The organism is Streptomyces sp. A01 (assembly GCF_059026195.1).
Window position 1 is genome coordinate 1 of record NZ_JBWLKN010000019.1, and the last position, 57,274, is coordinate 57,274.

Annotated in this window: 47 protein-coding genes and 4 pseudogenes (1 of these 51 cut by a window edge); 28 read left to right on the top strand and 23 right to left on the bottom strand. The window is 68.8% G+C overall.

Annotation, left to right across the window (positions count from 1 at the left end; all coding sequences use genetic code 11):
* Positions 1-154: 154 nt before the first annotated feature.
* A complete protein-coding gene (locus tag AC5P1B_RS24085; RefSeq protein WP_493889591.1) occupies positions 155-925 on the bottom strand; it encodes a transposase family protein in 771 nt (256 codons plus the stop codon).
* A gap of 139 nt (positions 926-1,064) precedes the next feature.
* Positions 1,065-1,532: a MarR family transcriptional regulator gene (locus tag AC5P1B_RS24090; protein WP_493889592.1), complete on the bottom strand. Its 468-nt coding sequence runs from the start codon at positions 1,530-1,532 to the stop codon at positions 1,065-1,067.
* A gap of 251 nt (positions 1,533-1,783) precedes the next feature.
* Between AC5P1B_RS24090 and AC5P1B_RS24095 the strand changes: the two genes are divergently transcribed.
* From AC5P1B_RS24095 to AC5P1B_RS24110, 4 genes are all read left to right on the top strand, one after another.
* On the top strand, positions 1,784-2,551 hold the full coding sequence (locus AC5P1B_RS24095; RefSeq protein WP_493889594.1) for a transposase: 768 nt from the start codon (positions 1,784-1,786) through the stop codon (positions 2,549-2,551).
* Between the two features lie 167 nt (positions 2,552-2,718).
* A complete protein-coding gene (locus tag AC5P1B_RS24100; protein WP_493889596.1) occupies positions 2,719-3,270 on the top strand; it encodes a DUF5753 domain-containing protein in 552 nt (183 codons plus the stop codon).
* Complete coding sequence (locus AC5P1B_RS24105; protein WP_493889597.1) at positions 3,264-3,476, top strand: DUF397 domain-containing protein; 213 nt, start codon at positions 3,264-3,266, stop codon at positions 3,474-3,476. Before AC5P1B_RS24100 ends, AC5P1B_RS24105 begins: the two co-directional genes overlap by 7 nt.
* A 103-nt stretch (positions 3,477-3,579) precedes the next feature.
* The gene (locus AC5P1B_RS24110) at positions 3,580-4,641 is read left to right on the top strand and encodes an inositol-3-phosphate synthase (protein WP_493889598.1); all 1,062 of its coding nucleotides are present in this window, start codon (positions 3,580-3,582) and stop codon (positions 4,639-4,641) included.
* 44 nt (positions 4,642-4,685) lie between these two features.
* Here AC5P1B_RS24110 and AC5P1B_RS24115 read toward each other — a convergent pair whose 3' ends face one another.
* Entirely contained in the window at positions 4,686-5,168 is a 483-nt protein-coding gene (locus tag AC5P1B_RS24115; protein ID WP_493889599.1) for a MarR family winged helix-turn-helix transcriptional regulator, read from the bottom strand.
* A gap of 109 nt (positions 5,169-5,277) precedes the next feature.
* Here AC5P1B_RS24115 and AC5P1B_RS24120 point away from each other — a divergent pair, with 109 nt between their 5' ends.
* The 5 genes and pseudogenes from AC5P1B_RS24120 to AC5P1B_RS24140 form a co-directional block, all read left to right on the top strand.
* A complete protein-coding gene (locus AC5P1B_RS24120; protein ID WP_493889600.1) occupies positions 5,278-6,012 on the top strand; it encodes a dienelactone hydrolase family protein in 735 nt (244 codons plus the stop codon).
* A 1,433-nt stretch (positions 6,013-7,445) separates the two neighbouring features.
* Positions 7,446-7,883: pseudogene (locus AC5P1B_RS24125) on the top strand (N-6 DNA methylase); the annotation flags it as partial.
* Positions 7,837-8,259 (top strand): N-6 DNA methylase, encoded by a 423-nt coding sequence (locus AC5P1B_RS24130; protein ID WP_493889602.1) that lies wholly within the window; start codon positions 7,837-7,839, stop codon positions 8,257-8,259. The pseudogene AC5P1B_RS24125 and the gene AC5P1B_RS24130, both read left to right, overlap by 47 nt.
* Positions 8,260-8,272: 13 nt before the next feature.
* Positions 8,273-8,632, top strand: coding sequence for an N-6 DNA methylase (locus AC5P1B_RS24135; protein WP_493889603.1), 360 nt, complete (start codon positions 8,273-8,275; stop codon positions 8,630-8,632).
* Positions 8,633-9,583: 951 nt separating this feature from the next.
* Positions 9,584-10,269, top strand: a pseudogene (locus AC5P1B_RS24140) (aminotransferase class I/II-fold pyridoxal phosphate-dependent enzyme); the annotation flags it as partial.
* Between the two features lie 641 nt (positions 10,270-10,910).
* Here the strand turns inward: AC5P1B_RS24140 and AC5P1B_RS24145 are convergent.
* Entirely contained in the window at positions 10,911-11,669 is a 759-nt protein-coding gene (locus tag AC5P1B_RS24145; RefSeq protein WP_493889604.1) for a class I SAM-dependent methyltransferase, read from the bottom strand.
* A gap of 759 nt (positions 11,670-12,428) precedes the next feature.
* Here AC5P1B_RS24145 and erm point away from each other — a divergent pair.
* The 3 genes from erm to AC5P1B_RS24160 all read left to right on the top strand — a co-directional run bounded on the left by erm (position 12,429) and on the right by AC5P1B_RS24160 (position 15,614).
* Entirely contained in the window at positions 12,429-13,295 is an 867-nt protein-coding gene (gene erm, locus AC5P1B_RS24150; RefSeq protein WP_493889605.1) for an ErmE/ErmH/ErmO/ErmR family 23S rRNA (adenine(2058)-N(6))-methyltransferase, read from the top strand.
* 780 nt (positions 13,296-14,075) lie between these two features.
* A complete protein-coding gene (locus tag AC5P1B_RS24155; RefSeq protein WP_493889606.1) occupies positions 14,076-15,113 on the top strand; it encodes a Gfo/Idh/MocA family protein in 1,038 nt (345 codons plus the stop codon).
* A gap of 12 nt (positions 15,114-15,125) precedes the next feature.
* Complete coding sequence (locus AC5P1B_RS24160; RefSeq protein WP_493889607.1) at positions 15,126-15,614, top strand: adenylyltransferase/cytidyltransferase family protein; 489 nt, start codon at positions 15,126-15,128, stop codon at positions 15,612-15,614.
* A gap of 46 nt (positions 15,615-15,660) precedes the next feature.
* Here the strand turns inward: AC5P1B_RS24160 and AC5P1B_RS24165 are convergent, their stop codons facing one another.
* The 3 genes from AC5P1B_RS24165 to AC5P1B_RS24175 all read right to left on the bottom strand — a co-directional run bounded on the left by AC5P1B_RS24165 (position 15,661) and on the right by AC5P1B_RS24175 (position 19,368).
* Positions 15,661-17,124: a nucleotidyltransferase family protein gene (locus tag AC5P1B_RS24165; RefSeq protein ID WP_493889608.1), complete on the bottom strand. Its 1,464-nt coding sequence runs from the start codon at positions 17,122-17,124 to the stop codon at positions 15,661-15,663.
* A 153-nt stretch (positions 17,125-17,277) separates the two neighbouring features.
* On the bottom strand, positions 17,278-18,102 hold the full coding sequence (locus tag AC5P1B_RS24170) for an inositol monophosphatase family protein (protein WP_493889610.1): 825 nt from the start codon (positions 18,100-18,102) through the stop codon (positions 17,278-17,280).
* A gap of 21 nt (positions 18,103-18,123) precedes the next feature.
* Positions 18,124-19,368, bottom strand: a complete 1,245-nt coding sequence (locus tag AC5P1B_RS24175; RefSeq protein ID WP_493889612.1) for an aspartate aminotransferase family protein — start codon at positions 19,366-19,368, stop codon at positions 18,124-18,126.
* A gap of 159 nt (positions 19,369-19,527) precedes the next feature.
* On the opposite strand from AC5P1B_RS24175, the gene AC5P1B_RS24180 reads away from it, so the two are divergent.
* The 3 genes from AC5P1B_RS24180 (at position 19,528) to AC5P1B_RS24190 (ending at position 23,671) form a co-directional block, all read left to right on the top strand.
* Positions 19,528-20,067: an NUDIX hydrolase gene (locus tag AC5P1B_RS24180; protein ID WP_493889613.1), complete on the top strand. Its 540-nt coding sequence runs from the start codon at positions 19,528-19,530 to the stop codon at positions 20,065-20,067.
* 888 nt (positions 20,068-20,955) lie between these two features.
* Positions 20,956-22,674, top strand: coding sequence for a hypothetical protein (locus AC5P1B_RS24185; RefSeq protein ID WP_493889615.1), 1,719 nt, complete (start codon positions 20,956-20,958; stop codon positions 22,672-22,674).
* A 16-nt stretch (positions 22,675-22,690) separates the two neighbouring features.
* Positions 22,691-23,671 (top strand): hypothetical protein, encoded by a 981-nt coding sequence (locus AC5P1B_RS24190; RefSeq protein WP_493889617.1) that lies wholly within the window; start codon positions 22,691-22,693, stop codon positions 23,669-23,671.
* A 59-nt stretch (positions 23,672-23,730) separates the two neighbouring features.
* Here AC5P1B_RS24190 and AC5P1B_RS24195 read toward each other — a convergent pair whose 3' ends face one another.
* From AC5P1B_RS24195 to AC5P1B_RS24220, 6 genes and pseudogenes are all read right to left on the bottom strand, one after another.
* On the bottom strand, positions 23,731-25,383 hold the full coding sequence (locus AC5P1B_RS24195) for an IS1182 family transposase (RefSeq protein WP_493889618.1): 1,653 nt from the start codon (positions 25,381-25,383) through the stop codon (positions 23,731-23,733).
* Positions 25,384-25,506: 123 nt separating this feature from the next.
* Positions 25,507-26,589 carry a glycosyltransferase gene (locus tag AC5P1B_RS24200; protein WP_493889620.1) on the bottom strand — a complete coding sequence of 361 codons (1,083 nt, stop codon included), beginning with the start codon at positions 26,587-26,589 and terminating at the stop codon, positions 25,507-25,509.
* Entirely contained in the window at positions 26,586-28,544 is a 1,959-nt protein-coding gene (locus AC5P1B_RS24205; RefSeq protein WP_493889622.1) for a carbamoyltransferase family protein, read from the bottom strand. The genes AC5P1B_RS24200 and AC5P1B_RS24205 overlap by 4 nt, the downstream gene beginning before the upstream one ends.
* 94 nt (positions 28,545-28,638) lie before the next feature.
* Positions 28,639-29,664 (bottom strand): NAD-dependent epimerase/dehydratase family protein, encoded by a 1,026-nt coding sequence (locus AC5P1B_RS24210; RefSeq protein ID WP_493889624.1) that lies wholly within the window; start codon positions 29,662-29,664, stop codon positions 28,639-28,641.
* A gap of 65 nt (positions 29,665-29,729) precedes the next feature.
* Entirely contained in the window at positions 29,730-30,926 is a 1,197-nt protein-coding gene (locus AC5P1B_RS24215; protein WP_493889625.1) for a nucleotide sugar dehydrogenase, read from the bottom strand.
* Positions 30,927-31,217: 291 nt separating this feature from the next.
* Positions 31,218-31,555, bottom strand: a pseudogene (locus AC5P1B_RS24220) (hypothetical protein); the annotation flags it as partial.
* A 257-nt stretch (positions 31,556-31,812) separates the two neighbouring features.
* On the opposite strand from AC5P1B_RS24220, the pseudogene AC5P1B_RS24225 reads away from it, so the two are divergent.
* Together AC5P1B_RS24225 and AC5P1B_RS24230 are read left to right on the top strand one after the other, a co-directional pair.
* Positions 31,813-33,211, top strand: a pseudogene (locus AC5P1B_RS24225) (LacI family DNA-binding transcriptional regulator); the annotation flags it as partial.
* Positions 33,212-33,244: 33 nt separating this feature from the next.
* Positions 33,245-34,314 (top strand): IS630 family transposase gene (locus AC5P1B_RS24230; RefSeq protein ID WP_493889627.1). Its coding sequence is split into 2 segments (ribosomal slippage): positions 33,245-33,716 and positions 33,716-34,314, totalling 1,071 coding nucleotides; the frame shifts between segments, so codons are not numbered across the junction.
* A gap of 28 nt (positions 34,315-34,342) precedes the next feature.
* Here the strand turns inward: AC5P1B_RS24230 and AC5P1B_RS24235 are convergent.
* The gene (locus tag AC5P1B_RS24235; protein ID WP_493889629.1) at positions 34,343-34,882 is read right to left on the bottom strand and encodes a mycothiol transferase; all 540 of its coding nucleotides are present in this window, start codon (positions 34,880-34,882) and stop codon (positions 34,343-34,345) included.
* A gap of 407 nt (positions 34,883-35,289) precedes the next feature.
* Here AC5P1B_RS24235 and AC5P1B_RS24240 point away from each other — a divergent pair, with 407 nt between their 5' ends.
* From AC5P1B_RS24240 to dapD, 3 genes are all read left to right on the top strand, one after another.
* Positions 35,290-35,610 (top strand): DMT family transporter, encoded by a 321-nt coding sequence (locus AC5P1B_RS24240; RefSeq protein WP_493889631.1) that lies wholly within the window; start codon positions 35,290-35,292, stop codon positions 35,608-35,610.
* Positions 35,610-36,149 carry a TetR/AcrR family transcriptional regulator gene (locus tag AC5P1B_RS24245; protein WP_493889633.1) on the top strand — a complete coding sequence of 180 codons (540 nt, stop codon included), beginning with the start codon at positions 35,610-35,612 and terminating at the stop codon, positions 36,147-36,149. The genes AC5P1B_RS24240 and AC5P1B_RS24245 overlap by 1 nt, the downstream gene beginning before the upstream one ends.
* Positions 36,150-36,231: 82 nt before the next feature.
* The gene (gene dapD, locus AC5P1B_RS24250) at positions 36,232-37,224 is read left to right on the top strand and encodes a 2,3,4,5-tetrahydropyridine-2,6-dicarboxylate N-succinyltransferase (protein WP_493889635.1); all 993 of its coding nucleotides are present in this window, start codon (positions 36,232-36,234) and stop codon (positions 37,222-37,224) included.
* 127 nt (positions 37,225-37,351) lie between these two features.
* On the opposite strand, the gene AC5P1B_RS24255 is transcribed toward dapD, so the two are convergent.
* Positions 37,352-39,211 carry a DUF8508 domain-containing protein gene (locus AC5P1B_RS24255; protein ID WP_493889636.1) on the bottom strand — a complete coding sequence of 620 codons (1,860 nt, stop codon included), beginning with the start codon at positions 39,209-39,211 and terminating at the stop codon, positions 37,352-37,354.
* 381 nt (positions 39,212-39,592) lie between these two features.
* Between AC5P1B_RS24255 and AC5P1B_RS24260 the strand changes: the two genes are divergently transcribed.
* A complete protein-coding gene (locus tag AC5P1B_RS24260) occupies positions 39,593-41,170 on the top strand; it encodes a hypothetical protein (RefSeq protein WP_493889768.1) in 1,578 nt (525 codons plus the stop codon).
* Between the two features lie 122 nt (positions 41,171-41,292).
* Here the strand turns inward: AC5P1B_RS24260 and AC5P1B_RS24265 are convergent, their stop codons facing one another.
* Both AC5P1B_RS24265 and AC5P1B_RS24270 read right to left on the bottom strand, forming a co-directional pair.
* Positions 41,293-41,736 (bottom strand): hypothetical protein, encoded by a 444-nt coding sequence (locus AC5P1B_RS24265; RefSeq protein ID WP_493889638.1) that lies wholly within the window; start codon positions 41,734-41,736, stop codon positions 41,293-41,295.
* A gap of 15 nt (positions 41,737-41,751) precedes the next feature.
* Positions 41,752-42,906: a chymotrypsin family serine protease gene (locus tag AC5P1B_RS24270; protein ID WP_493889639.1), complete on the bottom strand. Its 1,155-nt coding sequence runs from the start codon at positions 42,904-42,906 to the stop codon at positions 41,752-41,754.
* Positions 42,907-43,415: 509 nt separating this feature from the next.
* Between AC5P1B_RS24270 and AC5P1B_RS24275 the strand changes: the two genes are divergently transcribed.
* Entirely contained in the window at positions 43,416-44,879 is a 1,464-nt protein-coding gene (locus AC5P1B_RS24275) for an alkaline phosphatase PhoX (protein WP_493889641.1), read from the top strand.
* Positions 44,880-45,011: 132 nt separating this feature from the next.
* On the top strand, positions 45,012-46,088 hold the full coding sequence (locus tag AC5P1B_RS24280; protein WP_493889642.1) for an MsnO8 family LLM class oxidoreductase: 1,077 nt from the start codon (positions 45,012-45,014) through the stop codon (positions 46,086-46,088).
* 87 nt (positions 46,089-46,175) lie between these two features.
* Here the strand turns inward: AC5P1B_RS24280 and AC5P1B_RS24285 are convergent, their stop codons facing one another.
* The 3 genes from AC5P1B_RS24285 to AC5P1B_RS24295 all read right to left on the bottom strand — a co-directional run bounded on the left by AC5P1B_RS24285 (position 46,176) and on the right by AC5P1B_RS24295 (position 49,140).
* On the bottom strand, positions 46,176-46,355 hold the full coding sequence (locus tag AC5P1B_RS24285) for a hypothetical protein (RefSeq protein WP_493889644.1): 180 nt from the start codon (positions 46,353-46,355) through the stop codon (positions 46,176-46,178).
* A 572-nt stretch (positions 46,356-46,927) separates the two neighbouring features.
* Positions 46,928-47,809, bottom strand: a complete 882-nt coding sequence (locus AC5P1B_RS24290; protein WP_493889646.1) for a dienelactone hydrolase family protein — start codon at positions 47,807-47,809, stop codon at positions 46,928-46,930.
* A 71-nt stretch (positions 47,810-47,880) separates the two neighbouring features.
* Entirely contained in the window at positions 47,881-49,140 is a 1,260-nt protein-coding gene (locus tag AC5P1B_RS24295; RefSeq protein ID WP_493889647.1) for a PucR-like N-terminal domain-containing protein, read from the bottom strand.
* Between the two features lie 212 nt (positions 49,141-49,352).
* Between AC5P1B_RS24295 and AC5P1B_RS24300 the strand changes: the two genes are divergently transcribed.
* Positions 49,353-50,615 (top strand): PucR family transcriptional regulator, encoded by a 1,263-nt coding sequence (locus AC5P1B_RS24300; protein ID WP_493889649.1) that lies wholly within the window; start codon positions 49,353-49,355, stop codon positions 50,613-50,615.
* Positions 50,616-50,745: 130 nt separating this feature from the next.
* Here AC5P1B_RS24300 and AC5P1B_RS24305 read toward each other — a convergent pair whose 3' ends face one another.
* A complete protein-coding gene (locus AC5P1B_RS24305) occupies positions 50,746-51,969 on the bottom strand; it encodes a TerD family protein (protein ID WP_493889769.1) in 1,224 nt (407 codons plus the stop codon).
* Positions 51,970-52,191: 222 nt separating this feature from the next.
* Between AC5P1B_RS24305 and AC5P1B_RS24310 the strand changes: the two genes are divergently transcribed.
* Complete coding sequence (locus tag AC5P1B_RS24310) at positions 52,192-52,614, top strand: pyridoxamine 5'-phosphate oxidase family protein (RefSeq protein WP_493889651.1); 423 nt, start codon at positions 52,192-52,194, stop codon at positions 52,612-52,614.
* Here the strand turns inward: AC5P1B_RS24310 and AC5P1B_RS24315 are convergent.
* Positions 52,562-53,617 (bottom strand): DMT family transporter, encoded by a 1,056-nt coding sequence (locus AC5P1B_RS24315; RefSeq protein ID WP_493889653.1) that lies wholly within the window; start codon positions 53,615-53,617, stop codon positions 52,562-52,564. The genes AC5P1B_RS24310 and AC5P1B_RS24315 overlap by 53 nt on opposite strands.
* A 127-nt stretch (positions 53,618-53,744) precedes the next feature.
* On the opposite strand from AC5P1B_RS24315, the gene AC5P1B_RS24320 reads away from it, so the two are divergent.
* A complete protein-coding gene (locus AC5P1B_RS24320) occupies positions 53,745-54,401 on the top strand; it encodes a TetR/AcrR family transcriptional regulator (RefSeq protein ID WP_493889655.1) in 657 nt (218 codons plus the stop codon).
* Between the two features lie 84 nt (positions 54,402-54,485).
* Here the strand turns inward: AC5P1B_RS24320 and AC5P1B_RS24325 are convergent, their stop codons facing one another.
* A complete protein-coding gene (locus AC5P1B_RS24325) occupies positions 54,486-55,310 on the bottom strand; it encodes an NAD-dependent epimerase/dehydratase family protein (protein WP_493889657.1) in 825 nt (274 codons plus the stop codon).
* Positions 55,311-55,703: 393 nt separating this feature from the next.
* On the opposite strand from AC5P1B_RS24325, the gene AC5P1B_RS24330 reads away from it, so the two are divergent.
* On the top strand, positions 55,704-56,807 hold the full coding sequence (locus AC5P1B_RS24330; RefSeq protein WP_493889658.1) for a 5-dehydro-4-deoxyglucarate dehydratase: 1,104 nt from the start codon (positions 55,704-55,706) through the stop codon (positions 56,805-56,807).
* Between the two features lie 17 nt (positions 56,808-56,824).
* Positions 56,825-57,274, top strand: the 5' portion of a protein-coding gene (locus AC5P1B_RS24335) for a hypothetical protein (protein WP_493889659.1). Its footprint extends 816 nt past the window's final position; the window shows 450 of its 1,266 coding nt (coding positions 1-450); the start codon lies at positions 56,825-56,827; its stop codon lies beyond the right edge, outside the window.

Genomic DNA, 57,274 nt, shown 5'->3' on the forward strand with positions numbered 1-57,274 from the left:
CCGTCTCTGGCCGCATCCGACCCGCACGGGCACGCAAGCCATCCTCATCACAAGACCCCAAGCCGCAGGCCCGTAAAACAACGGCATTGGATCTAAAGCGTGTTGCATAAGGCGGTGTTTGGGCAGGTCAGGGCTTATGAGGGCAGCCTTCTGGTCATGATGTGAGGGCGAGGTTGTGCATGTGGGCGACGGCTTGGACGGCGTGGTGCAGGCCCTCGCCCCGTTGCCGGCAGTCGCGCAGGATCTTGTAGTTTTTCATCCGGCCGATCACGTGCTCCACCCGCGTGCGGACTGTGCGGTGGGCCGCGTTGTCGTCCTCCTCGCCCGGCAGCAGGACTCGCCGGGGGCGTTTGCGGTGCGGGAGGACCATTCCGCAGTGCAGGTAGGCGCCGTCGCCCAGGACGGTTATCCCCTGGCAGTGCTCGGCCAGGCCGGAGGCTCGCCAGGCGTGGGCGTCCGCGGTGGTGCCCGGCACCGGGCGGGCTGCCGCGATCACCAGGCGGGTGTCGGCGTCCACGATGACCTGCACGTTCGCCGAGAACCGGTAGTTGCGGCTGGAGGAGCCAACGTGCCGGTCACGGACCGGGATCAGGGTGCCGTCCACGATCCACAACCGGTCGGCGGCATCCGCCGGGCGGGCGACCGGCTCGAGTGCGAGGAGTGGCCCAAGCCGTTGGATCACCCGGCACACGGTCGCGGAGGAGACGCCGAACAGCGGGCCCAGCTGCCGCATGGTCAGGTTCGTGCGGTAGTACACCGCAACGATCAGTACCCGCTCGGCCAGCGGCAGACTCCACGGACGGCCCCGCAGGGTGCCGTTGCCGCCCCGCTCCCGCACCGCCTTCAGCAGTCGCGCAAACTGCGTCACCTGCAGCCCGGCGAACGTCTCCACCCACACTCGCTCGGCCCTCAACACCCCTGCCATACACCAGAGATGCCCAGTTCACGGCCTTATGCAACACGCTTTAAGGGCTGTCCCGCAAAGATCGGTTTGCGCATTCGGCCCCAAGACGTGTTTGAGATGTGGTCACGCCCGGGGCGCTTTGCCCCGGGCTCGCGGCCTGTCAGGCGGCCGTCCCGCCCGCGTTGCGGATCAGCCGCTGGAGCACCTTCACCGTGGTGACGTAGTCCGCGTCGTCGATGCCCTCGTGGAGGACGGCTCCGATCGCGGGCGCGATACTGGCCATGTCGACGCGGGCCTGTTCTCCCTCTGCGGTGAGCCACAGCCGGTTCTCGGCGTCCCGGGTCAGCCAGCTGCGCTCCAGGAGCACTTCGGCCTCCGCCGCCAGATCGTCCTCGGGCCGGATGTAGGAGGTCATGGCCTGGCGCAGCTCGGGCAGGGTCATCCCCTCTCCGTCGGGCGAGATGTCGTTCTTCGACAGGTTGCGCAGCAGCCAGAACTGGGGCTGGGTGTAGCCCTTTTCGGCCTGCCGGGCCCGGATGTACGCGATGAGCGCCTCGTAGGCGACACCGGTCCAGTACGCGGCGGGCTGGCTGGCGAGTTCGGCGTCGGAGAGCTGCTGGGTCGTCATGGAATGTCCCCTCCAGGTACTTCAGTGTGGAGCCCGCACACCGTGCAGGTCATGCGAAGAACGTAGGACCTCAAGTGCGGTTGAGGGTACGCGAGTGATCTACCGAGTGGCCGTCGGCGCGGGAACGAGGAGCTTCTGCCTGCGGCCCCTGGCCGAGGGGGCACTTGAGACGTTGACCCCTGCTGTCGAACGACCATCGGGTCGCTAGAAGGCTTCCTGTAGCACCTGGTCACAGGTGGGATGATCTTCCGGTGGCTAGCGTGATCACGGCATCGGAACCGTCCTGGATAGCCCCGTTTGCCGGGCTGAGCCCGCGCCGCTTCAACAAGTTGGTGACAGCCGTGCGCCGCGAGAGTGTTGCCGACGGACATCGCGGCCGGCCGTGGAGCCTGTCGCTGGAGGACCGGATTCTGCTGGTCGTTGTGTACTGGCGCACGAACTTGACGATGCGACAGCTCGCGCCGCTGTTCGGTGTCTCGAAATCGGCGGCCTGCCGGATCATCGACCACCTCGGCCCGCTCCTCGCGCTCCAGCCGCGTCAGCGGTTCCGTAAGGACACCGTGCTCATCGTGGACGGCACCCTCGTCCCCACCCGCGACCGCACGATCGCCGAGCAGTCCAAGAACTACCGATACTCCACAGCCCACCAGGTCGTCATCGACGCTGACTCACGCCTGGTCGTAGTGATCGGCCGGCCATTGCCCGGCAACCGACACGACTCCCGCGGCTGGGCGGAGTCCGGCGCCAAGGACGCAGTCGGAACCACGATAACGATCGCGGATGGCGGCTACCAGGGCACCGGCCTGGTCATCCCGCACCGGCGCCAGAAGGGAAGGAACCTCCCGGCCTGGAGAGAGGAACACAACCGCTCGCACAAGCGAGTTCGCGCCCGCGTCGAGCACACCTTCGCCCGCATGAAGGGCTGGAAGATCCTCCGCGACTGCCGCCTCAAAGGCGACGGCGTCCACCATGCCATGCTCGGCATCGCCCGCCTGCACAACCTCGTCCTCGCCGGGTAGGGGACGAGCTCGCACGGCAGCCGACTGTGTCCACACCAACGTGGAGATCACTTACGGGACATCCTTTAGCGCCGAAGCTGGACGCGTGTTTCGGCACTGATGGGCACTTCAGCCGCCTGTACGCCCTTGCGAAGCGCGAGCCCTTCCCCGGGAAGTACCGCCGAGCGGTGGAGATCGAGAGTCAAGCAACGGTCATTGAGGCGTACTCAAGTGTCACCGTTCCAGGCTTGCTGCAGACGGTCGAACTTGCGGGCCGGTCGTTACGTTGTGGCCACCCCCACGCATCAGACGCCGAGGTGGAAGAGAAGCGAACAGCTCGGGTCGGCAGGCAAGTGCGGTTGAGCGGCCTCAACCCTCCGCGTTGCTGGTTCATCCTCGACGAGGCCGCGTTGAAGCGCCCAGTGGGCGGGCCACGAGTCATGCACGACCAGATGCAGGCGCTACTTGAACGCGTTGGGCAGGCGAACATCACCATTCAGGTTCTCCCGTTCGACGCAGGCGAACATGCGGAGATGGGCGGCTCACTGACCCTCTTCACCGTCCCTGGTCGGCCGTTGAACGCCTATTTGGAGGGCAGCCGCAGCGGGACGATCATCGAATCCTCGGATGCTGTCGCAGGTCTGCGGGAGTCCTACGATCTACTCAGGGCGCACGCCCTGTCACCTGCCAAGTCTGAGGCGGTGATCACAGCGGCAATGGAGGACTGGAAGCCATGCTGACCACCCCGGATCTGAGCGCCGCGATATGGCGCAAGAGCAGCTACAGCAACAACGACGGAGGGCTCTGCGTCGAGGTCGCCGACGGGGTTCCCGACGCGGTGCCCGTGCGAGACAGCAAGGACCCGCATGGACCGGCCTTGATCTTCGACGCGTCGGCTTGGTCCGCGTTCGTCGCAGGCATAAAGGCCGGCTACTTCGCGGCTTGACGGCTCGTCAGGGCGGCGGTGTACTCCGCCTTACGTCTATCGACTTGCCCCGAAACCGGCTCTATGATCAACAAGGAATTTCGCGCGAGTCCTTGGAGATGCCGTGGAAACGGTCAATGTGGGCATTGTCGGAGTCGGTAACTGCGCTTCCTCGCTGGTGCAAGGGGTGGAGTATTACGGGTCGGCTGAGGGTGAGCGTCCCGGACTGCTGAATCCGGTGTGTGCGGGATATTCCGTCGCGGATATCCGCTTTACCTCCGCCTTCGACGTGGGCGCCCAGAAGACCGGCCAGGACCTCGCCGAGGCGATCTGGGTCGCGCCCAACAACGCGCGTAAGTTCACCGAGGTCCCGCGGCTGGGCGTGACCGTCTTCGAGGGCGCGCTCGGCGACGGGGTGGGGCACGGCCTGGCCGAGCGGATCGACCCCTACGGGCGGGCCACGCTGGACGCCGTCACCGACCACCTCGTCGCGACGAACACGCAGGTCCTGGTCAACTTTCTGCCTGTGGGCAGCCAGGGCGCCAGCGAGTTCTACGCGAGCGCCGCGCTCCGTGCCGGTTGCTCCTTCGTCAACTGCGTCCCGTCGGTCATCGCGCGCTCGGCGGAGTGGCGGCAGCGGTTTGAGGAGGCGGGGCTGCCGCTGCTGGGGGATGACCTGAAAAGCCAGTTCGGCTCGACTCTGGTGCACCGGGCGCTGGTGGACGTGCTGCGGAGCAACGGTGTGCGGCTGCGCCACACCTATCAGCTCAACAGTGGCGGGAACATGGACTTCCTCAATATGCAGGACAGCGACCGCATGGCGAGCAAAAAGTCGACGAAGGCACAAGGGCTGTTCGGCGCGGCGGCGGCGGCGGATCTACCCGCGGAGAATGTGCATGTCGGCGCCGAGTACATTCCCTTTCTGGAAGACCGGAAGACCGCTTACATTCAGGTCGCCGCCGACGGATTCGGCGGCACCCCGCTGGAGATCGAGCTGAAACTGACCGTTGATGACTCGCCCAGCGCCGCCGGAAACGTACTGGACGCGGTCCGTTATATGAAATACGCGATGGATCAGGGGAAATCGGGGGTGGTGGACCCTGTCTCGTCGCAGCTGATGAAGGCGACGCCCACCCCGTTGAGCGAGGCCGAAACGCTCGCTGGCCTTGAGGCCATGCGCGGATAGCGGCGAAGGCACCGCAGGGCGAGCCCGCCGGGGCGGCGCAGGGGTCAGGAGGTCCGGGTGTGGTGGTCCAGCAAGCGGGTGAGCAACTGCGCGAACTGGTCGCGTTCGGCCGGACTCAGCGGCGCGAGCAGTTCGTCGTGGAGGTCGTCCAGGACCTTGTCGAGGCGGTGTAGGTGACGGCGGCCCTGGGCGGAGATCGTGATGATGTTGCGGCGCCGGTCGTCGGGATCGGGCGCACGCTCGACGAGGTCACGCTCGGCCAGTTCGTTGAGCACGCCGACCATGTCGCTGCGGTAGATGCCGGTGCGCCGGCTCAGCGTCGCTTGGCTGCCGGGCCCGAAATCCTGCAGTGAGGCGAGCACGGCGTAGTGCCACTTGCGGGCGTCGACCTGGGCCAGCCCCTCGTTGATCAGCCGGTCCGACCGCGCGGTCAGCTGCGACAACTGCCGGCTCGCCCGTCGACGCAGCCTGTCGGGCGTCCTGGGCGCGCCGTCGTCGGGTGTGCCCGCGGCTTCGGCTCTGGTCATGGTGCCATTCCTACTCATTGCGTTAGTCCGACTAACGATACACGGTCGCTCGCGCCGAGAACGTTAGTGCAATAAACGTTTATCGAGTGAACTCCAAGGAAGGAAGCACTTGCCCACCAAGACCCTGCGGATTCCCACCACGGACGGCCAGGCCGACGCCTTCGCCGCCTTCCCCGACCACGGCGAGCGGCACCCAGGGGTGCTGATGTACGCGGACGGCTTCGGTATCCGGCCCGTGCTGCGGGAGATGGCCCGCGAACTGGCCGGGCACGGGTACTACGTACTCGTCCCCAACTTCTTCTACTGGCACGGCCCCGCACCGCTGATCGAACTTCCCGAGCACATCGGTGAAGAGGTCCGGCCCGCGGTCACCGCCCAGCTGATGCCCTTGATCGAGGCGCACACCGCCGAACGTGTTCGGAGCGACGCCGACGCCTACCTCAGGTTCCTCACTACCCAGCCCGAGGTCAGCCCCGGACCGGTCGCGGTGACCGGCTACTGCATAGGCGGCCTCCTGGTGATGCGCACCGCCGCGGCCCACCCCGGCCAGGTGGCCGCCGTCGCCGGATTCCACGGCCCCGTGGGCGCCGACGGGCCCGACCTCCTCGCCAAGCTCACCGCCCAGGTCCACCTCGGCCACGCCGAAACCGCCATCACGCCCGAGGCCCTCGGCGAGCTCAACCAGGCCCTGGACGCCGCAGGTGTCGACTACACCTCCGAGATCTACCCCGGCACCATCCACGGCTTCACCATGTCCGACACCGACGCCTTCAGCCCCGCCGCACTGCGGCTTCACTGGGACCGCCTGCTCCCCCTCCTCGACCGCGCCCTGGCCAGCAGCTGAGGCTCCGGCTCGGAAACCAAACCTGCAGTACACAGCTCCGGAGTCCGCAGCTCGCGCGCCAGGAGCAAAGTAGCGAGCTCCAGCCGACGATGTCCGCGCCCGGGCCCGGCGGGCGGCTGAGGAAGCCGACCAGGCGGCGTGCGCCGACGCGGTGCCGGGGTGCGCCGCCCTGGGGTGGGGCGAGCTGCGGGAAGCAGCCCGCGCGGTCATGGCGGCTACTTCGGGTCGCGGTTGAACGTCGCGATGGCGACCTTCTTCGCGGCCTCCACCAGGTCGAAGCGCGTCGAACTCCATCCACTCGTCGAGCGCGTCGGCAGTTACCGCCTCCTCGACCTGGAACTCCGCACCCACGGTCAGAGTCGCGTCGGCCCGGTGGGCGCCTGTCTCGTGGGACGTCTGTCTCGTGCGCGAAACGGCGGGCCCAGAACTCCGTGGTGCCGCCGGGGGGCCACAGCCGCGCGCCGGGCCCGGCGGCGCGCAGCGCGTCCGCCAGCGGCGAGGCGCTCTCGGCGAGCCAGGCGTCGAGGTCAGCGGAGTTCTCGTCGGTGTAAGGGCCGGTGTAAGGGGCGAGGTCGCGGAACACGTCGTCGGGCGGGGCGCCGTCGCCCGGGTCCTCACGACCGTGGCCGCCCAGCGCTGGCCGCCGCCGAGATGCCGCAGTAGCTGGGTCAAGGCTTCTTCGCCCACCTATTCAGATTGTGGGGCGGAAGCGCGAACACGCCCTTCGCCGACTCACTGTTGAACCCCAAACAACGTGCACTTGCCGAAAGTGCTTGATTCCCGGGCGCGCGCTCTAGGAAATCCCAAACAGCGTGCACCAATCGGCGCGAGGCCTACGTCTTCTACTGTCCTTCCTGAAGCCGGGGATCACCGGATTCACTCGTCCGCTGGGATTTCCCCCGACCTCAGGAAGGAACCACATGCATCTGAGGCTGATGTATGTGATCATCGCGGTCCTCGCGGGCGCTTGTCGCCGCTCTTGCCGGCAGCTTCTTGATCGTCGTGGAGGGAGGGCGTCCCACGACGGCCTTCAAGGCGGGAGCATTCACCTTCGCCGGCTCCCTGACGCTCCTTATCGTGGTCATGGGCGCCCTGGGGGTGGTGGGCTCATGAGCGATGCAGGTGCCCTTCGAGGGCGCGTGCAGGCCGAGGATCTCTCCTCGCTCGACGAGGTTCTCCTTAAGGCGCACCGGCACCGCAAGCACCTCTCGCGGCTGATGAACGCCCACGACGCGACTCGCCTGGTCCTCGGGCTGCTGTACCTGAGCCGGAAGGCGCACGCCGCTCCCGGCACCGGCGTACCGACATGGTCTTGGTTGCTGGGTCAGTCGGCAGCGGGCGGTTCGGGAATCCGCGCTGCCGTGAGCAAGTGTCTGGCCCACTGGCTCCCCACGACCGACGCACAGGGCATCGACGCGGGTACAAGGAGCCTGATGCCCGTCCCGCCCCCCGGTTCCGATGAACAACTGCACGCTCTCATCCAGGCCATCGGCTCCACCCAGCGGGTCGGGCCCCTACTCGACCAGTGCCTGCGGGACCTCTCGGCAGACCAGGCAGACGGCAGCCACTACTTCACGCCGGTTGACATGGCGCGTCTCATGGTCAGCGCGGCCGCTCCCCGCGACGGGCACAGAGTGTTGGACCCGGTCTGCGGTTCAGGGGGACTGCTCGTCGAGAGTCACCGCTATGTCCGCGAGCGCGTCGAGCTGGACCCGGCCATGTCCTTGCAGGGAAAGGAGCAGCACGCCTACACCTCACAGGTGGCCCGCATGAACTTCACCGTGCGGGGGATCACCGCCCACGTCTCCCCGCCCGGGGACAGCCTTGCGGAACCCGAACGCGAGCCCCACAACATCATCCTGGCCAATCTTCCCTTCAACCAGCGCGACTGGGCGCCGGAGGAAAGGGCGGAGCGGAGCGCCCACCGGCCTGCTCTCCCGGTCCCTGTCGACCCTCGGTGGCCGGAGGAACCGCCGTCCCGCGGATCGATCCGCCAACTCCGCATGGATTCAGCACATCGCGCACGCACTGGCTCCGGCCGGACGCGCCGCCTTCCTGATGGCCGACACCGTGGCCAACACCCGACAGCCCACCACCCGAAGGCTCCGCGAACGCCTCCTGCGAGACGACCTCGTCGAGTGCGTGATCGCCCTGCCGCCCCGCGTGTTCGGTCACACCCAGACCACCGCCTGCCTGTGGGTGCTCAACAAGGACAAGAGCGCGCGTCCAGGCTGGGGCATCCGGTGACCGCCGCCGGCAGGTGCTCTTCATCAACGCGCGGCGAGCCTTCGAGCAGGTCCCGAACTCAAGAGCGCGCAGACTGGGCGAGAAGAACGCGGCACTGATTCTGGAGACCCTCGCAGCGTGGCGTGGCCTCTCCGAGAACGGCGACGCGGACGCGCCGTACAAAGACGAGACCGGCTGGTCCCGAAGCTGCTCCACCGAGGAGATCGCCGACCACGGGTACAGCTTGATGCCAACCTCGTACGCTGTGGAATCTCCCAGCCCCGAACGAGACACACGAAGCCGGATCGACCAGCTCAAGCTCGAGCTGGCCGATGCGTTCGACCGGATGCGCGATCTGGAACTCCGGCTGCTGGATGCCTTGGGGGAGATCTGATGGAAGCCGACACCCATCAGACCGACTCGGAACCGGCGGCTTGGCCGACTACCTCCATCGCGATCGAGCAAGTCCGCAGGGATATCTACACGACCTGCGGCGTCGTCGACGACAAGGCATCCGATCAAGCGCCAGGAGTGGTCGGCTCGGAGTTCGTCCGGGACGGCAGGATCCTCTCACCCCGCATGAATGAGTGCGTTCCGGGCGGTCCTCCGGCCACCCGCGCCCTCAGGGAGGGTGACTTGGCCGTCGTACTCGTCAGGCGTGTCGGCGAGTCCGCGTTGGTCACCTCCGAGCACGCGCGATGGCCAGCGACCAGGTCGATCGGCATCGTCCGCGCAGAACTGCACATCGTGCGGTGGCTGCACATCTGGTTGCAGACGCCCACGGCGAAGGCCCGGATCGACGAGGACGTGACGGCACACGTCGAGCCCACCATCAGCCTCGATACCCTCCGCCGCATGCTGTTTCCGCTGCCGCCGCCCGACGTCATCACCGCCTACCACCGGGTTTTCGGCCTCATCGAGGAGATGACCTCCCTCTACGAGAAGAGCGCGCGACAGGCTGTGGCACTGGCCGACGCCCTCCATGACGACTGGGCGTCGGCGGAACCGTCCTGGGAAGCACGGGTACTCGCCGAGGTCACCAAACCGAAGACGGGCAACGGTTCCGAACGCTCGCTCCCTCCTCTGCCGACAGGACCCACCGTCGACGCGATCGCTCCGAGCGACCTCTTCGACCTCCCAGTTCCCCACGTGGAGAGCTTCCGCCTGCGAAGCCCAGCGGACGCCGGTCAGGCACATCCTTCCGGCACCTTCATGCTGAGCACCCGTCCCGACGGCGCGCACATCGCTGTGACGCGCCGCCCCGCGACGCCCCTCAGAGGTGACGTGGCGATACGGCCCATCGAGGACAGGGACAGTTGGTGGCTGCTTCACGAACTCAGAAGCGCAGACGCGCCTCCTGCTCCTCAACACCACGCACACCCCGGCCGGGATGGTCCTCTCCGCCGAAGAGCAGGATGCCATCGCCGCACTCGCCGTCGAGCACGACCTGCTCGTTGTTACCGACGAGGCGTACGAGCACCTTGTCTACGAGGGCACGCATCGCCCCATCGCGGCCCTTCCCGGCATGCGTGAGCGCACCGTCTCCATCTCATCCGCCGGCAAGACCTTCTCGTTCACCGGATGGAAGGTTGGCTGAGTCACGGCGAACGGCCCGATCCTCTCAGCGGTCCGGACCGCTAAGCTAAGCAGTACCTGACCTACGTCAGCTCGGGTCCGTTCCAGTACGCAATCGCCGGCGTTCTCCGCCTGCCGGACTCGTACTTCGACGGCTTCCACGCCGACCTGCGGCGCAAACGCGACCTGCTCGGCAACGGGCTGCGCGCGGCCGGGTTCGAGGTCTACCAGCCTCAGGGCACGTATTTCATCACCACCGACATCACGCCTTTGGGCGAGGAGGACGCCTACGCCTTCTGTCGCGCCCTTCCTGAACGTTGCGGCGTCGTCGCCGTCCCCAACTCGGTCTTCTACGACGATCCCGACGCCGGCCGCAGCCAGGTCCGCTTCACTTTCTGCAAGAGGGACGGCACCCTCCAAGAGGCCACCAGCCGACTCCAACGCTCGGCATCCTGAACTCGCGACCTCGTTGTCCCGAATGAGGTCGGATCGAGATCCTGCCTGCGGTGCGGGCTATCCATGCAGGGCAGAGCGCTGGTGGCGATTGGTCTCCGGTGGTGTCGCAGGGCCTCTGGGGAAAGATCATCTCCCAGACTTCTCCCAGGAGACAGGGGCCGGGCGATTCCTCGCGCGAAGACACGCGCACAGTCGCGGATTGCCCCCGTACATTTGCTCTGGACGGGAGTTGAGAGGGAGCGACGCGGGTTCGTCGCGCGACCACCACCAGGGTCAGCGACGTGCGTGAGGCGTGGCCGTCACACACTCGGAGGATTTGCGCGATCTGTTCGTACGCCGTGCCGGCGGCCTCCTTTTCCCCTCGGGGGTTCCTCCCAAGGGGAAAAGTGGCCGGGCTTCAATCGTCGGGGAAGCGCTTGTCCACCCCTGCGATCTACCCCCGAGGGGCGAGGCCGGCTTCTCGATGACGCTGCCGACCTCGCGTACCCCCGGCCGGGGGCACGCGCCCGGCATCCGGGTCCGGGGCCGCACCTCGCGCCTTCGCGAGATCCAGTACCGCCCGCTCTCCTCGACGGCTGCCTCACGGCGTATTCGAGCGGGAAGGGGCCCTATCCTGTCGATGGCCCGTGACGGATTGCAGATTACAAAGGGGTTTGTTTCGTGCAAATGAATGCCTGGCGCTCCCCGGGGCGATGATCAAACACCCAACTAGGGCTGGGAATCGGCGCCCCGAGTTCAGCGGCGTTGGTGAACAAGGTGGAGCCGAGTTCCAGCACCGCGCTGCGGGTCGGCCAGAAAATGAGGTCGTCCAACAAGGCACTGGTTGGTTCGGATACGTCCTCTCGGATAACCGAAAAGGCGGGTTCGTTCCCGGGAGCCAGGTTCGTGTCGATCACGAGGATGTCAGAAGTGAGCGCAGCCATGCTCTCGAACAGTTCGAATGGCTTGTTGACGTGATAAAGTAGGCCAAGGCACAGAACGATGTCGAACTGACCGTACTCTGCCGTGTTCATCGCGAGCACGTCATCGACGGCGAAATGGTATCGACCCGGGTCCACACCCTTGGTCTCGAAGACGAGGCTCGCCTGGTCGACGTGCAACTTCCGGCCGTCGATTCCGACCACCATGTCGCAGCCCGCCTCAAGGGCCGCAAGCGACCAATAACCGCCATTGCAGCCGAGGTCCAGGACGCGCTTGCCGGCCAGTGAACCGCCGCACATCTCCACGAGTGGATCAAAGAAGGTCGACCGGCGCCGGCTGTGCCAAGCCGCCATTTCTGAATGCTCCAACTCGATCCTGGTGTCGCCTAGCTCAAACGCGTAGTGCCAGGGGGTGAGTGCTTGGATCCTTCGTGCGAGTTCAGCCTGAGTCTCACTCATCATGTCGTGACCATATGGCACGTTGCATCGCGTCGGAAGTGTATTGCCTTGAACATTTACCAAGTTGACAAGCAGTCACTGGCCCTGAACTTTCGGAGGCCCTGAGGAGGGTGTGGATGAGGTGGTTTGTGTTGGTGAAGGCGGCGTTGACGGTGTAGCCGCGTCGCAGCGGCGATCACACGCGACCGGGTTGAGCTCGGGCGCGTAGGTTGGGTAACTCGCAGATAGTTGGCAGGGTGGCGATCAGCAGGTCGCGGTAGTCGCTCCAGGCGCAGCTCCTGTGCTCGACGCGTCGGCTGCGGTGCCCACATGGTCCGGTCGACCAGGCGGGGCGCTCACCTTGACTGCAGCAGGCAGGGCTGCCGGATGGGCAGCGCGCGGAACTGTCGGCGTTCATCTGTCAGCCCGCTGGCCCTGCGCGTATCGTATAATAACGGCGTACTGCGAGAATCAGGCTCTGCCAGCGGCTACGACAACTCGAGTGCAAGCTCAGTAAACGTTGGGCTATAGCCCAGACATCTGTGGCTGTTCTCCACCTGTGCATTCCGTGCTTGCATACAGGAACACGTGACCGCCTCGGAGGAATCGAGATTACGAAAAGGGTCGTGCAGGGGACCCGCGCTCGGCGCTGCTAAATAACTCCTGCTGGCATAGAGGTCCCCGATTTAGCGACCAGATTTGAGGCCTGTCGAGCAGTGGACCGGATCGGGTTATTCGATCCGGTAGACTCGACGGGGCGGAGCGGGCTTACCCGGCCGCGAAGCCACCGACGAGAGGTGAATGAAGGTGACCCGAGGCGCACGACGTGGCCCCGACCGCAACGTGCCCGGCAATCGCCGCACCGAGCGGGATGTGAGGCGGCGGACGCTGTCGCAGAACTTCCTGCGCAGCGGGCCGGTCGTGGAGCAGTTCCTGGATGTCGCCGATCTGCATCCGGATGGTCTCGTCCTGGAAGTGGGCGGTGGCGAGGGCGCCATCACCGCTGCCGCAGCGGTAAGGTGCCGGGAACTCGACGTTTATGAAGTCGATCCGCATTTCGCTAGGAAACTGGAAGGTCGGCTTTCCTCCCGGCATCCCAATGTTCGCGTTGTTGAGAGTGATTTTCTCGCCGCCGAGTCTCCGTACGAGGCTTTTCAGGTGATCGGCAACGTTCCCTTTTCGGTCACCGCTCAGGTCGTCGATTGGTGTCTTGCCGCGCCGTCATTCGAGGACGCCACCTTTATCACCCAACTGGAATACGCGAGGAAGCGCACTGGGGACTTCGGCCGTTGGAGCCTGCTGACGGTGCGGACCTGGCCACTGTTCTCGTGGGAGCTGTGCGGGCGCATCGCGCGGACGCAGTTTCGCCCGGTGCCCCGTGTGGACGCCGGGATCCTGCGCCTGACCCGCCGACCGCAGGCGCTGGTGGACCCGCGGCGGATGCGCGCTTACGATCGCATGGTCGAACTCGGTTTCAGCGGGCTCGGAGGTACCCTGTACGCTTCGCTCTCCCGCCGCCACTCTCCGCATCGGGTGGCGGAGGCGTTCGCAAGGGCCGGAGTGGAGCGCGACCGGGTGGTCGCCTTCGTCGATCCGGTGGAGTGGCTGGACATCTTCGAGACGCTCGACAGTCGTCCCACCACCCGCCCGCCGGGACGAAGGCGATGACGGCGGGAACCGTCCCATCGAGTCGCCGAAGCGTTCAGAGTGACGGGTGACAGCCGTCCGACCCCGCTCTTGCGGAACTTTCGGTGCGGAGTGTCACCATCGCTCCGCCAGCCTGCACGCCCAGGACCCGTAGCCGGCGTCGGAACGATCTCCACCGGTGGGCCATGGCGTTCTGCTTGCTTTCTGCCTGAGGTGGGGCGGTCTCGGTTGGCTCGTCCGGCTGCGGGGCTGTGAACCCTGATCTCAGTGACATCCGTGATCGCGGACTGCCCGCTGGCGCCGAGGAGCCCGGTCACCTCGGCAAGCGTGCGCAGTCGCACGCCAGGGGCGATGGTCCAGCCGCGCATCGCTAACGCCAGCTCGCGCTTGGTCCCGGCACCGACAGCCCGCTTTCGCGGGCGAGAGGGCAGCTTGGCCTGATGCCGTCCCGCCACAAGGGGCCTATATCTACAGCGAGTTCAGCATTGCATCATCAGATAGGCCAGTGATCCGCCGGTTGCTGACATCGTCGCAAGCGCCGCTTTCCCCGCCCCAAATCGCTCAACGATCAGTGTCCCGGGGGCGCCGGTCGCCGAGATCTCGCAACGGCGAACACGCCGCACGGCTTCGCCAAACTCGCCCATCCCATACCTGGTCGCCCCTATCGTATTTACGTCATTATGTGCGGCGTTACAGGTGTCCCTCGCGGCCGATGAAAGAAGCCGGACGCGCAAAGGAATTGCCGCCCGACCCGCTGATAGGATCATGGTGCTCGTTGTGTTACACGGGGAGAGGTGCTGTATGCGTGGAGTAATTATAGGGTTCGGAACCATTGCGATGGGTCACGCGAACGGGTACCGGCAACTCGACGAGATGTCGGTTGACGCGGTAGTGGATCCCTCGCCCGAGCGAAGGGCTTGCGCCGAGGGGCAGTTCGGACTGAGGGCATATCGGAGTTTCGAGGACATGCTGGTCGCGGAGTCCCCGGAATTCATCGATATATGCACCCCGCCGGAAACGCACGCCGCCTACATGAGGGCGGGCTTGGAAAACGGGCTGCATGTGCTGTGTGAAAAGCCTGTCTTCATCCCCGGGGAAGAGGGCTACGAAGTCCTGTTGAAGGAGATACGCGATGCGGATACGATCGTGTATCCATGCCACAACTACAAGTTCGCACCCATCCTCGGGCTGATGGAGAAGATTATCCGGTCTCCTGACTTCGGCACCGTTCTCGGCGCGCGGTTTCGCACATTGCGGAGCGGCCATGCCGTCGGGGTGCCGGAGTGGAACCCGCATTGGCGCCGGGACGCGCGCATATCGGCTGGCGGCATCCTGCGTGACCATGGACCGCACAGCATCTACCTGGCGACGCACCTGACCGGCCGCACCCCGCAAGCCGTTTCCTGCATCACCGGCAATCTGCGCAAGGACGCGTACCAGAGCACCGAGGACACCGCGATGCTCACTGTCCGCTGCGATGACGGCGGCGAAATCGTGCTGGATGTGTCCTGGGCGGCGAGCTACCGCAACAGTTACTACTCCGTCACCGGGTCGTCCGGCAGTGTCGTGGTCGAGAACGACGACGTGCAGTACACGGTCGACGGAGAGGTCATCCGTACCACCCTTGAGTCGGAGTTTGACGACCCGTCACACAAGAGTTGGTTCCGCCGGATGTTCCTCGACTTCCTGGACATGGTGGAGAACCCGCACCGCCAGGACTCGCTGATCCGTGAGGCGCTGATGACCTCTTACGTCATTGATGCCGCATATAGGTCCGCGGAACTGGACGGCCAGTGGGTTGACATCGACCTGGCGGACTCGCCAGACATGAACCGATAGGGAAACGCAGACATGGAACCCACTCTTCCCAGCCGCGTCGTCTCCTTCGACGCGGCGTGCGCGCTGCGCAGCGATTCGGCGGGGAGGCGCGTCGTACTCGCGACGGGTTGCTTCGATATCATGCATGTCGGGCACGCCTATTTCCTTGAGCAGGCTGCCACCCAGGGTGACGTACTCATGGTCGGGGTCAACAGCGACCGTTCGGTGCGGGCTATGAAGGGGCACACCCGGCCGATCATCGGCGAGCTGGAGCGGGCCGCGCTTGTCGGCGCCCTCCGCTGCGTGGACTACGTCTTCGTGTACGACGACACCGTGGCCGATGAGTTCATCAAGACCATGCGGCCGGATGTTTTCGTGATCGGCGAGGAGAGCGTGGGTGCCTATCCGTCCGAGACGGACGCCGCGCGAGACTCAGGGGGCGAGGTTTACGTCGTGGACCGTCTGCCCCAGCACTCCACCACCTCCGTGGTCGAGCGGGTGCAGGAGCAGGCGGCTTCCTGAGCCGCGGGGAGGGGGCGAGGCCGTGGTGGTCCCGCCCCCCCCAAATTCAGGCGGAGAACCTTAGTTCCAGGGGGAGTAGGATGCTCGCGGTGAGTGTGTCACCGCTCTGCTCCCCGACCCCGATCAGTACGGGGAGCCGGTCAGCCAGCTGTCCGTCGCGCGCCACCGCGCTCGAGGCGTACTCCATGGAGACCAGCAGGTGGTCCCCCTGACGCGTCACCACTACCCGCTCTGGTGCTGTGCCGGCCGTCGATTGCTTGCAGGTGCCCGGCTGGTGCGCCCACTCGGTGGCGGCGTCGCCGAAGTCCACGCGAACGCGCTGGGTGATCCCATCGCCAGCGACCGGCAGCGCGAGCCGGAGTTGGAGCCGGTCCCCGGAGCGCCGCCACTCCATGGTGTGCATCGGCTCGGTGGTACCTGTCCGGATTGAGCGTTTCAGGTGACCGTCGGCCCCGCCGCCGGACGTGGTGAGTGGCCCGCTCTGACCTGCCGGGCAGGGGATGATGTTGCCGTCGAGCGCCGTCACGAGGGCTGCCATGTCCAGCCACCAGCGTCGGAGCAACACGTCTGGGTCGACGGGTAGCTGCGCCCAGGTGTTCCACCAGAGGCAGCGCGGGAAGCGCCGCACCGCATCCGCCTCGGAAGGCGCTGCGACCGGCAGCGGGTTCTCGCCGAGCAACAGGCTGGAAGCCCACGCGGCCCACGTCACGGCGTCTTGGGCGCCGAACTGCTCGACCAGCGCCAGGAACCGTGCGTCGTCGAAGTCCGGGTGTGCCCGCAGGTCGCGCAGGTCGGCGAGCTCCCCCAGGCGCACGTAGGGCTTCTCCCGGTGCGATATCGACCACATGTTGGTGAAGTTCATGAAGCCGTGAGCAGTGAGGACGATGGCGAGCACGCACGGGTCGGGCACGAACACCGACGCGGTGCCGTGGCCTGCCCGTGCGCCGGTGCGCAGGTCTTCGTGAGTGATCCGGCGCATCGACAGTTGGCCGGGCTGCTGTAGCCAGGCACCGGGGTGGTGTCGAGGAGTCAGGTCGGCATTGCGGAGATTGGGACCGTAGCCATGGACCGGGAAGAACGCGTGTACGTCCACTTCCGTGAGCTCACGGGCGAACTCGCCTATCTCATGCATGAAGGGGTCACGGGTGCGCCGGTAGCCGAGCTCGTTCAGCACCCCCAGGAGGGGGTGTTCCCCGGCGGTGACGAGGTCGATGTCACCGCAGCGCACCGTATGCGGCTGGGCGGTCGTCAGATAAGTGGAGATGCCCTTGATGAGGATCGCGTCATCGGGGCGCGGAAGCTGTGCGGTGATCTCGGTAGCCGACCGCACATGTTCCGTCATGCGGCGCATGTCCTCGCGGTGCAGGTCTTCGACCGCGTCGCGCAGGCCGCTCCCGAGCCACCGTGGTTGTTCATGCTCCAGGCGCTGGAGCAGTCGTCCGGCCAGTGCGTGGCGGTCGATCAGGTCCAAGAGTGTGTCGTCATCCGCGCCCGCGCTGTCCGGTGTCACCTGCCGGGCACCCGCCGCCCAGCGCAGTACGGCGGCTGGGTTGCTGGTCGGACTGGGACACGGCCCGTGGGGTGCGGCGTTCCCGTCATGGGGCGAAGAATGCACAGTGCTTACCTTTGCTGACCGTGGGTCGGAAGGGTCTTCCATTGGTTGTCACACAGTGTCCGGTTCGAAGGTCCCCGCCAGGTCGGTGACCAGCCCGGGGTGCAGGAATCCGTTTGAGGAGATGAAGGAGCCAGGCACCAGCCGCTCGCGCCCGTCCACGTCGCTCCACCGCCCGCCGGCCTCCTCGACGAGTAGCGCGGGTGCGGCGATGTCCCACAGCTCGATGCCGTACGACAGGGCGGCGTCCGCCACGCCCTCCGCGACCAGCACGTGGCCCCAGAAGTTGCCCCAGCCCCAGGCGCACCGAAACTCCTGGGCGGCGGCCAGCACTCTGGTGAGCGCGTGCGGTGAGGGTGCCTCGTGCAGTCCGCCGTAGGTGAACGTAGCGCGGTCGCGGGAGGACAGGTCGGAGACGGCGAGCCGCCTTCCGCCGTCGGTGAAGGCCCCCTGGCCCCGGACCGCCCACCACCGGCGGCCGAGGGCCGGGGCGCTGATGACTGCCACGGTGATCTGCTGGGCGACTTCCTTGGCGATCAGGGTTGCCCACACCGGGTTTCCGCGCGAGAAGTTCTCCGTGCCATCGATCGGGTCGATGATCCAGCGGTCGCCGTGGGTCTCGGCTTCGGCGCCACCCGTCTCCTCGCCGAGCATGGTTTCGTCGGGTGCGGCCGCTGCCAGCGCCTGGCGTATCGCAGTCTCGCAGGCGATGTCGGCCTCGGTCACGCGTGACCCGTCAGGCTTGTACCACTGCTCGACCCCGTTGAGCGCGAAGTAGCGCATTGAAACCTCGTCGGCGGCGTCGGCCAGGAGATGGGCGATCCGCAGCGACGCGGCCGCGTCCCGGGTCGTGTGCGGGGCAGCGTTCTGAGTCATGTGGTCGGCTCCGCCGCTCATCTACTGGTCCAGCAGTGGGAGGAGTTCCTTGAACGCCGCACGGCAGGCGTCGAGCGTCAAGTCCACGTCGTCGGTGGTGTGTGCGGCGGATACGAACCATTGGTGAGCCGGGTGGAACAGCACACCGCGCTGGGTCGTCTCGATAAAGAAGGTCCGGGTGAGCTGCTCGCGTGCGGTCCGGTCGGGGGCGGTGAAGCGCATGAAAGGGGAAGGGGGGTAGCCGATTACCTCGGCAGGCATATCCAGTTCTGCGATCAGAGCGCGCAGTCCGTCCTGAAAGTACGTGCCGATTGACCATAGTCGCTCGATAGCATCGGTCTCGCGCAGGATGCCGATCGTGGTGAGCGCTGCGGTCATCTCCACCGGGCTGGCGTAGAAGGTCGACGAGATGCGAGTCTCTGCCAGGCCACTGAGTACGTCCCGTCGGCCGACGATGGCCGAGATCGGAAAGCCGTTGGCCAGAGCCTTGCTGAAGGCCACCATGTCGGCCTGCACGCCGAAGTACTGCTGCGCGCCGCCGATGCTCATCCGGAAGCCGGACCGCATCTCGTCCAGGATGAAGAGAGCGCCGTGCCGGTGGGTGATGTCGCGGAGCGCCTGGAGATGCCCGTCAGATATGGTCTCGTATTCGAAGGGCATGGTGATGACGCAGGCGATCTCACCGGGGTGTTGCTCGAATACCGCCTCAAGTGACCGCGGGTTGTCGAAGTCGAAGGTAAGGGTGTTGTCGCGGGTAGCGGCGGGAATGCCGGCGGGCTTGCCGCAAGCCCAGTCATGCCATCCGTTGTACCCCCAGCGGACCACCTTCTCGCGCCCGGTGAAGATGCGGGCCAGCCGGACCGCTGCGGAGTTGGCATCCGATCCAGTCTTGAGCATGTATGCGAGTTCACCGCCCGGGATGATGGAGGTGAGCAGTTCAGTCAGCTCGACCTGACGGGGACTCCACAGCGGAGCGATGGAATTACCCATCGCGATCTCGCGGGTTACGGCCTCGGTCACTCGCGCATCTGCGTGGCCCAGTACGACGGGGCCGTAACCTAGCAGGAAGTCAGTGTACCGGCGGCCGTCCGTATCCCATACATAGGCGCCCTTGGCCCGGCTCATGTACCGCGGGTAGACCGTGCGGCCGAGGCTGTCGTTGGCCATGATGTCCCCCCGCGTCACCGCTCGGGCGTCGCTGGCCAGGCCCCTCGTGGTCCAGCTGTCGCAGATCTCGAACCCCTGCGTAGCGGTTTTACTGAGCATCTCTCGGGCTCCTTCGGATCAAGTCATGGCGCACAGCGGCGTCGTGCCATCGTGATCGAGGATACGCGGTGCGGTCAAACGTGACCTCTTCCTCAACTGCCCTCGACCGAAGGCCGGTGAGATGTTGTCAGCTTCGCTGCTGGTTGCGATACTTGCGTGATGTCAGAAGCGCTTATCGCCTCGCGGACGGCACCGTGGATTCCGGTGCCCCATACTTTGGACTTGGTTGCTGCGAATCACTTGCCGCCCAGCGAGCTCACCACTGCGGCGTTTGTCTTCGCCTTCGATGCGAACAGTGACCTTCTGCTTACGCATGTGAATTTGCCGGGTCGCGGTTGGGACATACCGGGAGGACATATTGACCCCGGCGAGGATCCGGCGGTGTCGGCGGTGCGGGAGCTTGCCGAGGAAACCGGATTCGTCGCGGACCCTGGGGAGCTCACGCTGTTCGGCTGGCAGCGGTACGTTCTGCATGATAGGCCGCCTGTGGAGTATAAGTACCCGTATCCGATTTCATACTCAGTGTGGTACTACGCCCGCACGGCGTTGGTGGCCCCGCCGGTCAGTGCCGATCCAGAGCTGGAATGCGGTCCGGCCGAATGGTGCTCGAAGCCGATGGTGGCCGAACGGTGTGCTGAGTGCAGTTGGCTGCCGTTCCACCCGTTTCTGTTGGGCCGGGTGTTGGTGAACCACGCCTGACCACCGGCGGCGTCAGCGCTAGAAAGATGTGCAGCCATGACTCGGGGCCCATGGCGGCCATCAGCCGATGGTGTTCGACCCGGGCGGCGGCACAGTGCAGCGTGCCGTCGATGCAGCCGGAGCCATGTTCGGCCATGCGGTGATGGGGTCGTGCTCACGCGCGTGTGGACGCAGGGGTCGGGGCCAGCAGGCGAGGTGCAGGAGAAACGCCGATAAGGAGCGTACGGTCGGCAGGATCCAGCGGCCGCAGCCCCGGGTGGGCTTCCTGGTGCGGTCAAGCTGGATGGTCACGGTTGCCGTCCGTCATGGACGGTGCGTCGAGACAGCAGTCCACGACCTGGGCGGTAAAGGCGAAGGGCGAATTGCCGATCGGCGGGGAGAGCTCGTGCGGTGGGCGGCGTGAGAAACCCGACTTGGAAGACGCGTGCGTTGCCGTGTGCGGTGACCCGGGTTTCCAGTCTCCGCGCGAAATTGCGCGTCCAACTCGTGTACGCCGAACTGGCGGCACCCGCTCGGCGCCGAGTCAGTGGTTGCCTCCCCTCCGCTGCCCCCAGCACCAGTACGTGATGATGCGGTTCAGTCGCGTCCGAGAACTGATCGGCGGCGGTTCCGACGCGCAAGAACTGCGGTGACAGTGTGCGGGGTTGGAGTACCGCGCGGTCCGGGTCGCATTGTTCAACCAGGCATTGGAGCCGCGTCGTGTGCTTCGCGGCATTCTCTCTACCGTCTAGCCGGCGCGGGCTTCGCGCGATCGGGAATCTCCCGTAATTCGAGAAGTGCTGTTCAGCACTCGGGGGTGTGGAAGAACTCGGGAAGAGGTTCTCACGATATCATCACGATACTGACGGGTTGCTTTGGTAATGAATTCCGGAAAGTCAGGTAGGTACTGTGACAAGACCTGAGACCGTCGCGCCGTCCATCGTCGCGCCGCCCTTTGAGTCGTTGCTGGGTGGAGGTGTGGGATCTCCCCTGGAATGGGATGAAACGGGAAGGATTGCCCGGGATATCTCTCAGGTGATTCGGGCGGAACTGTCGCGGGCCGGCTCCGCGGACGCCGCAGCGGTCAGCGAGTTGCTTATCCGGAATGTCGACTACCGGATCGTCGCCGACTACCTGTACGCCCTGCGTGCCGGCGGCGGCGCCACTACTGAGTTGTGCGAGGCGGTTGCCAGGACTCCGGAATCAGAGGCACGCGGGGTGCTGCGGTACCGGCTTGCGCTGAGCCGGGCCAACTGCGGCCGTGTGCCTGGTGAACTGGCGACACCCGCGCCTGCCTTGCACTACGTGAGCGCCATCGAGGATTTGCTGGATGTACCGGACGGGTCGGGCACCCTGGGCGACGGCATATCCGTGCTGCTCCGCGACCAGTCGGCCGGCCAGGCCGTCGCCGCGCTGGTCCGCGACGTGGGCCATGACCTGAGCAACTTCTTCGAGGCGCAGTACGAGGTTTCGGGTCCCAACGCCCGGGTACGCCAGGGCATCGTGAAGTCCTGCTTCCTGCCCAACGGTCTACGAGTGGCCAGTAAGAGGGAGAACCCGCAGAAGTGCGACAGGTTTCGTCGCGAGCAGCTGGCTTACCAGGAGATCTCCGCGCGCCTCGGCACCGGCGCCGGCCAGCTCGTGCACCTTGGCCGCCGGGCTGACGGGCGGCCGTTCTCCACGGCGCCCGCACCGGGCCTCGCGGTGCTGCGGGACGGGCGCTCCGGGCGGGTCTACTCGCTATCCGCATGGATGCCCGGACAGACGCTGGAGAGCATCTTGCTCGGCAGCATCTCTCATGAGGCGCGGGCCGCTTACCTGGCGGACTACCGATGCCTGCTGGATGCCCTGTACGACCGGGGCATCCTATGGGGAGACATGAGTCCGCGCAACATCATCGTGGAGCACCGTCCGGGCCAGGATGTCTACTGGCTGACGGACTTCGAGAAGACCCTCTTCCAGCCAGGACCGGTGAGCACGGCCGCACGGCGTGTCCACAGCCGAGGCCAACTGGCCGTCGAGGAGTTGGGCGTGCTGTGCACACGGGATGAGATGCGTGCCTGCTTGCACGGGTATTGGGATCCCACCACCTGGGATCTCGACTCTGAGCAGCCGCTGCCTTACCCGGCGCGACCGGAGATCGCCGGGGTGTTGAGGGGGCGCGGTGTCACCGCACCGAGCGTGGCCGACTACAACCGCACCGACCGGCAGTTCCTCACGGTGCGGTGCCCGGACACTGACCCGGCCACCGGACGGCGCCGCTACCCGGGACAGCTCAACTTCCGTGTCGAGCACTACTTCAGCTGCGCCGCGGATCCCCGTGCCGACGACTACGACCGCCTGACCACCGAAATCCTCATCGCCGCCCGCGAGCTGGACTGCTTTGAACCGGTGTTCGGGGTACTTACCCGGGCCGTGGCCGCGCTGGAACGGGAGTTCGTCGTGGGGGAGTTTGTAGGCCGCCTGTCGGATCGGCCAGGGGCCGCCATCCCGCCTCCGCAGGCGAGGTTGAGCATGTTGTCCCACCTGATCGACGAACTGGCCCGTGCGTGCGGCAGCGCCGAGGACCTGCTACGGGCCTGCCGCCAGGCTGGTGTCCGTAACGAGGAGAATTCTGACCATGGCTGAGAGTGGGCAGTCAGACGTGCTGGTGGAGTTCCAGTCGAGAACCGACGTTGTGGTCCAGCTCGGGCCCATCCGCGTTCGCTTGGTCAGCGACCAGGCCAACTTCCCGGCGCTGGCCTATTTCAGCGCCGCGGCGCAGACCGCGTACAGCGGGCAGCCGGTGGAGGCCGAGCTGTGGTGCGTGAGCCCTCAGGTACGGACTGGCTCTGGTCGGGCGGCGGAATACGATCGGACCACCCGCGCTGGGCAGTTCGCGAGCGGCTACTACGTCACCGACCACTTCGGGCCGCCGGTGCGCCTGGTGACCCGTGGCCGACGGATCTATGTCTTCGGCGAGCGCTTTGAGACTGTCGTGTGGTCGTACTTCGTGAAGTACCTGTTGCTGCTCGACTCGGTCGTCGCGAAGACCCTCTTCCTCAAGGCCGGTGCCGTGTCGGTGGGCGGGGCGGGCAGTCTGCTGTTCGGGCGAGGCGGGGCTGGCAAGACGGTGCTGCTGAGCCAGCTGTGCGCGCGCGGCGCCGGGTTCGTCACCAACTCACACGCGGTTGTGCGCAAGGGGCAAGTGACCGGGGTGGCGAGTTCGATGCGCATGCGGCCCGGACCCTGGGTGGACGAGTTGGGCGTCGCGACGACACCGGCAATCAAGCCTGATGAGGTTGTGGTCGACCCGGTCGCCGCGTTCGGCGGGCAGGTGGGGCCCGTGGCGGTGCGCAGCCTATGCGTGGTGGACTACCGGGGGCCGGACCGGCACGTCGTCGAGGAGATCGATCCGGCCCGCATGTACGACTACCTGGAGCAGTTCGGCCTGGGCCTGAACGTCTACCGGCTGGAGGAGGATCTGTTGGATCACCTCGGCGGGGACTACCGGCTGTTCTGCGACGCATACCAGGAGATGAAGGACGGGCTGCGCGAACTGGTGAACGCGAGTCGCTGTTACTACCTCAGCTTCGACGTGCGGCGCACGGCCAACCAGGACGCGCTGCTGAGGCTGCTGGGCTGACTGAGGAGGCGGCCCGCCCCGCGGCGGGACGCTGTTGGTTAATTCCGCCCCGCTGGATGTCATCCAGTGGGGCGGAGTGCTGCGAAGGGGCTGATCCGGGTCGGGGCTCGGCGTTGGCCGGTGAGGTGGGCATCGATGCGGGCGAGGTTGATGGCAGCGCCGGTGAGCTGGTGCTGGAGACCGGTCTTGACAAGGCCCCGGTAGCGGGATCTGCGTAGGCCGCAGCGCGCGATGGCTTGGGAGATGGTGCCCTCGACGCCGGCGCGGACCTGGTAGCGGTTCTTCCACTGGTCGGTCTGCTGCTCGCCCCTGGCGGCGCGCAGGACGTGGTGTTCGTCGTGGTGGCGCAGGCGAAGTTCGCGTCGGTCGCGAGCGGGTGAACTGATGCACTGGGTCCGCACGGGGCATGGGCGGCAGTCCTTCACCGAGAACATCACCCGGATGACGGGGAGCCCCTGCTGGGAAAGCCGGTTGCTCCAGGTGCGGCTGGTCTGTCCACCGGGACAGGTGACCTGCTTGGCGTCCCAGTCGATGGTGAATGCCTCCTGGTCATAGCCGCCCTCGGCGCTGGTCTGAGCGCTGGTGTTGGCCTGGACCGGGCCGTGCAGCGCGACACCGTAGTCGTGCTGGGCGGCCACGAGCTGTGCTGCCGTGGGGTATCCGGCATCGACCCAGTGCTCGGCGGGAAGACAGTCCCGGCGGGAGAGGTCGGCGTGGATGGCGCCGGCCATCGTGCTGTCGGCGACGGTGGCCATGGTGGTGACGACGTTCGTGATCAGATTCGGGCTGTCGGGCTCGCAGGTCTCGGTGAGGTGGACCTTGTAGCCGTCCCAGAGGATGTCGCGTTTCCCGCTGGCCCTGGCCTCGATGTCATAGGGGGTGACCAGGCGCAACGCGCCTGGCGGGCGGTCTTTTGGGGCACGCCGCCGTACCTCGCCTTCGACCAGGTGGAAGTGCTGGACCCAGACCTGGCGCAGGACCTCGACCTCCGGTAGGACAGCCAGCCCAGGCGGAGCATCACCGGAGAAGACAGCTTCCAGCAGACGCGTCCCGTCGACGCTGACGCGATGGCCCACGGCATCCCTCGCGGCCCGGGCCTTGGGGAACCGGGAGTCCTCCGCCCGGGTGGCGTAGTGCTTGAACCACTCCGGATCGCTGACCCCAACCAGCCAGTCAGGAGCAGCCTCGGCGATGGCGTTCAGCGCCGACCTCAGTGTCTCGGTGACCAGCTCCAGCCAGTTCAGAGCCCGCGCTGAGGACTCCACATGGGTGGAGTCGGTGCGAGCATGGCCGGCAGTCTTCAGCAGCCCTTTCTCACGGCAACCGACAAGGATGCCGTCCAGCACCCGTCGCCCGGCATCCGCCCCGATCAGACGGTCCCTGAACTCCGAGAGCACCGAGAAGTCGAAACCCGGATCACCCAGGTCCAGGCCCAAGGCGTACTTGTAGTCGATCCTGGCCCGTACCGCTTCCGCGGTCTGCCGGTCGGTCAGGCCCTCGACGAACTGCAACACCAGCACCAGCGCGAGGCGGCCCGGTGACCAGGCGGTCCTGCCCCGCGCCGGGAACAGGTCCACGAACTCATCATCGGCGAACAGCAACCCCAGCTCGTCCCTCACCCGGATCGCCAGACTGCCCTTCCGGAACGCGGCCCGAGCCACCCGTACCGCCTCCGCCGGGATCTCCCCAGATCCCTTCGGCTGCATCGACACCCGCACCCACCCCACACGACAACGTCGGCCTTCGAGACCACAACCAGGTCTCGAAGGCCGACGTCACGCCGCAGCCAGGCCCGATTAACCAACAGCGTCCGCGGTGGGACGGGCCGCCTCGGATCAGGCGGCCGCCAGCACCTCGGCCATCTGCTCCAGATGCCCCTCGTAGGTGTGCTCGCGCAGCACATAGTCCCGCAGGTCGAGCGCCGCGTCCTGGAAGTCGTCCACATGGGCCATGACGCGGCCGATGGCCTCCCGCAGCGCGGAGACGTCGTCGGCGGGGATGGTCAGGCACGCCGGGGAGGCGGGCACCTGCGACGCAATTGGCTCAGAGACGACGACCACCTTGCCGAAGGTGAGCGCCTGCACGAGGGCCGCCGACACACCGCCGTGAGCGGCGAACCGGCGCAGGTAAGGGAAGGCCACCACGGCGGCGCCTTCGATGAGCTCGTGCATGCGGTCGCGGGCGATCCATCCGGGCTCCCAGCTGACCCGGGCATGCGGGTATTCGCGGGCGATCAGCTCCGCCCCGTTTGTTAGATTCCCCGCGATCCGCAGCGGCGGGCCGGGGTTGACCGCTTCGAGCAGGCAGCGGATCCCCTTGTATGCCAGCGCCTCGCCGATGAGCAGGACGTACGGCTCATGGCCGGCGCCCCGGCGCGGCGCCGCGAACCGCTCCTTAACCTCAGCCATGGTCGCGGAGGGCCAGCCGATCCGGGCCACATTGCGTCGCGGTAGCCACTGCATTGCCTGCTGCTCGCTGGCGACGGTGTGGACGACGAAGAGGTCGGGACCGGCCAGCTCCTTTAGCGTGCCTAGCACGTCTCCTTCCTTGGTGGCGTTGGCGCCCCCCAGTTCCCCTGTCAGCTCGGCGGGTCGGTGCAGGGAGTGGACGACGCGTAGCGGCCCGCGCGGGATCGGGAAGGAGTCCCAGTTCTCGTCGAGGAAGAGGTTGACCAACACCTCTTGGCCGCGGGCCACCGCGTCCGCATACGCGGCCTCCAGGTTGCGTCGGGTCACCAGCGGTGAGTCGTTCAGTGCTCCGACGGTGGCCACGTGCGCCACCTGGCCGCGATCCGCGCGGCCTTCGAGGAAGGACTCTGGGCAGTAGACCGGTGCGTGGGCCGCGGCGCCAAGGCCCATGATCAGGTCTGGATGATGCCCGCGCTCGTGCGGGTAGTCGTCAAAGAAGGCGAACCTCACTCCTGCTCCGCCTCCGCTGTGCCGCGAGCCAGGCAAACCAGGCCGCGTCGACGCAGGTCATCAATGACCTCGGCCACCTCGGCGGCCGGTCGGCCGCCGGTCAGGGTGGCAATCCGGGCGATGGAGCTCTCTGCGTCGATCAGATGCAGCAGCGCGAACTCGTCGGAGGAGACCGTGGTGCGGTGACCGGTGCGAGTGCGGCAGAAGTAGGTGGGTAGGAGCGCGCCTCCGTCCACTACCTCGGTGGTGGAGCCGAGGGAGATGCCCTCCACCAGGTGCGGTACCAGGGTGGCGGGTTCCTCCGCGCCTTCGGCGGTGAGCTTGGTGATGCGCACCCCATCCACGTACAGCACGTCGAGGTTGCAGCTGAGGAAGCAGCGGATGGCGTCCTGCGGGGTCTCCACGATGGGTTCGCCCCGGATGTTGAAGGAGGTGTTGAGGATGAGCGGGATGCCGGTGACCTCGTGGAAACGCTCGATCAGCTGCCGGTAGGTGCCCTGGTGATCTGGGTCCACGGTCTGAATGCGGCAGGTGTCGTCCACGTGGCAGACGCTCTTGATGACTTCAACCTGCTCGGGCAGCAGGGGGGCGACGGTCATCATGAACGGGTCGTCGTCTACGACGTCGAAGAACTCCTTGACGTGCTCGGTCAGCACCGACGCTGCGTACGGCCGGAACGGCTCACGGAACTTGACTTTGGCGTTGAGCCGGTCGCGCATGTCGCGGGGTCGTGGGTCACAGATGATGCTGCGGTGCCCCAAGGCGCGGGGGCCGAACTCGCTGGCGCCCTCGAACCAGCCGACGAACTTTCCGTCGGTCATGTCGGCCACTGCGGACTCCACGACGTCGGGCACGGTCTCGGCCCGAACGAACCGGGAGCGGGCCGCCACCGCGTCCGCAACCTCCAGTTCGCTGTACGTCTTGCCGTGGTAGTTGTCGTAGGCCCGCCAGCGTGGCCGTTCCCCGGTGAGCCGGTGGTAGCCATAGAGGGCGGCGCCGATCGCGATGCCGGAGTCACCCGAAGCGGGCGTGACGAAGAGCCGAGAGAATGGCGTGTGCCGCAGGATCAGGCCGTTGGCCACGCTGTTCAAGCCGACGCCGCCGCTCAGGCAGAGTTCGTCGGCACCTGTAGCTTCGTGGATCACCTTGCACAGGTGGATGACCGCCGGTTCCAGCTCCGCTTGCACCTTGGCCGCCAGATCGCGGCAGACTGGATCGAGGTGGGCCGGCTCGGAGGAACGGGGCGGCAGCTTGGTGACCCACTTCGTGTCGATAACCAGGTCGTCGCCGTCGTATTCGATGAAGGGGTCGGGGAAGGAGGAGGCGTCACCGTAGGGCGCCAGGCCCATCGTCTTACCGGCGTGCTGGAAGTGTCCGAAGATGTACTCTGAAGCTACCGAGAACATGTGGCCGAGGCTGGGGAAGCGCATGAAGGGATCGCTGGCATCCCACAGCCCCCAGCGCTTTCGCACTAGTTGGAGCGAACCGTCCTCGGCTACCGAGTACATCGACTCGGCTTCCTCCATCTCGGAGTATGCAGGGGCAGGGCCGATGAGCGGGCTGCCGCGCCGCTCGTACTCGCCGTAGTTGTAGCCGCTGCCGTCGAGGATGAGCACCGCAGGGCGGTTGAAGTCCGAGGCGATCCAGGCGTAGTAAGCGTGCAGCAGGTGATGCGAGGGGTTGACGATTAGCTCGCCACGGTATCCAGAGCGACGTATCTCGGGTTCGTAGTCGTTCTGTGTGTAGCGGTTGATGACGACAGAATCGACTTCACCGAGGTCCTTGAGTCCGGCGACCCGAAGGCAGTATTCGACCGCCTTGAAGGGGTACCCCTCGTGGTACTTGACGCGTGACAGCCGTTCCTCCGGAACCGCCACGACGAGTTCGCCGTCAATGACGACACAGGCGGCCGCGTCATGTGCCGCGTTGATTCCAAGAACTACTTTTTTGACCATTGTGTCACCTCGACATGTTGGCAGAGGGCGGAATGCCGTGCAGCCGTTTTGATTGGGCCCATGAGCCGCGTACTCGCGGCGGCTGTACTGGCGCCTACAGGCGCCCTTCTGAGACCGCGTCGCTGATCCACGGGATGACCTCGTCCAGCATGGCGTCAAGGCTGGTCGTGGCCTGGAAGCCGAGCACCTCACGTGCCTTGGTGACGTCCGGGACGCGTTTTTGCACGTCGTGCGCGAACGGCTCATCGGAGACGAAGCGGAATGGCGTCGCGGCGGGCTGGACCTTGCGCCAGATCAGTTCCGCCAGCTGCAATACGGTGGTGGACTCGGCGGTTGAGAGGTTGAAGTCCTCGTTCAGCGCGGCGTCGTGCTCCATGGCCAACACGATGCCTTGGGCGAGGTCGCCTCCGTAGGTGTAGTGCCGCACCTGGTCCCCGTCGCCCAGGATGTGCAGCGGATCCTGGCCCTTGAGGATCTTCTGCACCAGGTCGGGGACGACGTGCGACATGGCGAGCTTGACGTTCCCCGACAGCACCTCAGCCTGCCCGAGGGCGCGGCCCTCGCCCACGCCGACGCAGTTGAACGGCCGCACGATGGTGTATGGAAGCCCGTACTGGTCCCAGGCGGCGCGGGCAAAGTACTCCACGGCGAGCTTCTGGAAGCCGTAGGAGGACAGCGGTGGCGCCACCTTCCGCTCGTCCCCCTCCTTGGATGGCCACCGATCGGTGGATTCGAAGACCATGGACGACGACAGGTAGGTCACCTTGCGCAATGTGCCCGACTCGTGAGCCTTGATGGCGGCGTCACATGTTGCAGCGATAATCCGCTCGTTGGTGGCGAGCAGGTCGTAGGGGTAGGCGTGGAAGTATGAAATGCCGCCGATCAGGGCGGCCCCAGCGATCAGATGATCGCAGTCCGCCAGCAGCCGCGTCAGCAGCTCAGCATCCCGGGCGTCGCCACATACGAAGCGGTATGCGGGGTGACCGTCGTAGGTGCGCGCTATGGGGCCGTACTTGGAGTAGTCATCCAGGCCCACCACCTCGTGGCCGTTGGCCAGCAAGCGCTCCACCACGTAGCCGCCGATGAAGCCAGCCGCTCCGGTGACCAGCACCTTCGCCATGTCCTGTCCTTTCGGTACCCGCGGCCGGGGTTCGGCCGCGGTAGTGCGCTGAGAGGCGGGCCCGGTCAGAGCAGCACGCCGTTGCCAGTGATGCCCCACACGTCCGCGACGGGCTGGCGGGCAGCGAGGTCGCGGTAGGCCGGATGCGGTGCACCAATGACGAGTAGGTCGGCGCGGTTCATGACCTCCTCAGTCGGAAGAAACCGCTCGTCGTCGATGTAAGGGTCGGCGCAGAGCGTCTCGCGGGCCCTAACCGAGAGGTTCTTGCGTAGCCTGAAGGCGAGGCTGTCGCGGGGATCGTCGCTGCCTCCCTTGAAGGCCATGCCCAGGATGCCCACCGACATGGTGGCCAGCGGATAGCGGCGCTCCAGGCGCGTGACCAGGTACTCCGGCAGCCCTTCGTTGATCTGCATGGCGAGGTGCCCGAGGACGAAGGAGCTGCTGTACGCGGCCAGTTGCATTGTGTCCTTGCGCAGGCAGGGCCCAGCGGCGAACCCCGGCCCGGGCAGGTCAGCGGCACGCGGATACTCGTAGGTGATGGCCTGGCGGATGCGGGCGAAGTCTAGCGTGGCCTCGTTCGAGATTCTCCAGAACTCATTGGCTGTCGCAAATTTGATATAACGCCAGGTATTAGTGAATAGCTTCGCCAGCTCGGCCTCCTCGGGGCTGAGCGGGACGATGTGGTCGGTCAGTGTCCGGAACAGCTTCTCGGCGCGAGCGGCGGTCTGTGGGTCGCGGGCTGCGACGATCTGTGGCAGCGAGAACAGCTCTGTCATGGCGTGGCCTTCGGCGATGCGCTCCGGGCAGAAGGCCACACTCGACGCCAGCCCGTATGGTTCCAGCGCCTGCTCGGTGATCCGAGTGGTGCCCGGGTGGACCGTGCTGCGCAGCACTATTAGCTGCCCCGGCGTAAAGTACGGTCGACAGTTCTCCAGCGCCCGCCAAATGGCCGAGTGGTCAGGACTGAGGTAGGCGTCGATAGGCGTGCCGACCACGACGATCACGTGCTCCGCGCTGGCGACGGCGGCCGGGTCCAGCGTCGCCACCAGGCGCCCATCGCGCGCCGCCTCCTTCAGAGGCTGCTGCGCGCCCTCCTCGCGGAAGGGCAGCCGCCCCGCATTGACTTGCTCAACAGCGGTGGCGTTGACGTCATAGAGAGTCACCGACAGGCCGCGGTCCGCGAAGGCGATGCCCAAGGGCAGGCCGACCCGGCCGCAGCCGCCGACTATCACGACGTCCCGAGTGAACACGTCGTTCGACATGAATTCCTCTCCGCATCGTTTCTCTTGCCGCGCGGCGGATCGCCGGGGCGTGTCGGGATGACGGGATTTGAACGGCGTCCGCACGGCGGGTGGGCCGGCTCCCGCCTGGGCCGAATGTGGAGTGGCGGCATGGACTGCCTGCCGCACCGACTGAACGGCGCCCGCCTCTGCGGTCACTCCTGGGAACGCGAATTTAACAGCGCAGAAAGGAACATGACCGGACTCCCCCGTCGATCCGCCCCTGTGGACGAACGTGGCTCAGCTTACCTCGTGCAAGTTGCGGCTGCCTTGGTGGTGCGGGCAGAGCGGGTGGCGGCTGCCGCTGGCCGGTTGATCTTCCGGTGCTTGGTCCAGGTGGCGATGTGGGGGTACCGCTTGCCGTCCTTGCCTTCGTACCGGTAGATCAGCCCAGCGCCGACGAGTCGGTTGAGGTCGTCTTCGAGTTCCAGTGGACCGTGCTCGGGGCGCAGGGGCCACAGGGCCGGCGACGACGGCGGTCTGGTCGCGGAAGCAGCCGTGGTCGTCGGCTTGGGCGGGCAGCCTAAGAAGGTTCGCTCGGTGGTGATGGACACGGCGGCGAGCGACTCGGAGATGAAGGCCTCGGGCTTGATGGTGCGGATGCGTGCCAAGGGAAGGGCGGTCCTCACTCGGTGGCCGAAGGGCTGGGGGCCTGCGGCTCAACGTTGTCGTCGCGGATGGCGGGGGATTGGGCAGGGGGAAGCATCGGCCTTTAGCGCGGGGCGCGCTGAGCCGGTCGTGTTTTTCCGGGGTGTCGTCAACATGGCCACACCCGGACCGCACAAGTCCAGTCCGGTCTCTGACGGCAGACACGACGTTAGAAGATGTGGTCGGCCGGGCGGTTCCAAAACGGAACCAAGCGTGAGGCGAAGAGGCCGCAGACGAAGAGGAGGCCAAGGTCCGGCACGGCACCTGGCGTGATCCGGCCCTGGGGCAGGAGACGTTCGGCGAGTACGCGAACCGCTGGTACGCCGCCCAGGACCTGGCCGCGTCCACCATGCAGAAGTTCCGCCGCCACATCGAGGAGCACCTGCTCCCCGAGTTCGAAGCGCGCTCGCCGGCGTCCTCCGCACCGACGTCGACGCGTGGGAGAAGGAGAAGGCAGTGTACGCCGCGTCCAGCGTCAAGGCCTGGCGCTCGACGCTCCACCTGATCTTTGAGTACGCGAGCGACGAGGCTCTGATACCGTCCAAGCTGGCGGCGCGGCGCGGCGCCGCAGGCGCGGCAAGCGCGCCGGCCGCTCCCGAGACCGCGGCCCGGGGAAGGTCGTCACCGACGCGCTCGGCATCCTGCTGACCGCCGAGCGGGCCGCCCTGCTGTCCGGTCGCGACGACGAGTTCGTCGCCGTGGTCCTCAAGGGCTATACGGGTAAGCGCTGGGGCGAAATCATCGGTCTGGAGACGGAGTTCGTTCGACCTGGTGCGTTCCGCGTCGAGTGGCAGCTGTACGAGCTGGACACCGCCGAGCTGGTGCGCTGCCCGCCCAAGGACGACAGCTACCGGTCCGTCGACTCGATGGACTGGCTGTCGGCTCTTGTCTTCGACCACATCGCGCGCACGAAGCCGACGCCCTGCCCGTGGCACGGGAGGACGTACGTCTTCCGGGGCCAGGGGCAGTGCGTACCGGTGGGCACCAGGGCACGAAGCTCGTTGACGTCGCGCGGCTGGCCGAAGTCTCTACGGGGACGGTGTCCAACGTCCTCAACCGCCCCGACCGTGTCATCGAGCTCACGCGGGTGCGGGTCGAGCAGGCCATCGTCGACCTCGGGTTGTACGGGGCGGCGCGGTGTCGGGGCACGCGGCCCACTGGCGCAGGAACGGTTTTGGGACCTGGCTGTTCACCCCAGCGGTCTCCGGCTGGTACCTGAAGAAGGCCCGCAGGAAGCCCGGCCCGTACCGCTGCTCGGCGAGCCGTGGCCCGGCGTTCCGGCGCGAGGGCGCGGTGCCAGCGAGCGGGCCGACGCCTGCTGGCTCCCGATCGCCAAGGGCCTTACGCCCCACGGGCTTCGCCACACTCATCGGACGATGATGGAGGACCTGGGCACCGAGAGGGTGCTCATGGACGAGCGCATGGGGCACCTCGACGGTTCGGTCTCAGCGCGCTATGCCCACGTTACCCCGGGAATGCGGAAGCGCCTGCTGCTGGGGCTGACCGAGCAGTGGGAGACAGCGCTCGACGCCCGCTGCGCCATGGACGCAAGGTCCCCGGTCGCCGTGCTCGACAAGCTCCTGCGAGCTCGCGCTACTGAGGTTTTCGGGTTGGGGTGACGGTGGTCTCGGTGATGGGTGTAGTCCGGTGGCATGCGGTATCCCGATGGGGGCGGCCTGACCGCGAGGCATCGGGCCCAAAGGGAGCAAGTGCGGTTCGAGGCCGCCGAGTTATTCGCGCGAGGAGTGTCTCCACCACAGGCCGCCCGGCGGCTGCGGGTCTCGCGGAAGTCCGCGTATGCCTGGCACGCCAGCTGGCGGGACGGCGGCACGGAAGCACTGCGCTCCAAGGGCCCGTCCGGGCAGCCCTCCCGGATGCGGCCCGAGTGGCGGGCCTGGCTGGCGGCAGAGCTGGAGAAGGGCCCGGCCGCCCACGGCTGGATGGAGGACCAGCGGTGGACGCTGGCGAGGGTGGCCACCGTGATCGCGCGGCGCTTCCACGTCCGCTTCAGCATCGCCCAGACCTGGCGCATTCTGCGTCAGATGGGCTTCAGCGTGCAGGTCCCGGTGCGCCGGGCCGCCGAACGCGACGAGGAAGCGGTGGCCACGTGGATGAAGGAGACGTGGCCGCGGGTGGAAAGACAGTGAGGGACCAGGAAGCGTGGCTGTGCTTCGCGGACGAGGCGGGGCTGTTGCTCCGTCCGCCCAGGGCACGGACCTGGTCCCGACGCGGACGCCCACCACAGGTCACGGTCCGTGCCGCGGGATCGGGCCGCATCTCCCTGGCCGGCCTGGTCTGCCGCGGACCAGGCCGCCGCACCCGGCTGATCTTCCGCTTGCTGGTCCACCACCGGCGCAAAGGCGAGAAGAAGGGGTTCCGGGAGAAGGGCTTCGCCCGCCTGCTGGATGCGGCCCGCCAGCAGCTCGGCGGGAACATCGTTGTGGTGTGGGACAACTACACCCATCATGTCGACGCTCCCATGTGTGAGTTGGTCGAGAAGAGGGACTGGTTGACGGTGTTCCGCTTCCCGTCGTACTCACCGGACCTCAACCCGGCCGAGGGCGTGTGGGCACACCTGAAGAAGAGCCTGGGCAACCTGGCGCCGTGCGGACTCGATGATCTCGCCGAGCTGGCCCGCACCCGCCTCAAGCGGATGCAGTACCGACGCAGCCTGCTCGACGGATTCATCGCCGGAACGGGCCTGATCACAACACCGCCATGACGTCACCCCAACCCGAAAACCTCAGTAGCTAGACGTAGGCCGGTTCGCCGCCCAGGCGCTCAGTGGTGCTCGCGCCGTCCAGCGACTCGCGGATGATGTCGGCATGGCCGGAGTGCTGCGCCGTCTCCCGCAGCAGATAGAGCAGCGCCCGCCGGGCGGACCAGGTGACCGGCTCGGCGTCCGGCTCCCACGGCGTCGGGGGCAGCGGCACCGCCACGTCCAGGCCGGGCAGTGCGGCGATGGCCGCGTCGGTGGCGTGCGCCGCCGCCACGTAGGCGTCGACCAACCCGGCCAGTCTCTCGCCCTCGGTCATGCGGTACTGCTCCATGTCCCACATGCCCTCCGGGGTCCCGCCGCGCCGCTCGCTCACGATGTGCGTCCACGCCAGTTCCGCACGGGTCAGGTGCTTGATGATGCCGCCGAGGGTCAGCTCACTCGCCGCGGCGCGCTCCGCTGCCCGCTCCTCGTCCAGCCCCCGCACCGTGAGCAGCAGGGCGTCGCGCTGGTCGGCGAACATCCGCAGCAGGTCCTCGCGCTCGCCGGTCGGTGCCGACTCGGGGTTCGTCATGGTGGCGTCTCCTCTTCCGTGATGTGCGTGATGTGGCCGTGCTGATGTGTCAGTGCTGACGTGCCGTGCTGACGTGCCGCTGGTGGCGGGTCGCTGCTGATGGGCGACCGCTGACGCGTGGTCGCTGACCGTGTGACTCAGCCGCTACGCGCGACTGAGCTGCTTCGTGACTGCTGTGCGCGGGCTGCGCCAGGGCGATTCGCCCGCCAGGCTGCCCGGTGCCGTCCGGTGCGAGCGGTGCGTCGCCCGGCTCGTTCCACAGACAGTAGGGGCGATGTAGGCCAGTTTCTGTCCGCTTTGTGCGAGCTTCCCGGTCCGAGGGCTCGGCGGTGGGCTCGGGGCGTATAGCGGTTTCGCTGGCGCGGCGCTATGTACGGTCGTACGCTTCGTTGTGTACACTCGTACATATGATGTACGTGACGCTCTCGGCGGCGATCCTGGCCGAGGTGCTGGCCACCACCCTGATGAAGTACAGCGACGGCTTCAGCAAGCTCTGGCCGTCCCTGGGCACGGCGGTCGGGTATCTGATCGCCTTCGCGCTGCTCGCCCAGACACTCAAAAGCATGTCCGTCGGCACCGCGTACGCGATCTGGTCCGGTGCGGGCACGGCCGCGATCGCCGTGATCGGGATCGCCTTCCTCAACGAGGCGGCGTCTCCCGTGCGTATCGGCGGGGTGCTCCTCGTCATCGCCGGGGTCGTGATGCTCAATCTCGGGGGAGCGCACTGATGCCCCGCCGCTACGACCCCGACCGCAGGCAGCGCATCATCGACGCCGCGATCCGGGTGGTCGCCGAGCGCGGTATCGGCGCCCTCAGCCATCGGTCAGCGGCCGCCGAGGCCGATGTGCCGCTCGGCTCGACGACGTACCACTTCGCGACCCTCGACGAACTGCTCGTCGCGGCCCTGCGGCAGGTGTGCGCGGAACCGGGGTTGGCCATCTCGACCTGGCGGCAGGCGTTCGACCGGGGCGTTCCGCTCGCCGACGCCATCACCGATGTGCTCGCCGAGTACCTGGCCGGGGACCTGAGCCGGGTGCGGCTCGAATACGAGCTGTACCTCGCCGCGCTGCGCCGCGAGGCGCTGCGCCCGGTCGCCGCCGAATGGCTCGACGCCATGGTGGAGACGCTGAGCGCGCACACAGCGGACGAGGCGACCGCGTGGACGCTGCTCGCCCTGATCGACGGGCTGCTGCTGCAAGCGCTGCTCGCCGGGCGGCGCCTCGACCGCGCGGAGATCCGCGCCGCCCTCGCCCGGGTCATCGGCTGACCTGGTCGCATCTGGCCGGGCGGACCGCCCGTCCGCTGAGACCGGTTCGCCTCGGCGGGCCGCCTCCGGTTAGCGTCAGGGCATGACCGACGCAGCTACCACCCGCACCACCGGCGCCGTCGCCGCCGGGCTCGCCACCCTCACCGAGGACGGCACCGTTCTCGACACCTGGTTCCCGGCTCCCGAGCTGGTCGCCGACCCCGGTCCCGCCGGGACCGAGCGCATCACCGACGACGAGCGTGTCGCCGAGCTGCTGGGCGCGGGCGCGCCCGCCGCGCTCGGCACCGACTTGCGCCGAGGCGTGCAGATCGTGGCCGTGCGCACGGTCATCTCCGCACTCGACGACAAGCCGCTCGACGCGCACGACGCCTACCTGCGGCTGCACCTGCTCAGCCACCGCCTGGTGCGCCCGCACGGCCTCAGCCTCGACGGGCTCTTCGGCCTGCTGGCGAACGTGGCGTGGACCTCGCTCGGCCCCGTCGCCGTCGACCAGCTGGAGCGGGCTCGGCTCGCCGCCCGCGCCGAGGGGCTGCACCTCCAGGTCACCAGCGTGGACAAGTTCCCGCGGATGACCGACTACGTGGCCCCGTCCGGGGTCCGGATCGCCGACGCCGACCGGGTCAGGCTCGGCGCGCACCTGGCCTCCGGGACCACCGTCATGCACGAGGGCTTCGTCAACTTCAACGCGGGCACACTCGGCACCTCGATGGTCGAGGGCCGGATCAGCGCGGGCGTCGTGGTCGGTGACGGCTCCGACATCGGCGGTGGCGCCTCGATCATGGGCACGCTCTCCGGCGGCGGCAAGCAGATCATCTCCATCGGCGAGCGCTGCCTGCTCGGCGCCGAAGCCGGAATCGGCATCGCGCTCGGTGACGACTGCGTGGTCGAGGCGGGCCTGTACGTCACGGCGGGCACCCGGGTCACGCTGCCGGACGGCGACGTCGTGAAGGCGCTGGACCTGTCGGGCGCGCAGAACCTGCTCTTCCGCCGCAACTCCACCACCGGCCGGGTGGAGGCCCTTCAGCGCACCGGCTCCTGGGGCGGCCTCAACGAGGCGCTGCACAGCCACAACTGAGCACAGCCACAACTGAGCGAAGCGCCCGCGCGCGGGCGCCAGGGGTGCGGTGCCAGACGTGCGGCCCGGCGGGAACACTCCCGCCGGGCCGCCGTCGTACGCCCTCGCGCGCGTGGGCGCGCGGTGGCTACCGCTTCACCCGCACCACCTGCGGGTCGTGGTCGCTCGCCTGGTCGGCGAACTCCGCGTTGGTGTGGACGACGTCGTAGTCGGCCTTCCGCAGGTCCTTGCTGGTCAGGATGTGGTCCAGGACCTGGGAGTTGCCGTTGAAGACATAGCCGTAACGCTCCTTCTCCGGCAGCCGGTTCACCAGGTCGGTGAGCACGCCGCCGTCCGTGAGGGCGCTCAGGGCGGGGGAGAACTGGAAGTCGTTGAGGTCACCGGCGACGACCACGCCCGCCTTCGGCTCGACGGCGAGCAGTTCCCTGACGAAGGTGTTGACCGCCTTCGCCTGCTGGAGGCGCTGCGTCTCCGAGGTGCGGGCCGGTGGCTGGAACCGGCTGTCCAGGCCCTGGTCGCCGCCCTTGGAGTTGAAGTGGTTCGCGACCACGAAGACCGGGCGGCCCTCGAAGGAGAACTGGCCGACGAGCGGCTTCCGGCTGTTCTTCCACGCCGTGTTCGCCGGGTCCACGCGGCCCGGTGAGGCGGACAGCGCCGCCTTGCCGCCGTTGTCCACCACCTTCACCGGGGTGTTCGCGTCGCCGCCGTCGACATCGGTGAAGGAGACCCGCTGGGGGTTGAAGAGGAAGGCGTTGCGGATGTTGCCGCCGGGCTGCCCGCCGTCCTGGTCGTCGGCGGGGTCGATCTGCCGCCACTCGTACGCGGGTCCGCCCGCCGCCCTGACCGCGTCGGCCAGCTTGCGCAGCGTCGCCTCGGCGGAGACGACGCCGTCGTTCGTCGCCCCGTTGTCGTCCTGGACCTCCTCCAGGGCGACGATGTCGGGCGAGGCCAGGTTTTCGACCAGGGCCCGCGCCAGCCGGTCGAACTTGGCCTGTGGGGTCTTCGGCGACAGGTTCTCCACGTTGTACGTGGCGACGGCGAGCTCGTCAGCCCGCTGCGGGCGGGTCTTCTCCCGCTTCAGGCCGCCGTCGGTCAGGTCGCCGAGCCGGGTCGCCTGGATCTTGTAGCCGCCGAAGTTGTCGTAGTCGAGCGGGCCCGAGGTGATACCGGTCAGCTTGTCACGCACGTCGGCGACGGGGAACGGGCGCTCGGCGAACGGGATGAGCGAGGCGACCTTGATCCGGCCGGGCCCTGGCCGCGTGTACGAGCCGTACAGCGAACCACCGCGCGCCGTACGGTCCTTGCCCGGCTCGGCGGTGACCCACAGCTCGTTGTGCTCGCTGGTCGCGCCGACGACCGGGGCGTCCTTGACGGCGACGCGCATGCCCTCGACGGACTCGTACCGGTCCAGGGCGTAACCGCGCGGCTTCAGCGGCAGCTTCTCGATGGTGCCGCCCGGCGCCGTGGGCGCGTACCGGTTGGGCACCGTCGACGGGTTGAGGGTGAAGGCGGCGGGGAGCGGATTGGCCTTGGACCGTACGCTCCACGTCGCCTTGGTTATCTGGGTGACCGACTGGAGCCCGGCCCCGGCGCCGCCCGGGTAGTACTCGGTGACCGTGCCGGAGACCTCGACGGCGTCGCCGACGGCCACGTCGGGGGTGGTCGCTCCGGTGAAGACGAAGACGGCCTCGCTGGTCGCCTGGTCGCGGTCGGGCTTCGGGTCCTGCACCCAGAAGCCGCGGGCCGAGCCGAACGCCCGTATCGCGGTGACCGTGCCGGGCACCCCGCTGACCGGCTGCCCGGCGAGCGGGGACAGCCGGGTCGTGCCCTGGATGTCGTGGACGCGGACCCCGGCGGCGGAGGCGGACTGCGGGACGGCGAGCAGCCCGGCCGCGAGCGCGGCGGTGACGACAGCCGTGACGGCGGCCGGCCGACGGACGGAACGCGGCGCGCGGGGCAGCCGCGAACCGGGGGAGAGCGGGGACATGGTGGCCTCCGGAAAGGAACAGTGAGGAAGGAAAAGAACAGGAGGGGCGAAAGGAGCGGACAGGAAGAGAAAGGGTGAAAAGGGCAAGCGGGGCGGTGCGGCGGAGAGGGCTGGAGGGTGACGGGCCTGGCGGCCGCCGCGACGACCGGGATGAGCCGGTTCGTCCTGGCGGTCGCCGGGAAGGAGGCGTGCGCGTAGTGGCGCGCGCCGTCTACGCGCGTCAATCTCGTGCGAGAGCAGGGGTGTTGTCAAGGGATCTTCGATGTACGGTCTTTGTCGGGTACATGAATCGGATGGGCCAGGGCGAATCCGTCTACGCTGGGACACCGTGCCGCCACACGGACCCGCACAGCCGTGAACCCCGAGGAGATGACCCAGCACATGCCGGAAGACCGTCCCACCATGCCGCCGGTCATACTGCGCACCGAGGCGGAACTCGCACGGAACGCGCTGAGCGCGCCGCTGTTCTCCCGCGCGGTGCGGCTCGCCCGCTGGGCCGACCCGCACAAGCCGGTGGGCGCGGGCGGTGAACTGCTGGCCGACGACCTGCGGGCGGCGGTCAAGGAGCTGGGCCTCGAAGGCGACGAGCACGGCCTCGGGTACGCGGCGGAGGCGTGGCAGCTCGCCCTGGACACCGGGCTGATCGAGGTCGACGAGACCGAGGACCCAGCTGTGGACGCGGCCGAGGACGCGACCGGGGACGCGGCCGGGGAGCCGGTGGCGGCCGACGACGGCGAGGGCGGCGCCCACGCCGCGTCGCTGCGCGTGGCCCTGGAATCCGACGAACCCGTCGGCGTCGCGAAGGCGGGGGAGGAGCTGCGCCAGTTCACCGGCGGCACCCCGCAGGACGTACTGGAGATCTGGCTGGGCGGCCTGGAGACGGTGCTCGCCGACGCGGCCGCCCCCGATCTCGCCGACATCGTCGACCAGATCACCGACGGTGGCGAACTCGACCTCGACGCGATCGACTGGGACCCCGAGGACGAAGCCGACCTTCTCGACGGCGTCCTCGGCAACCTCTATCTGCTGACCGCCCTGGACGAGGAGACGGCGGAGCGGGCCGTGCCGCTGCCCGTGCTCGCCGCCTCCATGATCGTCCCGGATGACATGGACGAGCCCACGGACGCCGTCCTCGAAGAGGTCTCCGACGCGATGATGCGCTTGGACGAGCAGTTCCGCATGCTCGCCCCCACCGGCATCGTCGAGTACCAGCCGGTCGATGAGGAACTCATCGAGGAGGCCGACGGCGAGGGCCGGGTGCAGGAGCCCGAGCGGCCGCTGGAGGACCTCGCCGAGGAAGACGTCTCCCGCTACGGCATGGTCCGGCTCACCCCGCTCGGCGTCTACGCCGTACGGTGCAGGATGCTGGAGGCGGGTGTCGAAGCGCCGCTCGTCGGGGACCTGTCGGGCGCGAGCGCCGAGACCCTGCTCGCCGCCCTGCCGGGCTACCCGGACGTCGCGGCCCGCGCCGAGGCCGAGCGGTGGGTGGCCGGGCGGACGCCCACCGAGGCCGCCGGTGACCTGCTCGCGGCCGCCCGGGGCGATGACCCCGACGCGCCGCTGCGCCGCCTCACCTGCCAGCAGACCCTGACCCTGGTCGGCGCCGGTGCCGAACCGGCGCTGCGCGCCGTGCTCGACGACCGGCAGCTGGGCGGCCTCGCCCGGGTCTGGCTCGCCGAGCACGGGGCGTCCGGCGTGCCGGAGCCGTCGGAGGAGATGGTCTTCTGGCTGACGGTGGACACCCTCGCCGCGCAGCTGGCGGCGGGCGGCGACTCCGAGGAACTGCGCGATCTCGTACGCGGCCTCGTGGACCGCAGCGGAGGCTTCTTCGACGCGGCCTGGCGGGTGGACCACCCGGCGGCCGTGGAGGTGCTGGAGGCGATGGGGCGGCTGCACCCCGACAAGAAGGCGGCCAAGGAGGCACGGAAGGCGGCGTTCAAGGCGCGCTCGCGCGCCTGACGCGCGACGGGGGCGGCCCGGCGCGCGACGGCCGACGGGCGGCGGGCCGATGGCCCGCCGCCCGCCGCCATGCCACGGGACGTGCCCGCGTGGTGCGGTGGAGCTGTGCCGCGTGGGATACGTCAGCACTTGTAGAGCGTCGTGTGGCTGAACGACGACGTCGCGCCGTTGAAGCCGTACGTGCCACGGTAGGACGGCGGGTTCAGGTACTGGCCGATGATGGTGATGGTGTCGGCGCAGGTGCCCTGGCCCGCGCGGCGCGCGTCGATCCGCATCGAGTTGCCCAGCGAACCGCCGGTGATGTTCCACGGCGCGCCGCAGATGCCGGACGTGATCTGGCCGCCGGTCACCACGAACGGGGAGGTGTTCGGGTTGAACTTCACCGTCATGACGAAGGTGACCGCACCGTTGTGCACTTCGAGCTGCACTTCGGTCTGCACGGCCTCGGCCGATACCTGACGCGTCGGGGCGTACGCCTCGTCGCGCGTCTTCACCTCGGCGCCCTGCGGGTTGATGAACTGGCGTTCCGAGCCGAGTTGGCCCTTCTTCTGGTGAGTCGTTGACATGGCTCCCCCTCCGCTTCAGGCCAGCTGCTCGGCGATTTCGACGCGCAGCAGGTTTCGGACGTTCTCGATGTGGTTGACCACGGTGACGACGGAGGAACCGGCGAACAGCAGGCCGACCGCCACGTTGTCCAGCGAGGTGACCAGCGAACCGGAGTCGCCGCCCGCCGACATGTTCGTGGTGAGGATCTGGTCCTTGAAGCGCGCGATGCCCGCCGCGCCGTAGTTGACGTCCACAGTCGCGTCGATGGAGATGATCCGGCCCAGGCTCATGTTGGTCGTACGGCCGGACTTCTTCACCAGGGCGCCGACGGAGATCTGCTTCTTGCGCCGCCAGGCACGCGGAGCACCGCTGAAGTACTGCTCACGTGTGGCGTTCTGGAAGTCGACGATGCCGAGCGCCGCATCGACCACGTTGTTGTGCTGCTCCAGCGGGACCTGCGGCGCGAACGCGATGCGGATGAAGCGGGCGAGGGTGGCGATCCGGTCGGCGGGGTCGGTGCCGCCGTCGAACCGGCCGGGCTGCACGATGGGGCTCCCCAGCGCCGCCGCGTTGGAGTTCGCCAGCACGTGGTTGTTGCTGAGGATGTAGAACTGCGCGGGCACGCCGAGCCCCGCGACCGGCGGGTCGACCTTCGCGCCGGGCAGGAAGTCGTAGACGACACTGCCGAGTGTGCCCGCGGTGACCCCTACGTTGCCGACCGAGAAGCCGGACGGGCAGGGGCGCATCCTGCGCTTGAGGAGCTGGGGTTCGTAGCCGCTGGACTGCAGCAGGTCTTCGAGCACAGGCGACGAGAGCTGCTGCGCGAGAGCGCCGTCCGCACGGTAGGACGTCGGCTCCTGCGACTCACGCTCGCTGCCGGTACCGCGCCGCTGCTGGCGCTGGGCGGAGATCTGCCCGACGGCGACGACGTCGGTCGGCGTTCCGTCGTCCATCTGGCGCGGGATGACATCCCGCTCGGGCAGCATCGACTCGGAGACCTTCTGGGTGACGAAGACCAGGACCGCTTCCTCGCCGGTGGGCTCTCCGTTGGTCCACTTCACGCCGTGGCCGAAGCCGACGACGTTGGAGAGCGGATTCTGCGGGCGCAGGAAATCGGACAGTGCCTGCTGGCGGGAGGAGTCACTCACCTGACCGCCGGTAGGGCCTCGCATCATCTCGGGCTGGCTCACGCCAGACCACCTCTTCCCCGGTGGGGGTCCCGTGACCGGGCTCGTCGTCGGGCACGCCGAACGTCGCCAGTGGCGCGGCGGGTCGGGGCATGCTGGGCGTACGAACGACGCCAGGCGGGACCGTGCTCGAATGTGCGGTGGCCGGTCGCCGGTTGGGACCGCGGACGACCGGACTCATGAAGTCGGCGGACATCCGGCAAGGTCCCCAGGCCGCCGGGCTCCGCGTTCTTCTTGCGGGTGGAGCAGGTAGTTGACTGTCTATTGCCGGAGTGTTGTCAGGTCAAGGCATTTTGCGGGAAATCATGTACATGTAGCGGTAAGGCCGTTGATGACCTTCTTTGCCATGGTTGTTTGTGGTAAGCATCAGCGCACGCGTCAGGGCCTGCGTCAGGCAGTGGAACGGTCAATCGGCCTTGTGATGTCGTGTCGAGTTCAACTGGCGTTCCCCCGGGCGCGGAACCCTGAGCACCGCACGTCAGCGGACAGATCCGGCCACCCAGGAGATGAAGATGCCGCTCACCCGCAGAGACTTCGCGAAGCGCTCCGCGTACACCGGCGCAGGTGTCGCGCTCGTCGGCACCGTCGAGGTGCTGGCCACGGCGCCCGGCGCCATCGCCGCCGGAACGGAGGCCGAGACCGGGACCGGGACCGGGACCGGGCGGAAGGGTGGCGCCCGCCTCGGTTACGGACCGCTCATACCCGACCCGAAGGGCATCCTCGCGCTGCCGGCGGGCTTCTCCTACCGGATCATCACCCGGGCCGGGGTGACCAAGCTGGAGTCCGGCGAGCCCACTCCCTCCAACCACGACGGCACCGCCGCGTTCGCGGGCCCGCGCGGGACGACGTTGCTCGTCAACAACCACGAACTGAAGGGCCCCAGGGCCAAGTGGCCGCACCCGGTGCCCCTCACCAAGGGCCTCGTGTACGACCCGGCGGCGGCCGGTGGCTGCACCGTCGTCGAGGTCGCCAAGCACGGCGACCACGTGAGCGAGTGGGTCGGCATCGCGGGCACCTCCACCAACTGCGCGGGCGGCAGCACAGCGTGGGGCACCTGGCTGACGTGCGAGGAGAACGAGGACCGGGCCGGTCAGAACGGCATGACGAAGGACCACGGCTACGTCTTCGAGGTGGACCCCTGCGACCACCGCGCCAACCGCGACCCGAAGCCCATCAAGGCGCTGGGCCGGTACGCGCACGAGGCCGTGGTCATCGACCCCAGACGCGGCCACTGCTACCTCACCGAGGACGCCGACAAGCCCAACGGCCTGTTCTACCGCTGGGTCCCGCCGCACGGCTTCTCGCACGGCCGTGGCAGGTTGCGCCACCTCGCCGACGACGCGGGCGTGCTCCAGGCACCGCAGTGCTACGACTCGGGCGGCCGCTTCGTGGACGACCTCTCGCGTGCCACGAAGGTGGGCACCGTCTACGGCGTCGACTGGGTGGACGTGCCGGACCGGGACGCCCGGCAGGTGCCGGTCCGCGAGCAGTTCGCCGAGCGCGCCGTCACCCGTTCCCGCAAGCTGGAGGGCATGTGGTGGGGCGACGGCGGCGCGTACATCGTGGCGTCCTTCGCCCGCGACGAGAGCCCGGTGGCGCACGACGGGCAGGTGTGGTTCTACAACCCGCGCCGCCGCACACTGACGCTGAAGGTCCTGCTCGGCGTGAACCCGGACCCCGACAAGGACGGCGCCTTCGACGGCCCGGACAACATCACCGTCTCCCCGTACGGCGGCCTGATCCTCGCCGAGGACGGCGACGGCGTCTCGCACCTGTTCGGGGCCACCGACAAGGGCGACACCTACCCGATCGCCCGTAACGACCTGAACATCGGCACCGCGGACAAGCCCGAGTACGGCGAGTTCGCCGGGGTCGTCTTCTCGCCCGACGGGGACACGCTGTACACGAACATCCAGATCCCGGGGATCATGCTGGCGATCACCGGCCCGTGGCGGCGGCAGCGCCACCACGCCTGACCCGGCCGCCCGCGGCGGGGCACCTCAGCCCCGCCGCGAGCCCCCTGGTCGCCGGGTCGGGAGCGGCGCTGGGAAGGGGGCCGGTGAACCCGGCCCGGGGAATCATGGCCGCTTCACGTTGTTGACATAAGAGTGACCTCACACATAACGACGACCCCGTTCTCGGTCCTGGACCGCTCCCGCACCCGGCAGGGCCGGAGCCAGGGCGAGGCGCTGCGCGACACCGTGGCGTTCGCCCGCTATGCCGAGGATCTCGGCTACCACCGGTTCTGGGTCTCGGAGCACCACAGCGTGCCCGGGGTGGCGGGCTCGGCGCCCACCGTGCTCGCGGCCGCCGTCGCCGCCGCCACCTCGCGCATCCGGGTCGGCACGGGCGGCGTGATGCTCCCCAACCACCAGCCGCTGGTGGTCGCCGAGCAGTTCGGGGTGCTCGAAGCGCTGTACCCGGGGCGGATCGACATGGGGCTGGGCCGGTCGGTCGGCTTCACGGACGGCATCAGGCGGGCGCTGGGCCGAGACAAGACGGCGGCCGAGGACTTCGGCGGCCAACTGACCGAGCTGCTCGGGTACTTCACCGGTGAGCAGCGCGCGCACCCCCAGGTGCACGCGCGGCCCGCCGAAGGGCTGCGCGTGCCCGCCTTCGTCCTCGCGACCGGGGCGGGCGCCCTGACCGCGGCCGAGGCCGGGCTCCCCCTGGTGATCGCCACGATCATCGGCGAGGAGCGCATGCTGGAGGCCATCGACCGCTACCGTGCGGCGTTCCGGCCCTCAGCCCTGGCCTCGCGGCCGTACGTGGTCGTCTCCGGCAACGTCGCGGTCGCCCCGACACGGGAACGCGCCCGGCGGCTGCTGATACCGGAGGCGTGGTCCAGCGCGTACTCCCGCACCCACGGGGACTTCCCGCCGCTCATCTCCGCCGAGGAGATCGAGGCGCTGACGATGACGCCCCGTGAGCGCGAGCGGTACGAGCAGGCGATGCGCGGGCACATCTTCGGCACGGAGGACGAGGTCGCCGTCGCGCTGGGCGCGCTCATCGCCCGCGCCGGGGCGGACGAGGTGCTGGTGACGACCAGCAGCCACGACCGGGAGGGGATGCTCGACTCCTACCGGCGGCTGGCGCGGCTCGCCGGGCTGGCACCGGCCCGAGGCGAGGAGCGGGCGGACGGGCCCGCGTCGGCGGTTCCGCTGGGGCTGGCCACCGCGCGGTGAGGACGGGCGGCGGCGCGCCGTTCGCGCTCCGGCAGGGCCACGGGACGCTGGGCCGCAAGGCGGCGGGAGCGGCGTCGACCGGGGTTCTCAGGCCGCTTTCACCACCTCGTCCCGTAGCGCCTGCCGCCAGGCGGCCCTGAGCCGGTCCAGCTCACGCAGTTCCTCGGGCGACCACGACCGCTTGCCCGCCACGAACGCGCGAATCGCGTCGTTGGCGAGCGCCACTGCGGAACGGGGGCCCGGGTCGGGTGAGTTGAGGGGAGCCATACGGATAAGCCTAAGGGCACGCACTGACAACGAGTTCACACCCGGGGTGACCGGAGCCCCCGCTGTAGCGCATCACACACCCTTTCGAGCGCCGGCGACCGGGCGTTCACCCGTCGGCGACGCCCCGTTCTCCGGCGCCGCACGACGGGGCGGCCCGCCACTTCCGAGGCAGGCGGCCCTCGCGTCCCGTTCGCCCCCCAGGTGGGAGCCGCCGCGGGGGGCCGTCCCCAGAACGGGGGACGAGGCGCGACGCCCCATCGCCGTGACGGATGACCTGGGCAAGGGGCAGGCGACGTGGTCTATGCCACCTGCGTTCCACCTCACACCGTGACACCGTGCCGATGACCCGACAGCCGCCGCCGGGGTCAACCGATAAGCCGGCAGCACCATTTGACGCCCCTCCCGGTGCGCGGGCTCCGGATATTTCGTTGTGGTCGAACCGACCGGAGCCGTCTTCGATCTCGGGAGGCACAGCGTCAGGGGTGCCCGGTGGGTGTACGCGCACCGCACACACACCGGGCGCCCGCTCGGCGGACGGGGGTGCGACGCCTCCCAGCCGCCCCGCCAGTCCGCTACCCGGTGGAGCAGGTGTCGCGGTACTCGCTGATCTTGTCGTCCGGCTTCGGAGCGGGGCAGATGAACTGCTCGTAGCGGGTGTCGGAGTCCACGAACCGCTTGAGCCAGGCGATGCTGTGCTTCGCTATCGTGACGTTGGGCGAGGTCGCCGCCGTGTGCCCGGCGCCCTTCAGCTTCAGATACGCCTTCTCCGGTGCGGCGGTCATGCTCGGGTAGAAGCGCTCGGCGTGTGAGGCGGGGGACGCGATGACGTCGTTGTCGGCGCCCACGATCAGGGTGGGAACCTTGGTGTTCTCCCAGGTCTTGTCGTCGTGGAAGGGCATGAGGGGCACGGCCGCCTTGATCCCGGGGCGGGTCTCGGACGCCCGCAGGGCCCCGCCGCCGCCCATCGAGTGGCCCATCACCGCGAGCCGGTCCGGGTCGATGCGGTCTTTGACCTCGCTGTGCTGGGTCAAGTAGTCGAGCGCGCCGAGCATTTGCTTCGCCCGGCCGTCGGGGTCGTCCATGACGGAGTCGGTGTCCAAGGTCAGCACCACGAACCCCTGGGAGGCCAGCCGGGGCCCGTACCAACTGACGACCGACTCGGGAGACATGAAGCCCGGAGCGATCACCACGGCGCCGAAGGTGCCCTCACTGGTGTCGGTCGGGTAGGTGACGGTGCCCTTGTTGAAGCCCGGGCCGTTGACGGACTTCTGTTGGGTGATGAAGGGTCCGCGCTCGGCCGTGATGCTCGCGTCGGTGGGGTCGGGGCCGCGGTCGTACGGGTTGTCCGGCTCGGCCTGTGCCTGCTGGGGGACCAGGAACGCGCCGATCGTGAGGGTGGCGGCACCGGCCAGGAGGCCCAGCCGTTTTCCGGAGCGGGTACTCATTCGTCTCATGGGGCCTGATCATGCTCACGATCAAAGCGGAGTGCTTCTCGCGCGACTGCGCCGCTCTCGCGGGGAATTTGTCAGCCGGGCGTGGACCGGCGCCGGTGCCCGCCGGGGTCCAGGGCCCGTGTCCGCAGCGCCACCAGCGCTTCGAAGCGGAACCGGGGGTCGGCGAGCCGGCCGTCGAAGAGGGAGTTCAGCTGCCGCAGCCGGTTGCGGGCGGTCTGCGGATGGATGCCCAGCGCGGCGGCGACCTCGGGGGCCGTACGTCCCCCGGACATCAGCAGGGCGTCAAGGGTCTCCGACAGCCGCTCCGCCTTGCCGTCCGAAAGGCCCCGCAAGGGCGCCAGCACCTGGTCGGCCAGCAACTGGCCGACATGCGCGCTGCTGAGCAGATGCAGTTCGGACAAGTGGTCGGCGGCGTGGAGCAGTTCGCGGGACGTGCCCGCACCGGCGGGCGAGGGCAGCCGGTGGAACGCCAGGCGGGCGCAGTGCAGTGACACCCACGCCTCATCCAGCGCGACCACGGGCCCCAGGGCGGCGCCCCGGCCTCGGAGGACGCCGCGCAGCCGGCGCGCCCTGGCGTCCCCGCCATCGCTTCCGTCCCCGCCGGACGTGCCAGGGACGACCAGCCGCAGTTCGCCGCCGCGGGTCATCGTCAGAATGTCATCGTCGAGCCCGGGTGGCTCGACGGGCCCGTCCCCGGCGACGTGCAGGACGGCGCAGGCGAGCGTCGCGGGCAGCGGCCACGCCGCGCGCCGGGCAAGGGACTCCACGGGCTCACCCGTGGGGTCGGGCCGACGCTCCAGCAGCCGCGCGGCGAGCGTCCGGCGGCTGCGCAGCGTCTCGTCGGCCGACCGCGCCCTGGCCTCCTCGAAACCCCGCACCGACTCCTCGGCCATGGCGTGGATATGGGTGAGTACGGCCTCGCTCAGCTGCACGGCGAACTCTCCGGGGAGCGCCGCCGCCCGGGCGGCGTCCGCGTAGCCGCGGCAGGCCACCCTGGCCCCGACGCGGTAGGCGGCCTGCAACCCTTCCATGCCGCGCCCGCTGACGTATTCCAGTCGGCCCAGGCGGCGGAAGTGCGGCGCGTAGTGCCCCTGCGGGGCGTCCGGCTCCTCGATCAGTTCGGCGAACTGCGTGGCGGCCAGGCGTACAGCGGTCGTCAGGTCCCGCCCGACGGCGGACCCGGACGGATGCCGGTAGCCGCGGACCTCCTGGCGTATCGCCTGGACCATGTCCGCGGTCAGCTCAGGAAGCCGGGTCCGGAGCACCGGGGCGAGCGCCGGGGGAAGGCCACGCCATGGACCGCGCGGAAAGTGAGGGTCGGCAGCGGTCAACTCGCACTCCGTCCTTAGCAGTCAACGGTGCGTCCTGGTCGTCTGGAGTGTAAGGCGCGTGACATTTTCCGTACCGGCCCGCGACGGATGTCTGGCGCACATCACACCCGCGCCCGCACCCTGACGTCTCCGCCCCCTGGGCCCCTCCGACCCTGCCCCGCCCCCACCCGACCCCGGTCCGATTCCGATTCCGCTGACGCTGGAGACCCCCCATGGCGACTCCCTTGGTGAACAGACATGGCCCCACACCGGGACAGGCCCAGGCCCCCGGCCTGGATCAGGTACGGAGGCAGCTCCGCAGCCATGTCCCGGCCGCCGTGGAGGAGATGACGGACGCGGTGCGTACCCAGCTGCCCACGTACGCCCGTGCCGTCAACCGCACACCCGGCCACTCCGTGCACCGGGTCGTCGACCGTACGGTCAACTGCTTCGTGCGCACCCTCGGTTCGCCCGGCGCCAGGGCCTCCGCCGCCGCCGAGACCACCGCTCTCTACGAGCTGTACGAGAGAATCGGCGCCGATCACGCACGTCTCGGCTGTCCGCTCGACGCGCTGCGCGACGCGCTGGGCCTGGCCGGCCAGGTGGCTTGCCGCCGCCTCATCAAGGACGCCTACCGCTTCCAGTGGCCGGGGACCACCCTGGGAACCCTCACCGAGGCGAGCTTCGCCCTGATCACCGCCGCGACGACAGCGGCCACCCGGGGCTACCTGCGCGAGCGAGGCCGCACCGGAACCCCACTGAAGGAACAACGCGACCGGCTGCGTGACGCCTTGGTGGCCGATCCGCACACCGGGGACCCCGCCAGTGCCGGACCCACAGGGCCGGACGGTCTGACCTCGCTGGCCAAGGCCGCCGAGTGGCAGCTGCCCAGCACCCTCGCCGTGGTGGCACTTCCGTCCGGCACCCGCCCGGCTACGGCCATCCTGCCGCCGGACGTACTCGCCGACCCGGACCCATCGGCCCCGTACGTCATCCTCCCCGGCCCGCACACGCCCGGCGCCCGCCGGAACTCCCCCCTCACGCGGGTCAAAGGCGCGGCTCTGGGCCCGGCCGTCCCCCTGGGCCGCGGCGCGGTGTCGCTGCGCTGGGCACGGCGCGCGGCCGACCTCATCCAGCAGGGCAGACTCCCCGCCGAAGCCCCCCTGCACTGCGTGGAGCACCTCGCCGTCCTGGCCGCCTCGCAGGCGGGCGACCTCCTCGACGCGGCCTCACACACGCTTCTCGGCCCGCTCCTGACCAGCCCGCGCCGCCGCCGCGACCCCCTTCTGGAGACTCTGCAGGCCTATCTGAGCAGCGGCGACAACGCCGTCGTCACCGCCGAGCGCCTCTTCGTCCACGAGCAGACCGTCCGCTACCGCATCCGCCAGATCTCCCAGCTGACCGGCGGCGCCCTCCCCGACCCGGAGACCCGCCTCGAAACCATGCTCGTCCTCGGCTGGCTGCTCTCCCCGTCACCGGACGAGCCGCACGGCTGACGCGGGCCCGCCGCCGGGTACCGGCGTGGCGCTGCCGGCCAGCGGCCGGCAGCGCCACGGTCAGCGCTTTCCTGCGGTGATTCCCTACCGATTCCCCGCGGCGGGGCTCTACCGCGGTTTCCTACGGGGGCTACAGCGCGGCAGAGCCCGGCTTGACCATGCCCCGGACGGTGCGGGAGTCCACGTACTCGCCCATCGCCGTCATCTCCCACTCGCCGGAGAACTGGCGGATGAGCTTGGCCATCATCACGCCTGTGCGCGGCTCGGCCTGGGTGAGGTCGAAGCGGACCAGTTCCTCGCCGGTCCCCGCGTCGAGCAGGCGGCAGTACGCCTTGGCGACGTCGGTGAACTTCTGGCCGGAGAAGGAGTTGACCGTGAAGATCAGCCCGGTCACCTCGGGGGGCAGGCCGCCGAGGTGGACGGTGATCACCTCGTCGTCCCCGCCGCCCTCACCGGTGAGGTTGTCCCCGGAGTGCTGGATGGTGCCGTTCAGGATGGCGAGCTTGCCGAAGAAGCAGTTGTCGATCTTCTTGCGGTTCGCGCCGTACGCGATGACGGACGCGTCCAGGTCGATGTCCTTGCTGCGGAAGGCGGGCTCCCAGCCGAGACCCATCTTCACGGAGGTCAGCAGCGGCTTGCCGCCCTTGACGAGGGACACCGTCTGGTTCTTCTGGAGGCTGACGCGGCCCTTGTCCAGGTTGATCTTCCCTGTGCCCACCGCGCCCGCCGGAGGCGGCGGGGGCACGGCGGCGGTCGAGGCGGCGGCGGGTGGGGCGTGCGTCGGGGGCGCCGGAGGGGCGGGCGGAGCCGGGGGCGCGGCGACCGGGGCCGGGGGAGTGGGCTGCGGCGCGGGCGCCGCGGGCTCCTCCACGCTGACGCCGAAGTCGGTGGCGATGCCCGCCAGTCCGTTGGAGTAGCCCTGGCCGACCGCGCGGCACTTCCAGGCCCCGGCGCGCCGGTACACCTCGACGATGACCAGCGCGGTCTCCGAGCCGAGCTGCGGCGGGGTGAACGTGGCGATGACGGCGCCGTCATCGGCGCCGCGCACCGTGGCGGTGGGCTCGGTCCCGGCGAAGGTCGCGCCCTGCGCGTCCAGGCTGGCCGTCACCACGATCTTCTCGATGTCGGCGGGCACGGCGCCGGTGTCCACGGTGATGGAGTCGCCTACGCCGCCCGCGGCGGCCCGGTGGCTCACGCCGGGCCCGGTGGGCTGGTTGTAGAAGACGAAGTCGTCGTCGGAGCGCACCTTGCCGTTGGCGGTGAGCAGCAGGCCCGATACGTCGAGCCGCACCGGAGCGGTGACGTCCACCGTCACGCGAGGGACGGAGAGAGGGAGATTCGAGCCGGGTGTCATAGCGGTCATGCCCCAGGTAACGACCGGGCTTGCTTTGCGGTTCCTTGACCCGCGACCTGGGGCGAAACCTCGTTCGGGCCGCTTCCGGAAGAACGGAGCCGATGCCTCCCCCCGATGTGCGGTGTCCGGATCGGGGCGTCGGCCGCCGCACGGCGGAATAACGCCGCGCGGCCGCCGCGATGAAGGAGACGTCCCGTACGCCGTGAACGCGAGGAGAACCGGATGCCCCTGTCGCCCGACGAGCGTGAGAGCTTTCTGGCCGAGCCGCATGTCGCGGCCCTCGCGGTGGCGGCCGAGGACGGCCGGGCCCCGTTGAACGTGCCGATCTGGTACGCCTACGAACGGGGCGGCGACGTGCTCGTGATGACCGAACGAGGCTCCCGTAAGGCCCAGCTGATAACGGCGGCGGGCCGGTTCTCGCTGCTGGTCCAGCGGACCGACCCCACGTACCGCTACGTCACCGTGGAGGGCCCGGTCGTCTCCGCGGACGCGGGCACGAGGGAGGAGCTGTGGGACCTTTCGGCCCGCTACCTGCCCGCCGAGCGTGTCGCGGAATACGTGGAGCAGTTGCTCGCCCAGGCGAAGGACGTCGTCACGTTCCGGCTCCGCCCCGAGCGCTGGCTTTCCGCGGAACTCGGCTCGTAGCGGCCGCGGGGGCGCACCCGGCCGCGTGCGGCCGGGCGGCCGTTCCGGCGGGGGCCGGTTCGATGGCGGCCGTTCCGGCGGCGGCTGGTTCGGACGGCGCGGAGCCCTGGGTGCCGGTGGCCGTGGTGCCGGTGGCTCCCACGGTCGCCGCGGCGACCCCTGCCACGCAGACGGCCATGCCGAGCAGCGCCATCGCCCCGAGCGCGTCACCGAACATCATGTAAGCCCAGACCGCCGTCGTGGGTGGCGTGAGGTAGATGAGAGCGCTGGTGCGGGTGACACCGTCGCGGCGCAGGCTGAGCCAGTAAAAGCCGTAACCGCCGAGGGTGGAGAGCAGCACGACCCAGCCGACGGCGGACCAGAAGGCGGGCCCGGCGGGCGGTGCCGCGTGCCCGGCCGCCCCGGCGACGGCGGAGAACAGCAGCGCGCTCGTCAGGCAGTGCACCGGCAGCGCGTCGGCGGGCGGGAGCGGCGCCCTCGCCCGGCGTTCGAGGAAGCTGGCGGCGAGCAGCGTGGCCATCCCGGCGAACGGCAGTGCGTAGGCCCAGGGCGGAGCCGTCGCGCCGGACAGATCGTCCCGTACGACCAGGGCCACCCCGGCGAGGCCGACGCCGAGCCCCGCCCACTGGCGGCGGCCGACGTGCTCGCCGAGCAGCGGCCCGGCCAGCGCCCCGGCGGCCAGCGGCTGGAGCGCGGCGATCAGCGCTGAGGTGCCCGAGGGCACGCCGAGGCCCACCGCCCATACGGTGGCGCCGAGGTAGCCGCCCTGCGACAGGGCGCCGATCACGGACTGCTCGGCCACCGCGCGCGCTGACAGCCGCCTGCGGCGCAGGAGCAGCCAGGCACCGCCGAGCAGGGCGGTGGCGGCGATGAACCGCCACATCAGCAGCGTGTCGGCGGTCGCTTGCCGCGTCCCGAGTTCGGCCCCGATGAAGCCCGAACTCCACATCACCACCAGACCGGCCGCCAGACCGGCCGAGGTGGCCGTGCTGGAAAGGGGCATGGGAGATCTCCTGTCGGTCGGTCGGTCGGTCGCGGAACCGAGTAAACCGATCGGTTTACTCTGTCTCCCACTACACTAGACAGATCGGTATACCGTCAAGGGATACGGTGGAGCGGAGGCGGTCAGGATGGAGCCCGGGACCACGGGTGCGACGGTCGGTGGAGCGCTCACCCCCGGCGCGCGCCGGGTGCTCGACGCGGCGGCCGAGTTGTTCTACGGGCGCGGCATCCACGCGGTCGGTGTGGACCTCATCGCCAAGCGGGCGGGCGTCACCAAGAAGACGCTGTACGACCGCTTCGGCTCCAAGGAGACGCTGGTCGCCGCGTATCTACGGGAACGGGACGAGCGCTGGCGCCGGTGGCTCACCGAGCAGGTCGACGCGGCGGCGAGCGGGAGCGGCGCGGAAGGGGCGCGTGGCGCGGCCCCCGGGGGTGCGGCGGAGGCCGTGACCCGGCTGCTCGCCACCTTCGACGCCCTCGGTGTGTGGATGCGCCGGGAGAACCCGCGCGGCTGCGGATTTGTGAACGCCGCCGCCGAACTGCCCGACGCCGGGCACCCGGGCCGCCAGGTGATCGCCGCCCAGAAGCGGTGGCTGCACGACTTCCTGCGGGAACTGTGCCGCGCGACCCCGGCTGCGGACCCCGACAGCCTCGCCGACGAACTGGTGCTGCTGCACGAGGGCGCGATGGTGCTGAGCGGGCTCGGAGCGGTCAGCGATCCGGCGGGGCTCGCGCGCGGCCTCGCCGTACGGGCGCTGGCGGACCGTGGCGCGACGCGCCTGTAACCGGGCCCGGTCAGGGGGCCGGTGCGGCGGACGGATGTCAGCCCGTGTCGTGCTCCCGCTGGTCGGGGTAGCAGGCGGCGGCGTTCAGTGCGGCCACTGCGGGGGACTGGTGCAGAAGTGCCCGCCGAGGTGGGCGTGGTCCGGGCGCGACGGGTCGAGTTCGCCTTGTTCGGCGATGAGCGCGGCCGCGTACGGCTCGGAGTCGTCCTGCGGCTCGTAGCCGAGCTCGCGGGCACTGGACAGGTCCCACCACAGACGGGTGTTGGCCGAACTGCCGTAGCAGACGGTGTGGCCCACGCCCTCGGCGGTGAGCGCGGCGTGCAGCAGCCGGGCGGCGTCGGCCGGGCTCAGCCACAGCGAGAGCATGCGCACCGACGTCGGCTCGGGGAAGCACGAGCCGACGCGCACCGAGACCGTCTCGATGCCGTGCAGATCCCAGTAGAGCTGGGCCAGGTCCTCGCCGAACGACTTGGACAGACCGTAGAAGGTGTCGGGCCTGTGGGGCGTGTCGACGGGGATCAGCCGCCCGGCGCCGGGGGAGGCGGGCCCGGCGGGGAGCGGGGTGAACCCCACGGCGTGGTTGCTGGAGGCGAAGACGACGCGGGGGACGCCCGCCTCGCGTACCGCGTCGTAGAGGTTGTACGTGCCCTCGATGTTGGCGCGCAGGATCTTCTCGAACGAGGACTCCAGTGAGATGCCCGCGAGGTGGATGACCGCGTCCACGCCCCGTACCGCCGCCCGGAGCGCGGCACGGTCGGCGAGGTCGGCGGTGATGGCGCCGGGTTCACCCGGGACGGGTGTGCGGTCGAGCAGCCGCAGCCGGTAGCCGTACTCCGGCAGGAGCCCGCGCATCAGCGTGCCGAGGCCGCCTGCCGCGCCGGTGAGCAAGGCGGTGCGGGGTCCGGGCATGAGCGGGTCTCCTCAACTGCCGGCGCGGTGCCTCGTGCGCGCGGAGCCTCATCGGCAGAGCCTCCTCCGCGCAAGTCCGCTCCACGCAAGTCCCATACGTACCGTGCGTTCATATGCTTGGACAACGTAGAGAGGTCGCGCACCGCCCGTCAAGGACCCGCTTGCACGGTGTCGAGGGGCGGTCGCCTGGGACGGGGTGCCGTTCGGGCGGTGCGGGTGAAGCTGTCGGTGTGTTCCCGTTGTTCTCCCGTCGCGTCCGATCCCGTTTCGCCGCCCGAGGGGGCGGGTTTCGGCCTTGACCGGCCCGAAGGTCTGCCATAGCGTGGCGAGTTCAGAGATATGGACGCTAATCATAGGCGTGCATGCCCGATGGTTCGCACCCAGGGAGAGCCGATGACGTCAGCCGCACGCCCCCCGCATCTCCGGCAGGGTGCCTCCGACGCTCACGGGCGGCAGCACGCCGACTACTCGCGGCGGGGCGGACCGCGGTGTCTCGACGGGCTGTTGTTCTTCCCCGTGACCGCGTTCGGGGCCGACGGCTCACTCAGCCTCGACGTGTTCCGCGCCCACGTGCGGCGCGGCATCGAGGCCGGTGCGGGCGCGGTCTTCGTCTGCTGCGGGACCGGCGAGTACCACGCGCTCACGCTCGACGAGTACCGCGTGTGCGTACGGGCCGCCGTAGCCGAGGCGGACGGGCGGCTGCCCGTCGTCGCGGGCACGGGCTACGGCACGGCGCTCGCCGCGCAGTTCGCCCAGGTCGCGGAGGAATCGGGGGCGGACGGGCTGCTCGCCATGCCGCCCTACCTCGTCGTGCCCGGCCAGGAGGGTCTGCTGCGGCACTACGCCACACTCGCCGCCTCCACCGGCCTCGACATCATCGTCTACCAGCGCGACAACGCCGTGTTCGAGCCGAAGACGGTCGTCGCGCTCGCGGAACTCCCCGGGATCGTCGGCCTCAAGGACGGCCACGGCGACCTCGACCTGATGCAGCGCATCGTCAGCGCCGTCCGCGCCGCACTGCCCGGCCAGGACTTCCGCTACTTCAACGGCCTGCCCACCGCCGAGCTGACCGGCCTCGCCTACCGGGCCATCGGGGTCGAGCTCTACTCCTCAGCGGTGTTCTGCTTCGCGCCCGAGATCGCCCTCGCCTTCCACCGGGCCCTCACCACCGGCGACGACGCCCAGGCGCACCGGCTGCTCGACGGCTTCTACGGGCCGCTGGTGGAGCTGCGCAACCAGGGGCGCGGTTACGCGGTGTCGCTGGTCAAGGCGGGCGTGCGGCTGCGTGGCCTGGACGTCGGAGAGGTCCGCCCGCCGCTGTCGGAACCGAGCCCGGCGCACGTCAGGGAACTGGCCGGGCTGATCGAGCACGGCATGTCACTGATCGCGCCCGCGTGCCCAGGAGGCGCTGCCGGTGACGCCGCGGGCGCGAGCACCGGCGGAACCGGCCACCATGCCGCGCACGGTGGCGGCACCACCCCGGCCCACACCGACTGAACGCCCAGGGAGCCCCGTTGCGCGCCTCCGCCTTCCTCTACCCCTGGGACGTCATAGGCGACCCCGACGCCCCGCACCGCCTCGCCGACCTCGGCATCCAGCAGGTCACTCTCGCCTCCGCCTACCACTCCACTCGCGCCCTCACCCCCCGCCACCCGCGCCACAAGGTCATCACCGCCCGGCACGCCGCCGTCTACTACCCGGCGGACCCACGGCGCTGGGCCGGAAGCCCGCTGCGCCCGTACGCGCCCACTGCCGACGGACCACCCTGGGTCGCCGGTGCCGACCCGTTCGGGGAGGCGGCCACCGCGCTCCGGGGCGCCGGGCTCGCCGTGCACTCCTGGGTCGTCCTCGCCCACAACTCCCGCCTGGGCGCCGAACACCCCGCCACGTCGGTGACCAACGCCTACGGCGACCGCTACCCCTGGGCGCCGTGCGTCGCCCGCCCGGAAGTACGCGCGTACCTG

Bases quoted from the DNA above. Each gene is read 5' to 3' on its own strand.
- AC5P1B_RS24170 (WP_493889610.1), bottom strand. From the start codon at position 18,102: ATGACTCAGAACGCTGCCCCGCACACGACCCGGGACGCGGCCGCGTCG.
- dapD (WP_493889635.1), top strand. From the start codon at position 36,232: ATGACCGACGCAGCTACCACCCGCACCACCGGCGCCGTCGCCGCCGGG.
- AC5P1B_RS24205 (WP_493889622.1), bottom strand. From the start codon at position 28,544: ATGGTCAAAAAAGTAGTTCTTGGAATCAACGCGGCACATGACGCGGCC.
- AC5P1B_RS24330 (WP_493889658.1), top strand. From the start codon at position 55,704: ATGACGTCAGCCGCACGCCCCCCGCATCTCCGGCAGGGTGCCTCCGAC.
- AC5P1B_RS24105 (WP_493889597.1), top strand. From the start codon at position 3,264: ATGCTGACCACCCCGGATCTGAGCGCCGCGATATGGCGCAAGAGCAGC.
- AC5P1B_RS24305 (WP_493889769.1), bottom strand. From the start codon at position 51,969: ATGACACCCGGCTCGAATCTCCCTCTCTCCGTCCCTCGCGTGACGGTG.
- AC5P1B_RS24155 (WP_493889606.1), top strand. From the start codon at position 14,076: ATGCGTGGAGTAATTATAGGGTTCGGAACCATTGCGATGGGTCACGCG.
- AC5P1B_RS24310 (WP_493889651.1), top strand. From the start codon at position 52,192: ATGCCCCTGTCGCCCGACGAGCGTGAGAGCTTTCTGGCCGAGCCGCAT.
- AC5P1B_RS24245 (WP_493889633.1), top strand. From the start codon at position 35,610: ATGCCCCGCCGCTACGACCCCGACCGCAGGCAGCGCATCATCGACGCC.
- AC5P1B_RS24320 (WP_493889655.1), top strand. From the start codon at position 53,745: ATGGAGCCCGGGACCACGGGTGCGACGGTCGGTGGAGCGCTCACCCCC.
- AC5P1B_RS24300 (WP_493889649.1), top strand. From the start codon at position 49,353: ATGGCGACTCCCTTGGTGAACAGACATGGCCCCACACCGGGACAGGCC.
- AC5P1B_RS24210 (WP_493889624.1), bottom strand. From the start codon at position 29,664: ATGGCGAAGGTGCTGGTCACCGGAGCGGCTGGCTTCATCGGCGGCTAC.
- AC5P1B_RS24265 (WP_493889638.1), bottom strand. From the start codon at position 41,736: ATGTCAACGACTCACCAGAAGAAGGGCCAACTCGGCTCGGAACGCCAG.
- AC5P1B_RS24090 (WP_493889592.1), bottom strand. From the start codon at position 1,532: ATGACGACCCAGCAGCTCTCCGACGCCGAACTCGCCAGCCAGCCCGCC.
- AC5P1B_RS24160 (WP_493889607.1), top strand. From the start codon at position 15,126: ATGGAACCCACTCTTCCCAGCCGCGTCGTCTCCTTCGACGCGGCGTGC.
- AC5P1B_RS24235 (WP_493889629.1), bottom strand. From the start codon at position 34,882: ATGACGAACCCCGAGTCGGCACCGACCGGCGAGCGCGAGGACCTGCTG.
- AC5P1B_RS24255 (WP_493889636.1), bottom strand. From the start codon at position 39,211: ATGTCCCCGCTCTCCCCCGGTTCGCGGCTGCCCCGCGCGCCGCGTTCC.
- AC5P1B_RS24325 (WP_493889657.1), bottom strand. From the start codon at position 55,310: ATGCCCGGACCCCGCACCGCCTTGCTCACCGGCGCGGCAGGCGGCCTC.
- AC5P1B_RS24260 (WP_493889768.1), top strand. From the start codon at position 39,593: ATGCCGGAAGACCGTCCCACCATGCCGCCGGTCATACTGCGCACCGAG.
- AC5P1B_RS24275 (WP_493889641.1), top strand. From the start codon at position 43,416: ATGCCGCTCACCCGCAGAGACTTCGCGAAGCGCTCCGCGTACACCGGC.
- AC5P1B_RS24240 (WP_493889631.1), top strand. From the start codon at position 35,290: ATGATGTACGTGACGCTCTCGGCGGCGATCCTGGCCGAGGTGCTGGCC.
- AC5P1B_RS24180 (WP_493889613.1), top strand. From the start codon at position 19,528: ATGTCAGAAGCGCTTATCGCCTCGCGGACGGCACCGTGGATTCCGGTG.
- erm (WP_493889605.1), top strand. From the start codon at position 12,429: ATGAAGGTGACCCGAGGCGCACGACGTGGCCCCGACCGCAACGTGCCC.
- AC5P1B_RS24175 (WP_493889612.1), bottom strand. From the start codon at position 19,368: ATGCTCAGTAAAACCGCTACGCAGGGGTTCGAGATCTGCGACAGCTGG.
- AC5P1B_RS24290 (WP_493889646.1), bottom strand. From the start codon at position 47,809: ATGAGACGAATGAGTACCCGCTCCGGAAAACGGCTGGGCCTCCTGGCC.
- AC5P1B_RS24215 (WP_493889625.1), bottom strand. From the start codon at position 30,926: ATGTCGAACGACGTGTTCACTCGGGACGTCGTGATAGTCGGCGGCTGC.
- AC5P1B_RS24115 (WP_493889599.1), bottom strand. From the start codon at position 5,168: ATGACCAGAGCCGAAGCCGCGGGCACACCCGACGACGGCGCGCCCAGG.
- AC5P1B_RS24315 (WP_493889653.1), bottom strand. From the start codon at position 53,617: ATGCCCCTTTCCAGCACGGCCACCTCGGCCGGTCTGGCGGCCGGTCTG.
- AC5P1B_RS24085 (WP_493889591.1), bottom strand. From the start codon at position 925: ATGGCAGGGGTGTTGAGGGCCGAGCGAGTGTGGGTGGAGACGTTCGCC.
- AC5P1B_RS24285 (WP_493889644.1), bottom strand. From the start codon at position 46,355: ATGGCTCCCCTCAACTCACCCGACCCGGGCCCCCGTTCCGCAGTGGCG.